The 50590-nt window shown below is 72.4% G+C and carries 46 protein-coding genes and 1 tRNA gene; 16 read left to right on the forward strand and 31 right to left on the reverse strand.

What is annotated here, in order from left to right; genetic code table 11:
• The 6 genes from ACS04_RS14640 to ssd all read right to left on the reverse strand — a co-directional run.
• A partial coding sequence (locus ACS04_RS14640) for a TadE family type IV pilus minor pilin (protein WP_048477056.1) occupies nucleotides 1–296 on the reverse strand: 296 nt, incomplete at its 3' end.
• The gene (locus tag ACS04_RS14645) at nucleotides 283–480 is read right to left on the reverse strand and encodes a DUF4244 domain-containing protein (RefSeq protein ID WP_048477027.1); all 198 of its coding nucleotides are present in this window, start codon (nucleotides 478–480) and stop codon (nucleotides 283–285) included. The genes ACS04_RS14640 and ACS04_RS14645, both read right to left, overlap by 14 nt.
• A gap of 106 nt (nucleotides 481–586) precedes the next feature.
• Nucleotides 587–1363 carry a type II secretion system F family protein gene (locus ACS04_RS14650; RefSeq protein WP_048477057.1) on the reverse strand — a complete coding sequence of 259 codons (777 nt, stop codon included), beginning with the start codon at nucleotides 1361–1363 and terminating at the stop codon, nucleotides 587–589.
• On the reverse strand, nucleotides 1363–2247 hold the full coding sequence (locus tag ACS04_RS14655) for a type II secretion system F family protein (RefSeq protein ID WP_078864762.1): 885 nt from the start codon (nucleotides 2245–2247) through the stop codon (nucleotides 1363–1365). The genes ACS04_RS14650 and ACS04_RS14655 overlap by 1 nt, the downstream gene beginning before the upstream one ends.
• On the reverse strand, nucleotides 2244–3392 hold the full coding sequence (locus ACS04_RS14660; RefSeq protein ID WP_048477028.1) for a TadA family conjugal transfer-associated ATPase: 1149 nt from the start codon (nucleotides 3390–3392) through the stop codon (nucleotides 2244–2246). Before ACS04_RS14660 ends, ACS04_RS14655 begins: the two co-directional genes overlap by 4 nt.
• On the reverse strand, nucleotides 3389–4561 hold the full coding sequence (gene ssd, locus ACS04_RS14665; protein ID WP_048477059.1) for a septum site-determining protein Ssd: 1173 nt from the start codon (nucleotides 4559–4561) through the stop codon (nucleotides 3389–3391). Before ssd ends, ACS04_RS14660 begins: the two co-directional genes overlap by 4 nt.
• Before the next feature lie 503 nt (nucleotides 4562–5064).
• On the opposite strand from ssd, the gene ACS04_RS14670 reads away from it, so the two are divergent.
• Nucleotides 5065–5940, forward strand: coding sequence for an HAD family hydrolase (locus ACS04_RS14670; protein ID WP_048477029.1), 876 nt, complete (start codon nucleotides 5065–5067; stop codon nucleotides 5938–5940).
• A gap of 490 nt (nucleotides 5941–6430) precedes the next feature.
• Here ACS04_RS14670 and ACS04_RS14675 read toward each other — a convergent pair whose 3' ends face one another.
• Complete coding sequence (locus ACS04_RS14675; protein ID WP_048477030.1) at nucleotides 6431–7252, reverse strand: Fic family protein; 822 nt, start codon at nucleotides 7250–7252, stop codon at nucleotides 6431–6433.
• Nucleotides 7253–7361: 109 nt separating this feature from the next.
• Here ACS04_RS14675 and ACS04_RS14680 point away from each other — a divergent pair, with 109 nt between their 5' ends.
• Nucleotides 7362–8381: an ATP-binding protein gene (locus tag ACS04_RS14680; RefSeq protein ID WP_048477031.1), complete on the forward strand. Its 1020-nt coding sequence runs from the start codon at nucleotides 7362–7364 to the stop codon at nucleotides 8379–8381.
• Here ACS04_RS14680 and ACS04_RS14685 read toward each other — a convergent pair.
• On the reverse strand, nucleotides 8338–9636 hold the full coding sequence (locus ACS04_RS14685; protein WP_048477032.1) for a polysaccharide deacetylase family protein: 1299 nt from the start codon (nucleotides 9634–9636) through the stop codon (nucleotides 8338–8340). The two genes, ACS04_RS14680 and ACS04_RS14685, sit on opposite strands and share 44 nt — an antisense overlap.
• Before the next feature lie 233 nt (nucleotides 9637–9869).
• Here ACS04_RS14685 and ACS04_RS14690 point away from each other — a divergent pair, with 233 nt between their 5' ends.
• The 5 genes from ACS04_RS14690 to ACS04_RS14710 all read left to right on the forward strand — a co-directional run bounded on the left by ACS04_RS14690 (nucleotide 9870) and on the right by ACS04_RS14710 (nucleotide 17786).
• Complete coding sequence (locus ACS04_RS14690; RefSeq protein WP_063839266.1) at nucleotides 9870–12347, forward strand: SulP family inorganic anion transporter; 2478 nt, start codon at nucleotides 9870–9872, stop codon at nucleotides 12345–12347.
• A gap of 280 nt (nucleotides 12348–12627) precedes the next feature.
• Complete coding sequence (gene acs / locus ACS04_RS14695) at nucleotides 12628–14625, forward strand: acetate--CoA ligase (RefSeq protein ID WP_209441698.1); 1998 nt, start codon at nucleotides 12628–12630, stop codon at nucleotides 14623–14625.
• A gap of 208 nt (nucleotides 14626–14833) precedes the next feature.
• On the forward strand, nucleotides 14834–16270 hold the full coding sequence (nhaA, locus tag ACS04_RS14700) for a Na+/H+ antiporter NhaA (RefSeq protein ID WP_048477034.1): 1437 nt from the start codon (nucleotides 14834–14836) through the stop codon (nucleotides 16268–16270).
• Between the two features lie 101 nt (nucleotides 16271–16371).
• The gene (locus ACS04_RS14705; RefSeq protein ID WP_048477035.1) at nucleotides 16372–16830 is read left to right on the forward strand and encodes a phage holin family protein; all 459 of its coding nucleotides are present in this window, start codon (nucleotides 16372–16374) and stop codon (nucleotides 16828–16830) included.
• Nucleotides 16827–17786, forward strand: coding sequence for an alpha/beta fold hydrolase (locus tag ACS04_RS14710; protein WP_048477036.1), 960 nt, complete (start codon nucleotides 16827–16829; stop codon nucleotides 17784–17786). Before ACS04_RS14705 ends, ACS04_RS14710 begins: the two co-directional genes overlap by 4 nt.
• A gap of 372 nt (nucleotides 17787–18158) precedes the next feature.
• Here ACS04_RS14710 and ACS04_RS14715 read toward each other — a convergent pair whose 3' ends face one another.
• The 3 genes from ACS04_RS14715 to nth all read right to left on the reverse strand — a co-directional run bounded on the left by ACS04_RS14715 (nucleotide 18159) and on the right by nth (nucleotide 21160).
• On the reverse strand, nucleotides 18159–19361 hold the full coding sequence (locus ACS04_RS14715) for a MarP family serine protease (protein ID WP_048477061.1): 1203 nt from the start codon (nucleotides 19359–19361) through the stop codon (nucleotides 18159–18161).
• Between the two features lie 13 nt (nucleotides 19362–19374).
• The gene (locus ACS04_RS14720) at nucleotides 19375–20193 is read right to left on the reverse strand and encodes an NUDIX hydrolase (protein ID WP_078864764.1); all 819 of its coding nucleotides are present in this window, start codon (nucleotides 20191–20193) and stop codon (nucleotides 19375–19377) included.
• Nucleotides 20194–20392: 199 nt separating this feature from the next.
• Nucleotides 20393–21160 (reverse strand): endonuclease III, encoded by a 768-nt coding sequence (gene nth, locus ACS04_RS14725; RefSeq protein ID WP_048477037.1) that lies wholly within the window; start codon nucleotides 21158–21160, stop codon nucleotides 20393–20395.
• A gap of 357 nt (nucleotides 21161–21517) precedes the next feature.
• Between nth and ACS04_RS14730 the strand changes: the two genes are divergently transcribed.
• Nucleotides 21518–22192 (forward strand): Crp/Fnr family transcriptional regulator, encoded by a 675-nt coding sequence (locus ACS04_RS14730; protein WP_003981529.1) that lies wholly within the window; start codon nucleotides 21518–21520, stop codon nucleotides 22190–22192.
• Between the two features lie 218 nt (nucleotides 22193–22410).
• On the opposite strand, the gene ACS04_RS14735 is transcribed toward ACS04_RS14730, so the two are convergent.
• The 4 genes from ACS04_RS14735 to sp36 form a co-directional block, all read right to left on the reverse strand.
• Nucleotides 22411–23256, reverse strand: a complete 846-nt coding sequence (locus ACS04_RS14735) for an MBL fold metallo-hydrolase (RefSeq protein WP_048477038.1) — start codon at nucleotides 23254–23256, stop codon at nucleotides 22411–22413.
• Nucleotides 23253–24152: an NUDIX hydrolase gene (locus ACS04_RS14740; RefSeq protein ID WP_048477039.1), complete on the reverse strand. Its 900-nt coding sequence runs from the start codon at nucleotides 24150–24152 to the stop codon at nucleotides 23253–23255. The genes ACS04_RS14735 and ACS04_RS14740 overlap by 4 nt, the downstream gene beginning before the upstream one ends.
• A 245-nt stretch (nucleotides 24153–24397) precedes the next feature.
• On the reverse strand, nucleotides 24398–24868 hold the full coding sequence (locus ACS04_RS14745; protein WP_048477040.1) for a RidA family protein: 471 nt from the start codon (nucleotides 24866–24868) through the stop codon (nucleotides 24398–24400).
• Entirely contained in the window at nucleotides 24865–25026 is a 162-nt protein-coding gene (gene sp36, locus ACS04_RS37450) for a Sp36 family protein (RefSeq protein WP_007264966.1), read from the reverse strand. The genes ACS04_RS14745 and sp36 overlap by 4 nt, the downstream gene beginning before the upstream one ends.
• 100 nt (nucleotides 25027–25126) lie before the next feature.
• On the opposite strand from sp36, the gene bagA reads away from it, so the two are divergent.
• Nucleotides 25127–26107 (forward strand): ATPase BagA, encoded by a 981-nt coding sequence (bagA, locus tag ACS04_RS14750; protein ID WP_048477041.1) that lies wholly within the window; start codon nucleotides 25127–25129, stop codon nucleotides 26105–26107.
• Nucleotides 26104–27447 (forward strand): ATPase BagB, encoded by a 1344-nt coding sequence (bagB, locus tag ACS04_RS14755; RefSeq protein WP_078864768.1) that lies wholly within the window; start codon nucleotides 26104–26106, stop codon nucleotides 27445–27447. Before bagA ends, bagB begins: the two co-directional genes overlap by 4 nt.
• A 99-nt stretch (nucleotides 27448–27546) precedes the next feature.
• Here the strand turns inward: bagB and ACS04_RS14760 are convergent, their stop codons facing one another.
• Nucleotides 27547–27906: a WhiB family transcriptional regulator gene (locus ACS04_RS14760; RefSeq protein ID WP_048477042.1), complete on the reverse strand. Its 360-nt coding sequence runs from the start codon at nucleotides 27904–27906 to the stop codon at nucleotides 27547–27549.
• Nucleotides 27907–28303: 397 nt separating this feature from the next.
• Here ACS04_RS14760 and ACS04_RS14765 point away from each other — a divergent pair, with 397 nt between their 5' ends.
• Nucleotides 28304–30595 carry a transglycosylase domain-containing protein gene (locus ACS04_RS14765; protein WP_048477043.1) on the forward strand — a complete coding sequence of 764 codons (2292 nt, stop codon included), beginning with the start codon at nucleotides 28304–28306 and terminating at the stop codon, nucleotides 30593–30595.
• A 61-nt stretch (nucleotides 30596–30656) separates the two neighbouring features.
• On the opposite strand, the gene ACS04_RS14770 is transcribed toward ACS04_RS14765, so the two are convergent.
• Nucleotides 30657–31118 carry a GatB/YqeY domain-containing protein gene (locus ACS04_RS14770; RefSeq protein ID WP_048477044.1) on the reverse strand — a complete coding sequence of 154 codons (462 nt, stop codon included), beginning with the start codon at nucleotides 31116–31118 and terminating at the stop codon, nucleotides 30657–30659.
• 67 nt (nucleotides 31119–31185) lie between these two features.
• Between ACS04_RS14770 and ACS04_RS14775 the strand changes: the two genes are divergently transcribed.
• The gene (locus ACS04_RS14775; RefSeq protein ID WP_048477045.1) at nucleotides 31186–32124 is read left to right on the forward strand and encodes a metallophosphoesterase; all 939 of its coding nucleotides are present in this window, start codon (nucleotides 31186–31188) and stop codon (nucleotides 32122–32124) included.
• 102 nt (nucleotides 32125–32226) lie between these two features.
• Nucleotides 32227–32300 (forward strand) — tRNA-Pro (locus ACS04_RS14780).
• A gap of 270 nt (nucleotides 32301–32570) precedes the next feature.
• Here ACS04_RS14780 and ACS04_RS14785 read toward each other — a convergent pair.
• The 3 genes from ACS04_RS14785 to ACS04_RS38155 form a co-directional block, all read right to left on the reverse strand.
• On the reverse strand, nucleotides 32571–33119 hold the full coding sequence (locus tag ACS04_RS14785; RefSeq protein ID WP_048477046.1) for a DUF5956 family protein: 549 nt from the start codon (nucleotides 33117–33119) through the stop codon (nucleotides 32571–32573).
• Between the two features lie 32 nt (nucleotides 33120–33151).
• On the reverse strand, nucleotides 33152–34447 hold the full coding sequence (gene codA, locus ACS04_RS14790; protein ID WP_245236395.1) for a cytosine deaminase: 1296 nt from the start codon (nucleotides 34445–34447) through the stop codon (nucleotides 33152–33154).
• A gap of 184 nt (nucleotides 34448–34631) precedes the next feature.
• Nucleotides 34632–34799 (reverse strand): hypothetical protein, encoded by a 168-nt coding sequence (locus ACS04_RS38155; protein ID WP_158977259.1) that lies wholly within the window; start codon nucleotides 34797–34799, stop codon nucleotides 34632–34634.
• A gap of 106 nt (nucleotides 34800–34905) precedes the next feature.
• Here ACS04_RS38155 and ACS04_RS14795 point away from each other — a divergent pair, with 106 nt between their 5' ends.
• The gene (locus ACS04_RS14795) at nucleotides 34906–36699 is read left to right on the forward strand and encodes a S9 family peptidase (protein WP_048477047.1); all 1794 of its coding nucleotides are present in this window, start codon (nucleotides 34906–34908) and stop codon (nucleotides 36697–36699) included.
• 67 nt (nucleotides 36700–36766) lie between these two features.
• Entirely contained in the window at nucleotides 36767–37612 is an 846-nt protein-coding gene (locus ACS04_RS14800) for an SURF1 family protein (RefSeq protein ID WP_048477048.1), read from the forward strand.
• Here ACS04_RS14800 and ACS04_RS38160 read toward each other — a convergent pair.
• From ACS04_RS38160 to ACS04_RS14835, 7 genes are all read right to left on the reverse strand, one after another.
• On the reverse strand, nucleotides 37609–38697 hold the full coding sequence (locus tag ACS04_RS38160; protein ID WP_053080770.1) for a hypothetical protein: 1089 nt from the start codon (nucleotides 38695–38697) through the stop codon (nucleotides 37609–37611). The genes ACS04_RS14800 and ACS04_RS38160 overlap by 4 nt on opposite strands.
• The gene (locus ACS04_RS14810) at nucleotides 38694–39434 is read right to left on the reverse strand and encodes a SigE family RNA polymerase sigma factor (RefSeq protein ID WP_078864772.1); all 741 of its coding nucleotides are present in this window, start codon (nucleotides 39432–39434) and stop codon (nucleotides 38694–38696) included. The genes ACS04_RS38160 and ACS04_RS14810 overlap by 4 nt, the downstream gene beginning before the upstream one ends.
• Before the next feature lie 169 nt (nucleotides 39435–39603).
• A complete protein-coding gene (locus ACS04_RS14815; RefSeq protein WP_048477049.1) occupies nucleotides 39604–40680 on the reverse strand; it encodes an aspartate-semialdehyde dehydrogenase in 1077 nt (358 codons plus the stop codon).
• Nucleotides 40677–41951 (reverse strand): aspartate kinase, encoded by a 1275-nt coding sequence (locus ACS04_RS14820; RefSeq protein ID WP_048477050.1) that lies wholly within the window; start codon nucleotides 41949–41951, stop codon nucleotides 40677–40679. The genes ACS04_RS14815 and ACS04_RS14820 overlap by 4 nt, the downstream gene beginning before the upstream one ends.
• Before the next feature lie 108 nt (nucleotides 41952–42059).
• Nucleotides 42060–42716, reverse strand: coding sequence for a DUF5063 domain-containing protein (locus tag ACS04_RS14825; protein ID WP_048477051.1), 657 nt, complete (start codon nucleotides 42714–42716; stop codon nucleotides 42060–42062).
• A complete protein-coding gene (gene recR / locus ACS04_RS14830; protein WP_030152816.1) occupies nucleotides 42709–43308 on the reverse strand; it encodes a recombination mediator RecR in 600 nt (199 codons plus the stop codon). The genes ACS04_RS14825 and recR overlap by 8 nt, the downstream gene beginning before the upstream one ends.
• Before the next feature lie 85 nt (nucleotides 43309–43393).
• Nucleotides 43394–43738 carry a YbaB/EbfC family nucleoid-associated protein gene (locus ACS04_RS14835; protein WP_078621772.1) on the reverse strand — a complete coding sequence of 115 codons (345 nt, stop codon included), beginning with the start codon at nucleotides 43736–43738 and terminating at the stop codon, nucleotides 43394–43396.
• 266 nt (nucleotides 43739–44004) lie between these two features.
• Between ACS04_RS14835 and ACS04_RS14840 the strand changes: the two genes are divergently transcribed.
• The gene (locus ACS04_RS14840; RefSeq protein ID WP_048477052.1) at nucleotides 44005–44766 is read left to right on the forward strand and encodes an SLATT domain-containing protein; all 762 of its coding nucleotides are present in this window, start codon (nucleotides 44005–44007) and stop codon (nucleotides 44764–44766) included.
• A gap of 60 nt (nucleotides 44767–44826) precedes the next feature.
• Here the strand turns inward: ACS04_RS14840 and ACS04_RS14845 are convergent, their stop codons facing one another.
• From ACS04_RS14845 to ACS04_RS14860, 4 genes are all read right to left on the reverse strand, one after another.
• Entirely contained in the window at nucleotides 44827–45477 is a 651-nt protein-coding gene (locus ACS04_RS14845) for a hypothetical protein (protein WP_048477053.1), read from the reverse strand.
• A gap of 108 nt (nucleotides 45478–45585) precedes the next feature.
• Nucleotides 45586–48120 carry a glycosyltransferase gene (locus ACS04_RS14850; protein WP_078864773.1) on the reverse strand — a complete coding sequence of 845 codons (2535 nt, stop codon included), beginning with the start codon at nucleotides 48118–48120 and terminating at the stop codon, nucleotides 45586–45588.
• The gene (locus ACS04_RS14855; protein WP_048477054.1) at nucleotides 48117–48797 is read right to left on the reverse strand and encodes a GntR family transcriptional regulator; all 681 of its coding nucleotides are present in this window, start codon (nucleotides 48795–48797) and stop codon (nucleotides 48117–48119) included. Before ACS04_RS14855 ends, ACS04_RS14850 begins: the two co-directional genes overlap by 4 nt.
• 237 nt (nucleotides 48798–49034) lie before the next feature.
• Nucleotides 49035–50408: an aspartate aminotransferase family protein gene (locus ACS04_RS14860; RefSeq protein WP_048477055.1), complete on the reverse strand. Its 1374-nt coding sequence runs from the start codon at nucleotides 50406–50408 to the stop codon at nucleotides 49035–49037.
• Nucleotides 50409–50590 lie beyond the last annotated feature (182 nt).

The following is a 50590-nucleotide window of genomic DNA, read 5'->3' on the forward strand; positions in this document are numbered from 1 at the left end:
GGCGCCGGCCCCGAGCCCCGGCCCCGCCACAGGTCCCCCTCCCGCTCCAGCCCCACCTGCGCCCCCGGCGGGGCGGCCGCCCTGGCCGCCGCCTCCGCCACGCCCGGCGGCTCCGAGCGGGCCGCCGCCCGGGCTCCGGCCCGGGCCGCGTCCACGCACCGGATCTGCCCGGCCGCCGCCATCAGCGCCCACACCAGCAGCGCCGCGAAGAGCACCAGCGCGGGGATCACCAGAGCGGCCTCCGCCGTCACATATCCCCGGTCGCCCGGCACCCGGCGCTTTTCAGAACGGCACATCGAGCGCCTTCCCGATGGTCGACTGGAGTGCCGTCGAGACCGCTTCACTCGTCACCACCTTGTACAGAACGGCAGCGAATGCACAGGCCGCGATCGTGCCCATGGCGTATTCAGAAGTGGACATGCCCGCGTCGTCCGCACGACCGCTCAACGCCGACCGCAGACGCGACCAGATGATCTTCATGACAACCTCCTGTTTGATCGGTTTCTTGACGTGAACTCAGGGGTGATGCGACGGGCCTTACCGCGCACGGCGGTGAACCCAAGTTGCCGGAGTTTTCGCTGTGACTTCAGGTGGAGGAGAGAAGGCCGGAAGCCATTCCGATCACCACCGGGGCCACTCCCACCGCGAGAAACGCGGGGAGAAAACACAGCCCCACCGGAGCGGTGACGAGCACCGCCGCCCGCTGCGCCCGGGCACCCGCCTGCCGCGCCCGGTCCTCGCGCAGTGCCGTCGCCAGCCGGGAGACCGGTTCCGCGGCCGGCGCCCCCGTCCGGGCGGCCCGCTCCAGACAGTCCGCGAGCGCCCGAGCGCCCGGTATCTGCGCCAACCTCCCCCACGCGGCGCCCGGTTCGCCTCCGAGCCGCAGCTCCGCCCCGGCCAGCGCCAGCCGCTCGCCGACCGGACCGCCCAGTGACTCGCCGACCACCTCGGCCGCCTCGACGGGAGCCGCACCCGCCGCCAGACAAGCGGCCAACAGATCGGCCGCGAACGGCAGCTGACGCTCGGCCTCCCGCGCATCCACCCCGGCCGGCGGCCTCGCCCGCAGCAGCAGCCACCGCACCCCGACCGCCGCCGCGCAGCCGGCCGGCACCCCCAGCCACCCGCCGACCAAGACCCAGGCCGCCAGCAGCGCCCCCGCCGGGCCGGCCCAGGCCCTCGCCACCACCCGTATCCCCGACCCGAACGCCGGTGCCCGGCGTTCCGCTCCCACCGGGAGCAGGACCGCCATCCTGCGCCGGACCCCGCGCGCCCGGACCCGGGCCGTCACCGCCGAAGCCGTGCACAGCGCCGCCACCGCGAGGCACAGCGCCATCCCCAGCCTGTGGATCACGAACTCGCCCATCACCGCTCCCCCGCCCCCACGATCCGCCGGCACCACAGCAGCCCCAGTACCTCCAGCACCCCGCCGGCCATCAGGCAGCCCCACCCGACCGGGGTGTGCAGCAGCACGCGCAGCGGATCCGCCCCGAGTCCGGTGCCGATCAGCAGGCCGACCAGCGGCAGCAGGGCCAGGACCACCGTCGTCGACCTGGCCCCCGCCAACTGGGCCCGCAGGGACTCCTGCCGGTCCCGCTCGGCCCGCAACGCCCCTTCCAGCCGCTCCAGTCCGGCGGCGAGCCCCGCGCCCCCGTCCACCGAGATCGACCAGCAGGCGGCCATCCCGGCCAGCCCTTCCGCGCCGGGCTCCCGCGCCGCTTGCCGCAACGCCGCGGGGACGTCACCGGCGAACGCCGCGGCGGCCAGTACCGCCGCCTCCGCCGGGCCCGGACCGCCCGGGCCCGCTGCCGTCCGCCGTATCGCCGCCGTCAGCGCCTGCCCGGGCTGGGCTCCCGCTCGCAGCTCGCCGACCACCGCCCCGCACAGCGCGATCACCCCGGCGGTCCGGGCGCCGCGCTCACGCTCCCGCCGGCGGCCCCGCAGCCACCGCCTCACCAGCGGTACCGCCGCCGCGCCCGCCACCAGGGGGATCACCGACCCGCCCAGCAGCGCGACCACGAGCCCGATCCCGAGACAGGACCACTCCCGCCACCGCGCCGCCCGTACCCGCACCGCGACCACCAGCCGCTCCCAGTGCTGTGGACCGCGAGGCACCACGGGCCCGCCCCCGGCCAGCACCACCCGGACTCGCCGGGACACCCGGTCTCCCCCGGCCAGCGCCCAGGCGGCCGTCCCCGCGCAGAGCACTCCGGCGAACAGCGGCACCGGCACCGCGGCCGCGCCGTTCACCGCGCACCCCGCAGCAGCGGACGCAGCCGCTCCCAGCCACGCTCCCGGACGAAACCCCGGGCGGACCAGCGCAGCGCCGGTACGGTGACCACCAGCCCGGCTGCGTCGCGCTCCAGCACGTGCACCTCGGCCACCCGGCGGCGCCCGGCCCGGTCCCGGACCAGATGGACCACCAGGGTCAGCGCGGCCGCCAACTGACTGTGCAGAGCGGCCCGGTCCAGCCCTGCGGAGGTCCCGAGGGCCTCCAGCCGGGCGGGCACGTGCGCGGCGGCATTCGCGTGGACCGTCCCGCACCCGCCTTCGTGGCCGGTGTTCAACGCCGCCAGGAGGTCGGCCACTTCGGCGCCCCGGACCTCGCCGACGACCAGCCGGTCCGGCCGCATCCGCAGCGCCTGGCGGACCAGGTCCGCCAGGGTGACCAGGCCCGCCCCCTCCTGGTTGGCCGGCCGGGTCTCCAGCCGCACCACATGGGGATGGTCGGGGCGCAGCTCGGCCGAATCCTCGGCCAAGACGATCCGCTCGCCGGGGCCGACCAGCCCCAGCAGGGCGCTGAGCAAGGTGGTCTTGCCGGTGCCGGTGCCGCCGGAGACGAGGAACGACAGCCGGGCTTCGACCATGTCCCCGAGGAGGCGCTGACCACCGGGCGGCAGCGTGCCCGCCTCGACCAGCTCGTCCAGCGTGAACGCCCTCGGCCGCACCACCCGCAGCGACAGGCAGGCCGAGCCGACCGCCACCGGCGGCAGCACGGCGTGCAGGCGGGTGCCGTCGGGCATCCGGGCGTCCACCCAGGGCCGGGCGTCGTCCAGGCGTCGTCCCGCTACGGCGGCCAGCCGCTGGGCGAGCCTGCGCACGGCATCGGTGTCGGCGAAGGTCACCCCGGTCAGCTCCAGCCCGCCGCCGCGGTCCACCCACACCCGGTCGGGAGCTGCCACCAGGACATCGGTGACCTCCGGGTCGGCGAGCAGCGCCTCCAGCGGGCCGGCGCCGACCAGTTCGGACCGTAATTCCGCCGCCGCCCCCAGCACTTCCGCATCGCCCAGCAGTCGGCCCTGTGCCCGCAGGGCCGCCGCCACCCGGGCGGGGGTCGGCTCCGCCCCGCTCTCGGCGAGCCGCCGGCGCACCGCGTCCAGGAGCACCGCGCTCATGCCGCCACCCCCTGGGCGGGGCCGAGCGCCCGCCGCCAGAAGCCGTCGCAGAACCGGGCCAGCGCTCCCCGCCCCTGCCCGCCCGGCGGTTCTCCCTCGGCGACGCGCCCCGGGAGCCCCACCTCGACCGGGACCTCTCCGGCCAGCGGCACCCCCAGCAGCCCCGCCACCGCTTCGGCGTCGAGCCCGCCCGGGCAGCGGCCCCGTACGACCACGCGGACATCCCGGGCCACCATCCGCACCCCGGCCGCGACCCGCCCCGCGGCGGCCACCGCCCGCAACTCGCCCGGCACCACCATCAGCACCAGGTCGAGCTGCGCCAGCGCCTCGGCCACGGCTTCGTCCACCCGTCGGGGCAGGTCGACCACGACCACCCCGCCCCGGCGGCGCGCGGCGGACAGCACCGAGCGCATCGCGGCCGGCGGCACCACCACCCGGTCCCCGCGGTCCCAGCTGAGCACCCGCAGGGCGTGCAGCTCGGGCAGGGACTCCTCCAGGGCGCCGGCGCCCACCCGGCCCCGCGAGCCCGCGAAGTCCGGCCAGCGCAGCCCCTCGGCGCTCTCGCCGCCGAGCAACACGTCCATTCCGCCGCCGAGCGGGTCGCCGTCGATGAGGATGGTCCGCTGCCCGGCGCGGGCGGCGCGCAGGGCGAGGGCGCACGCGAGGGTGGAGGCCCCGGCCCCGCCGCTGCCGCCGATCACCCCGACCGCGAGGGCGGGTTTCCCGGCGCCCTCCACCACATCGGCGATGCGGTCGACGAGCCGGTTCTCGGCATCGGGGAGCCGGAGCACCTCCTCGGCGCCGATCTCCACCGCCCGCTGCCACACGAGCGGGTCGTCGAGGTCCCGGCCGACGAGCAGCACGCCGGCCCGCCGCGGGGCTCCTCGCACCCGGCGGGCGGCATCATCCCCGACGAGCACGAGCGGCGCGGACTCCCATCCGATCCCCCCGTCCGGCGCCAGGGCGGCTCCGGAGCCGCTTTCGCCCCTCCCGGCACCACCGTCACTGCCGCCTCCGCTTTGCTCGGGCACCGCATGGTGCACATGCGGCTCGGCACCGGCCGCCGCGCACAGCCGCAGCAGATCGTCGAGCAGCAGCGGATCCTCGGTGATGATCAGTGGCCGCCCGCCACCAGGGGTTGCCCCGCCCGGAGCGCCCCATGGCCTGATTCCGCCTGCTTCCGCGCGCTCGTGCACTTCACATGACTTCGATCCAGCCACGATCTCCGCCCCCTTCTCACTGCAAATGCCAGCACCGCGGACTTCGCGGCCGGAATCACCGTGGGGCCATCCGGAAAAAGAAGGGGATCTTGCTCGAAAACTGTGGACAACTCACACCCTGTGAATAACTCCATCACCCCAACAGGTGAGTTCAGAGCGCGCCGGAACCACTACACAGCGTCACGAGTTCAAGGGAGTGAGGGCCTTCGCCACGCAGGGCCCACCGAGGAAGGAGGGCTGCGGAAATGGTCACTTGGGGCAGAAGGCAGGGACGCGAACCGCGTCCGGACATGCGACGACCCCCGCCGGGGGGGAGAGCGGGGGTCGTCCCCACGGTCCGACTCGGGGGGGGAGGAGCCAGACCGGGTTAGCACGGTCGCGAACGATCCGTGACTTCCATGGTGTACCCGAGAGCCTTCTCAGGCAAACCCACGCGCCACACCTTACGCCGAATGGTGGGCGCATATGCTCGGGGCGTGGAAATCCAGCCCTTGCCGCACTCGTCGCCCCGCACCGCAGCCTTCTTCGACCTGGACAAGACGGTCATTGCGAAGTCAAGCACTCTGACGTTCAGCAAGTCCTTCTACCACGGCGGCCTCATCAACCGCCGAGCCGTGCTGCGCACCGCCTACACCCAGTTCATCTACCTGGTCGGCGGAGCCGACCACGATCAGATGGAGCGGATGCGTGAGTACCTGTCCTCCCTCTGCAAGGGGTGGAACGTCCAACAGGTGCGGGAGATCGTCGCGGAGACCCTGCACGACCTGATCGACCCGCTGATCTACGACGAGGCCGCGTCCCTGATCGAGGCCCACCACACGGCCGGCCGCGACGTGGTGATCGTTTCGACCTCGGGTGCGGAAGTCGTCGAGCCGATCGGCGAGATGCTCGGCGCGGACCGGGTCGTCGCCACGCGCATGGTCATCGGTGAGGACGGCTGCTTCACGGGCGAGATCGGGTACTACGCGTACGGACCGACCAAGGCCGAGGCGGTGCGGGAGCTCGCCGAGTCCGAGGGGTACGACCTCGCGCGGTGCTACGCGTACAGCGACTCGGTGACGGACATTCCGATGCTGGAGGCCGTCGGGCACCCGCACGCCGTCAATCCCGACCGGGCCCTGCGGCGCGAGGCGGTGGCGCGGGAGTGGCCGGTCCTGGTGTTCAACCGGCCGGTGCGCTTGAAGCAGCGGCTGCCGGGGCTGTCGATGCCGACACGGCCGGCGCTGGTGGCCGCGGCCGCGGTGGGCGCCGCCGCTGCTACCGCCGGGCTGGTCTGGTACGCCAGTCGGCGGCGGGCGAGCGCGCTGGCCGCCGCTGCTTCCGCCTGACCGTTCGCTCTGACCGTTCGCCGGGGCTGACCGTTCGCCGGGGCCCGACCCGGGCCCCGGCGGCCCGGCCCCGGCGCGGCCGGGCCGCCGGGGCACCGGGCCGCCCCGAACTGCGGAAACGAAGGCTGTCCGATTCACCCCACCTCGTCATGAAAAAGGCAAAAAAAGTGGGCAGGGGTTCCGCTGGCCAGCGAAGCGGAGTACAAAGGAGTCAACGGCCCGCGAGACCAAAGAACATCCGAGAGGATCATCTTTAAAACGCAGTAAGGCCCACGGACCGAAGCATGAACGCCGAGCACCCACGCGACGTCGACCCGTCGATTACGGGCCAGCCGCACCAGGTCACGGGCAAAGTTCCCGGCCTGATGGGCAACCATCGAGGACGCTTGGTAACTCGGCGCGAATGCCAGCGGCGACACCAATGCAAGACGGTGTCGCCGCAACCCTGCGTGGCGGCAGCCCTGCCCCGCCACAAGCCCCTGATCAGCGCTTACGCCGCGCCCCGCTGCAGCGCCTCGCAGACCGCCGTCGACTCGCGCACACCGAGTTCGATGGCCCGGCCGCAGTGCGCGATCCAGGCGCCCATCCCCTCCGCGGTCCCCGAGAGGTAACCCTCGAACGCCGCCAGGTACGCGTCCCGGCCCTGCTCCGCATGCCCGACCTCCGCCGGGCAGATCGCCTTCGGGTCCAGACCGCTGTTGATCAGCACGATCCGCTCCGCCGCCCGCGCGACCAGGCCGTTGTACGAGCCGAACGGACGCAGCGCCAGCAGCTCGCCGTGCACCACCGCCGACGTGATCAGCGCCGGGGCCGAGCCGCCCGCAATGATCAGCCGGGACAGTCCGTCCAGCCGGCCCGCCACCTCCTGCGCGCTCGGCAACGGCGCGGTGACGAAGGGCTCGTCGACCGGCTCGCCCGTCAGCCGCGGGCGGCCCACCACATCACCCTCGGCCGTCGACCCCGACGCCACCAGGTGCAGGCGCGCCAGCACCCGCAGCGGCGACTGCCGCCAGATGCTCAGCAGCTGCCCGGCCTCGGCCGTCAGGCGCAGCGCCGCACCCACCGTGCGCGCCTGCTCCTCCGCCCCGAAGTCGGTGCGGCGGCGCACCTCTTCCAGCGCCCAGTCCGCCCCGGACAGCGCCGCGCTCCCGCGCGCACCGCGCAGCGCGGCCTCGGAGGTGATCTCCCCGCTGCGCCGGCGCATGACCCGGTGCCCGTAGACCCGGTCCACGGCCTTGCGTACGGAATCCACGGATTCGGCGACACCCGGGAGCGAGCCCAGGGCGGCCAGCGGGTCAGAAGCGCTACTCATAAGTAAGGAGCCTACGCACTGGGGGTCGGTAGCACCGACCCCTCCTTGGAGTGGTCTTCTTCACTTACAAGCACCACACAAAGCGACAAGACGGCTACGCTTGGTGAACATGAAGATCGCTTTCGTGGGAAAGGGCGGCAGCGGCAAGACGACCCTGTCCTCCCTCTTCATCCGCCACCTCGCAGCCAATGAAGCCCCTGTCGTCGCGGTGGACGCCGACATCAACCAACACCTCGGCGCCGCGCTCGGCCTCGGTGAGGACGAGGCCGCCGCACTGCCCGCGCTGGGCGCGCACCTGCCCCTGATCAAGGAGTACCTGCGGGGCTCCAACCCGCGCATCGCCTCCGCCGACACGATGATCAAGACGACCCCGCCCGGAGCGGGATCGCGCCTCCTGCGGGTCGCCGAGGACAACCCGGTGTACGAGGCCTGCGCGCGGACGCTGCTGCTCGACGGGGAGCCCGTACGGCTGATGGCCACCGGCCCCTTCACCGAGGCGGACCTGGGCGTCGCCTGCTACCACTCCAAGGTCGGCGCGGTGGAGCTGTGCCTCAACCACCTGGTCGACGGCCCGGACGAGTACGTCGTCGTCGACATGACCGCCGGCTCCGACTCCTTCGCCTCGGGCATGTTCACCCGCTTCGACATGACCTTCCTGGTCGCGGAGCCGACCCGCAAGGGCGTCTCCGTCTACCGCCAGTACAAGGAGTACGCGCGGGACTTCGGGATCGCGCTCAAGGTCGTCGGCAACAAGGTGCAGGGCACGGACGACATCGAGTTCCTCCAGGACGAGGTCGGCGAGGACCTGCTCGTCACGGTCGGGCACTCCGACTGGGTGCGTGCGATGGAGAAGGGCCGCCCGGCGGCGTTCGAGCTGCTGGAGGCGACCAACCGGCTCGCCCTCCAGGCCCTCCAGGACGCGGCGGACGACTCGTACGCCGACCGCGACTGGGAGCGGTACACCGCGCAGATGGTCCACTTCCACCTGCGGAACGCGGAGAGCTGGGGCAACGCCAAGACCGGGGCCGACCTGGCTGCCCAGATCGACCCCGATTTCGTCCTGCGGGAGAGCCCGGAGTCCTCCCCTACTCTCCCGGCTCCTCTTCGGCCGACTCCGCAGCCGGCTTGACCGCGGGGGCGGCCGGCTTGGCCGGCGGCCCCGCCGTCAGGAACTTCGTCCAGCCCTCCTTGGGCGCCTCACCGACGTCGAGGCCGCGCATCCATTCCAGGACCTTCGGGTCCTGGGCGTCCAGCCAGTCGACCAGCTCGCGGAACGGCACGCAGCGGACCTCCTTCTGCGTGCACATCGACTCGATGGAGTCCTCGACGGCCTTCATGTACGTGCCGCCGTTCCAGGACTCGAAGTGGTTGCCGATGATCAGCGGCGCGCGGTTGCCCGCGTAGACCCGGTCGAAGGCCTGCTGGAGGCCCTGACGCATCTGCTCGCCCCAGTACGCGTGCTGCGAGGGGTCGCCCTGGGTGGTCGTACCCGACTGGTTGACCAGGTAGTTGTAGTCCATGCTCAGGGTGTCGAAGGCACGGCCCGGCATGGGCACCAGCTGGAGCGGGACGTCCCACAGACCGTCCGTCTTCTTCGGCCAGACCTGCTTGCTGATCCCGCTGGAGTCGTAGCGGAACCCCATGTCCTTGGCGGCCAGCATGAAGTTCTTCTGGCCTTCGAGGCAGGGGGTGCGGGCGCCGATCAGCTCCTTGTCGTAGTCGAACGGGAGCGGGTCCATGCTCTTGAGGTCCGGCGTGTTGGTCTTCCAGTTCTTGACGAACGACTTGGCCTGGTTGATCTCGCTCTTCCACTCCGGCACGGACCAGGTGCCGACGCCGCCGTCGGGGCCGCAGAAGTGGCCGTTGAAGTGGGTGCCGATCTCGTTGCCTTCGAGCCAGGCCCCGCGGACCTGGGCGGCCGTGTCCTTGATGCCCTGGACGTCGCCGAAGCCGATGTCCGAGCGGCCGGACTCGTGCTGCGGGGCCGTGTAGAGGGAACGTTTCTCCTCAGGAAGCATGTACACGCCGCTGAGGAAGTACGTCATCCGGGCGTTGTACTTCTTGCCGACCTCGCGGAAGTGGGAGAAGAGCTTCTGGCTGTCCTCGCCGGCCCCGTCCCACGAGAACACCACGAACTGCGGCGGCTTCTCGCCGGGCTTCAGCTTCTGCGGCTTCCGCACGTTCGGCTGCGCACCCGTGTACGCGGTCGAGCCGTCGCCGATCAGCCGGTTCACACTGCCGGGGGCCGCCTCCGGGGCCGGGCCCTTCTTGGCGTTCGGCCCGCCGGCGGGCTTGGCGGGTTCCGAGGTGCTGCACCCGGCGACGCCCAGCACCAGCGCCGTGGCGGCCAGGCCGCCGGCGATCTTCTTCGTGGCGGCGATCATCCGTCCACCTCTCCCTCGCAGTTACATCGCGGGTCTTCCGCGCCGCAACGTCCCATGCGGGCCGCCGTGAAGATGATGTGACAAGCCGTACAAAATGCTTAATCACCCCTGAGTGCTAATTTCTAGTCCATTTGCCCCCATTCCCTATCACGATCCTTTACTCTCCATTACCTTTCATTTACTGAGTGTTGAGACTCCCGCCGCTTCATCCCTCCGCAGAGGAGACGGGACCCATGGCAGCCACCTCCCCCACGGCCGACCGCCCGCCGCACAAAGGCCACCGAGCCGATCTCCACGCCGACCTGTCCGCATCCCTGACCGTGTTCCTGATCGCCCTGCCGCTCTCCCTCGGCATCGCGCTCGCCACCGGCGCCCCGCTCCAGGCGGGCCTGGTGGCCGCGGCCGTCGGCGGGATGGTGGCCGGGCGCCTGGGGGGCACCCCGCTCCTGGTGAGCGGGCCCGCGACCGGACTGACCGTGGTCACGGCCGAGTTGATCCAGCGGTACGGATGGCGCACCACCTGCGCCATCACCGTGCTCGCCGGCTGCTGCCAGCTCGGACTCGCCGCGCTGCGCACCGCGCGCTCGGCGCTCATGGTCAGCCCGGCCATCGTCCACGGCATGCTCGCGGGCGTCGGTGTCACGATCGCCCTGGCCCAGCTGCACATCGTCCTCGGCGGCACTCCCCAGAGCTCCGCGGTCGCCAATGTCCGCGGTCTGCCGGAGCAGTTGGCGAATCTGCAACCGGCAGCACTGGGCGTCAGCGCCCTGACCCTGCTCGTCCTGCTCGGCTGGCCACGGCTGCCCGGGCGGGTAGGGCTCGCGCTGCGCAAGGTGCCGGCCGCGCTGGCCGCCGTCGCCACGGCCACGGCGTTCGCCGCGCTGACCGGGCTCCGCCTGCCCCGGGTGGACCTGCCGTCCTGGCGCAGCCACGCCCTGCCCGAGCTGCCCGAGGGCCCCGTCCTCGGCATCGCGGCGGCGGTCCTGACCGTCACCCTGGTCGGCAGTGTGGAATCCCTGCTGTCCGCGGTCGCCACAGACAAGCTCGTCGCCTCGCAGCGGCGTACGGGCAACCGCCCGCCGCGCGCCGACCTCGACCGCGAACTGCGGGGCCAGGGCGCGGCGAACGTGCTCTCGGGCCTGCTGGGCGGGCTGCCGATCGCGGGCGGGGCCGTCCGCAGCGTGGCCAACGTCAAGTCCGGGGCCGTCAGCCGCCGGTCGGTCATGCTGCACGGGCTGTGGATCCTGCTCGCCGCCGCCCTTCTCGTCCCGGTCCTCGACCTGATCCCGCTCGCCGCGCTGGCCGCCCTGGTGATGGCGCTGGGCGTGCAGATGGTGAACGCGACGCATCTGCGTACGGTCAGCCGGCACCGCGAGATCTCGGTGTACGTGACGACGATCGCGGCCGTGGTGCTCGGCGGGGTCCTGGAGGGGGTCGCCGTCGGCATCGCGGTGGCCGTCGCGCTCGCACTGCACCGGCTGGCCCGTACCCGGATCACCGTGGAGGTGCAGGACGGGGTCCACCGGGTGTGGGCGCGAGGGCAGTTGACCTTCCTCGCAGTGCCGCGACTGAGCCGGGTGCTGAACCAGATCCCGCCCGGCGGGCGCGTGGTGGTGGAGCTGGACGGCTCCTTCATGGACCACGCGGCGTACGAGACGCTCCAGGACTGGCAGCACGCCCATCTGGTGCACGGGGGCTCGCTTGAGGTCACCGGCCGCTCCACCGCCCGGATGGCCGGGGCGGGTCACTCCGGCGACCGGACGCACACGGCACACCAGCCCCACCTTGCCCACTCGGCCCACTCGGTCCACCGCGCCGATCAGAGATCCCATCGCGGGACCCATCGCGGCGGACACCAGTGCTGCCGCCCCTGGACCCCGTGGATGAACCACTGCGACCACCGCCCGGCGGCCGAGCCCATGATCCCCGGCGCGGCCGCGGCCCCCGACGCGATGGACGCGCTGGAGTCGGCGGAGGCGGTGGAGTCGGTGGCCCCGCCCCCGGCCCCGCGCCGCCGCGGCGCCGGCCAACTGGCCAGCGGGATCAGCGCCTTCCAGCGGGACACCGCGCCGCACGTCCGCGAGGAGCTGGCCCGGCTGGCCCGGGAGGGGCAGCGGCCCTCGCAGCTCTTCCTGACCTGCGCCGACTCCCGCCTGGTGACCAGCATGATCACGGCCAGCGGCCCCGGCGACCTGTTCACCGTCCGCAACGTCGGCAACCTGGTCCCCCTGCCGGGCGCCGAGTCCACGGACGACTCGGTCGCGGCGGCCATCGAGTACGCGGTGGACGTGCTCAAGGTGGACAGCATCACGGTGTGCGGGCACTCGGGCTGCGGGGCCATGCAGGCGCTGCTGAACTCCGCGCCGGGAACCCCGATGACCCCGCTGCGCCGGTGGCTGCGGCACGGGCTGCCCAGTCTGGAGCGGATGGCCAGCCGCCACCACGCCTGGGTGCGGATCGCGGGCCGGCTCCCGGCCGACGCGGTGGAGCAGCTGTGCCTGACCAACGTGGTGCAGCAGCTGGAGCACCTGCGGGCGCACGAATCGGTGGCCCGCAGGCTCGCGGAGGGCACGCTGGAGCTGCACGGGATGTACTTCCACGTGGGCGAGGCCCAGGCGTACCTGCTGTCGGAGGGCGAGGACTTCTTCGACTGCCGGGTCTTCGACAGCGTCGGACACCAGGCCGCGGAGCACGTCGGGCAGCACGCCTGAGAAGACGGCCGGACGGCCGGACGGCCGGACGACGGCCGGACGCCCCGATACCCCGACGCACCCGTGCCCGGATGCCCGGATGATGGCCGAATCGCCGTCGCCTGCGGATCCTGATCATGGACGCCGACGAACCGGTAGCCTCCGGTATCCGTGTCACACAGTGGCCCTTTCCCGCACCCTGCAGCGGGAAGGGGCCACTCTGCACGTCCGCCCGGCTGTGGTATAGGTCTAAACCAATTTTCGGCTACCCCTTGTCACCAGGGCCGCTGACTGATGAGCTATGCCCGGGGACACAACGGACACCCTGGGAAAGGGAGATGTCGTGAGCAACGAAAGCCTGGCCAACCTGTTGAAGGAGGAGCGCCGATTCGCTCCTCCCGCCGACCTGGCCGCCGCCGCCAACGTGACAGGGGCTGCGTACGCACAGGCCGACGCGGACCGGCTGGGCTTCTGGGCCGAGCAGGCCCGCCGCCTGACCTGGGACACCGAGCCGACCGAGACGCTCGACTGGACCAACCCGCCCTTCGCCAAGTGGTTCGCGGACGGCAAGCTGAACGTGGCCTACAACTGCGTGGACCGGCACGTCGAGGCCGGCAACGGCGACCGCGTCGCCATCCACTTCGAGGGCGAGCCCGGCGACAGCCGCGCGATCACCTACGCCGAGCTCAAGGACGAGGTCTCCAAGGCCGCCAACGCCCTGACCGAGCTGGGCGTCCAGGCCGGCGACCGGGTCGCGGTCTACCTGCCGATGATCCCCGAGGCCGTCGTCGCGATGCTCGCGTGCGCCCGCGTCGGCGCCGCCCACTCGGTGGTCTTCGGCGGTTTCTCCGCCGACGCCGTGGCCTCCCGCATCCAGGACGCCGACGCCAAGCTGGTCATCACCGCCGACGGCGGCTACCGCCGCGGCAAGCCCAGCGCCCTCAAGCCCGCCATCGACGAGGCCGTCGCCAAGTGTCCGCAGGTCGAGCACGTACTGGTCGTACGGCGCACCGGCCAGGACACCGCGTTCACCGAGGGCCGCGACGTCTGGTGGCACGAGGTCGTCGGACGCCAGTCCGCCGAGCACACCCCGCAGCCCTTCGACGCCGAGCACCCGCTGTTCATCCTGTACACCTCCGGGACCACCGGTAAGCCCAAGGGCATCCTGCACACCTCCGGCGGCTACCTCACGCAGGCCGCGTACACCCACCACGCCGTCTTCGACCTCAAGCCGGAGACCGACGTCTACTGGTGCACCGCCGACATCGGCTGGGTGACCGGGCACTCGTACATCGTCTACGGGCCCCTCGCCAACGGCGCCACCCAGGTCATGTACGAGGGCACCCCGGACACCCCGCACCAGGGCCGGTTCTGGGAGGTCGTGCAGAAGTCCGGCGCCACCATCCTCTACACCGCGCCCACGGCGATCCGCACGTTCATGAAGTGGGGCGACGACATCCCCGCGAAGTTCGACCTGTCGAGCCTGCGCGTGCTGGGCTCGGTCGGCGAGCCGATCAACCCCGAGGCCTGGATCTGGTACCGCAAGCACATCGGCGGCGACCGCTGCCCGATCGTGGACACGTGGTGGCAGACCGAGACCGGCGCGATGATGATCTCCCCGCTGCCCGGCCTCACCGAGACCAAGCCGGGCTCCGCCCAGCGCGCCCTGCCGGGCATCGGGGCCACCGTCGTCGACGACGAAGGCCACGAGGTCCCGAACGGCGGGGGCGGCTACCTGGTCCTCACCGAGCCGTGGCCGTCGATGCTGCGCACCATCTGGGGCGACGACCAGCGGTTCGTCGACACCTACTGGTCCCGCTTCGCGGGCCGCTACTTCGCGGGCGACGGCGCCAAGAAGGACGACGACGGCGACATCTGGCTGCTGGGCCGCGTCGACGACGTGATGCTGGTCTCCGGCCACAACATCTCCACCACCGAGGTGGAGTCGGCGCTGGTCTCGCACCCCTCGGTCGCCGAGGCGGCCGTGGTCGGCGCCAAGGACGAGACCACCGGCCAGGCGATCGTGGCCTTCGTGATCCTGCGCGGCAGCGCCTCCGAGACGGACACCCTCGTCGGCGAGCTCCGCAACCACGTGGGCGCCACGCTGGGCCCGATCGCCAAGCCGAAGCGCATCGTTCCCGTCCAGGAGCTCCCGAAGACCCGCTCGGGCAAGATCATGCGGCGTCTGCTGCGCGATGTCGCCGAGGACCGCGCGGTCGGCGACGTCACGACTCTGGCCGATTCCTCGGTCATGGACCTCATCCAGACCAAGCTGCCGTCCGCCTCCAGCGAGGACTAGGCGCGGGCTTCACCGACAGGTGACGAGGGGTATCCGGCGTATCGCGCCGGATGCCCCTTTCGCGCATAAAGTGATGATCGCCGGATACGTCCTCGCGTCACCCTGTAAAGTGAGCGAAGCGTAAAAATGCAGGTCCACAGGGTGCGCCGGGAAGTCTGGTCGGCAATGAGCTTCGCCATGCCGTCCAACCCACCCGGAGGTGTCCCCCGTGGCCGCGCCCAGCCCCACCGACCGCCACAGCCGCAAGTTCCTCGGCATGCTCTCCCTGCCCGAGCGGCGCTTCGTGGCCGACGCCCTGCGCGCCGAGACCGTCGGCGGCGTGCTCCTGCTCGTGGCCGCCATCGCCGCCCTGCTGTGGGCGAACATCCCCGCCCTCTCCGCCGGCTACGCGGACGTGAGCGACTTCCACATCGGCCCCGCCTCCCTCGGCCTGGACCTCTCGATCCAGCACTGGGCGGCCGACGGGCTCCTCGCGATCTTCTTCTTCGTCGCCGGCATCGAGCTCAAACGCGAGCTGGTCGCGGGAGATCTGCGCGACCCGAAGGCGGCGGCCCTCCCGGTGATCGCCGCCGTCTGCGGGATGGCCGTGCCCGCGCTGGTGTACGTACTGGTCAACGCGGCCGGCGGCGGCTCGATGGACGGCTGGGCGGTCCCGACCGCCACCGACATCGCCTTCGCCCTCGCCGTCCTGGCCGTCATCGGCACCTCACTGCCGTCCGCCCTGCGCGCCTTCCTGCTGACCCTCGCCGTCGTCGACGACCTCTTCGCCATCATGATCATCGCGGTGTTCTTCACCAGCGAGATCGACTTCCTGGCCCTCGGCGGCGCGGTCCTCGGCCTGGCCGTCTTCTGGTTCCTGCTCCGCGCGGGTGTCCGCGGCTGGTACGTGTACGTCCCGCTCGCCCTGGTCATCTGGGGCCTGATGTACAACAGCGGGGTCCACGCCACCATCGCCGGCGTCGCGATGGGCCTGATGCTCCGCTGCTCCCGCAAGGAGGGCGAGGACACCTCCCCCGGCGAGCACATCGAGCACCTCGTACGGCCCATCTCGGCGGGCCTCGCCGTCCCGCTCTTCGCGCTGTTCTCGGCCGGGGTCTCGCTCTCCGACGAGGCCATCGCCCAGGTCTTCACCCGGCCCGAGACCCTCGGTGTCGTGCTCGGCCTGGTCATCGGCAAGGCCGTCGGCATCTTCGGCGGCACCTGGCTGGCCGCCCGCTTCACTCGCGCTTCGCTCAACGAGGACTTGGCCTGGCCCGACGTACTGGCGGTGGCCTCCCTCGCCGGCATCGGCTTCACCGTCTCGCTGCTCATCAGCGAACTCGCCTTCACCGGCGACCCGACGCTCACCGGCGAGGTGAAGGCCGCCGTCCTCTTCGGCTCCCTCATCGCCGCCGTCATCGCGAGCGTCCTGCTCAAGCTGCGCAACCGCACGTACCGGGCCCTCACCGAGGACGAGGAGCGTGACGAGGACCTCGACGGCATCCCGGACATCTACGAGCAGGACAAGCCGGAGTACCACCTGCGGATGGCGAAGATCTACGAGGCGAAGGCCGCGGAGCACCGCCGCAGGGCCGAGGCGGCCGCGGCCGCCGCGCGGGACGAAGCGGCCACCGGGTCCAGCGCCGAGCGCGGCCGTCCGGCATGATCTGAACTGACGCCGCGACGGGTGCGGTGACGGGCGCAGGACAGGCGCCGCCGCGCAGGGCGTCGACAGCAGACGACGGCAGATGACAGAGGGAGAGAGCGATGAGCGCAGTGGACCAAGGGGCGCAAGGAGCCGAGCGCACACTCGGCCAGCTGGTCGCCTCGGCCACCGCCGAGATGTCCGCCCTGGTGCACGACGAGATCGCCCTCGCCAAGGCGGAGATCCGCCAGGACGTCAAGCGCGTGGGCATCGGCGGATCCGCCATCGGGATCGCGGGGGTGTTCGCCCTGTTCTCCCTGCCCGTGCTGAGCTTCGCCGCGGCGTACGGGATCCACAACCTCGGGCTCGGGCTGGCCTGGTCGTTCCTCATCGTCGGCGTGGCGTTCCTGGTGCTCGCGGGCCTGCTGTCGCTGATCGCCGTATCGAAGTTCAAGAAGGTCAAGCCGCCGGAGAAGACCATCGCGTCGGTCAAGCAGACCGCGGCGGTCGTCAGTACCGTCAAGCCGCATCCGCGGTCGGTGAGTGACCAGGCCGTGGGTGTGGCACGCTCGTCCTCATGACAGCGCCCTCACCGGACTCCAGCACTCCGCCCACCGCCGCGACGGCGGTCAGGATCGACGTGCCCGGTGGGCGGGCGGTGACCCACCGGGACGTCGCGGCCAACGGGGCCCGGTTCCACGTCGCCGAGATGGGCGACGGGCCGCTGGTGCTGCTGCTGCACGGCTTCCCGCAGTTCTGGTGGACGTGGCGGCACCAGCTGACCGCGCTCGCCGACGCCGGGTACCGGGCCGTCGCGATGGACCTGCGCGGGGTGGGCGGCAGCGACCGCACCCCGCGCGGCTACGACCCCGCGAACCTGGCCCTCGACATCACCGGGGTCGTACGGTCCCTCGGCGAGCCCGACGCCGCCCTCGTCGGGCACGACCTGGGCGGCTACCTCGCCTGGACCGCGGCCGTGATGCGGCCCAAGCTGGTGCGCCGGCTCGTGGTCTCCTCGATGCCGCACCCGCGGCGCTGGCGCTCGGCGATGCTGTCCGACTTCGGCCAGACCCGGGCGAGTTCACACATCTGGGGCTTCCAGCGGCCGTTCATCCCGGAGCGGCAGCTCGTCGCCGACGACGGGGCGCTCGTGGGCGAGCTGATCCGGGAGTGGTCCGGCCCGCTGCCGCCCGCGCAGGAGGACCTCGACGTGTACCGGCGGGCGATGCGCATCCCGTCCACCGCACACTGCTCGATCGAGCCGTACCGCTGGATGATGCGGTCGATGGCCCGGCCGGACGGTCTCCAGTTCAACCGCCGGATGAAGCGGCCGGTGCGCGTGCCGACGCTGCACCTGCACGGCTCGCTCGACCCGGTGATGCGCACGCGCAGTGCGGCCGGCTCCGGGGAGTACGTCGAAGCCCCTTACCGGTGGCGGCTGTTCGACGGGCTCGGGCACTTCCCCCACGAGGAGGATCCCGCGGCCTTCTCGACGGAGCTGGTGAACTGGCTGAAGGACCCCGAGCCGGACCGCTGATCCGACGGGATCTCAGCTGACCAGTCATCAGTACGACTGTCCTACGAGCGTTCAATTGCCCGGCGCATAGGCCAATTGGCCGCTCCGGACGGGATTACGGACCTTGGGGCCCGGGCACAGCTCGTTGTATGGGCTGGACGCACGACTACGGTGACACCGCACGCGAACGCCGCCCGGCAGCGACGCCGGGCACCTACGGGAGGACGGGCCGGGACGGCCACGACCTCCGCCTCGGGATTCCGCGCATCCTGCGCCGCCGGGCCCGGTGGGTCTCGGCACGCCTGCGGCATCCCCGGACGTAGCCGGCGCCGTCCGGGGACGCGGCCGCAATCGCGGCCGCCCCCCGTTCCGCTCCGTTCCGTTCCGTACGGGTCAGAGGGCGCAGCCCTGGCTGTCGACCCTCCGGTCGGAGGTCTTCCCGATCCGGATGTCGTCGCGGACCTCGTCCGCCGTCAGCGCGTACCCGGTGTTGGGGTCGTCGAGCGACTTCGCGAAGACGACCCCGTACACCTTGCCGTCGGGCGTCAGCAGCGGCCCGCCGGAGTTGCCCTGGCGGACGGTCGCGTAGAGCGAGTAGACGTCACGGCGGACGGTGCCGCGGTGGTAGATGTCGGGACCGTTGGCGTTGATCCGGCCGCGCACGCGCGCCGCGCGGACGTCGTACGCGCCGTTCTCCGGGAAGCCGGCGACGATCGCGTCGCTGCCGCTCGCCGCGTCCTTGTCGGTGAACTCCAGCGCGGGCGCCTTCAGCTTGGGCACGTCCAGGACGGCGATGTCGCGCTCCCAGTCGTAGAGCACGACCTTGCCGTCGTAGAGCTTGCCCTCGCCGCCGATCTGCACGGTCGGCTCGCCGACCCCGCCGACGACATGCGCGTTGGTCATCACCTTGCCGGGCGCGAAGACGAAGCCGGTGCCCTCCAGGACCTTGCTGCAGCTCGGCGCGGTGCCGACGACCTTCACGATCGAGCGCTTGGCCGTCTCGGCGACGGGGCTGCGGGCCAGCGCGGGGTCGGGCGCCTTCACCTCGGTGATCGGCTCGTTGGAGAACGGGCTGAAGACCTGCGGGAATCCGCTGCGCGCGAGGGTGGAGCTGAAGTCCGAGAACCAGGTGTTGGCCTGCGTGGGCAGCACGCGCGACACGCCCAGCAGGACCTTGGAGTTGCGGACTTCCTTGCCCAGGGTGGGAAGTGAGGTCCCGGCGAGGGCCGAGCCGATCAGCCACGCCACCAGCAGCATCGCGACGACGTTGACCAGGGCGCCGCCGGTCGCGTCGAGCGCGCGCGCCGGCGACCACGTGATGTGGCGGCGCAGGCGGTTGCCCAGATGGGTGGTGAAGGCCTGCCCGATCGAGGCGCAGACGATGATCACGACCACGGCGATGACCACGACCGTGGTCGAGACCTGGGTGCCGTTGTCGGTCACCCGGTCCCATATCAGCGGGAGCAGGGACACGGCGATGAGACCACCGCCGAGGAAGCCGATCACCGACAGGATGCCGACGACGAACCCCTGGCGGTAGCCGACGATCGCGAACCACACGGCGGCGACCAGCAACAGGATGTCCAGCACGTTCACGAGGGTCACCGTCTCATGCGCGCCAGTCGAGCGGGACCTGCCTCGATCGGTCCCAGGGGCGCTCCCATCCCGCGAAATGCAGGATCCGGTCGATCACTCCGGCCGTAAAACCCCAGACCAGAGCCGATTCGACGGTGAAGGCGGGCCCCAGGTGGCCGCTCGGGTGGACGGCCATGACCCGATGATCGGGGTCCGTGAGATCGGCCACGGGAACCGTGAAGACGCGGGCGGTCTCGGCCGGGTCCACGGCGCCGACGGGGCTGGGATCGCGCCACCAGCCGAGGACGGGCGTGACGACGAACTCGCTGACCGGGATGTACAGGCGCGGCAGGACGCCGAAGAGCTGGACGCCCGAGGGGTCGAGCCCGGTCTCCTCCTCGGCCTCGCGCAGGGCGGCGCGCAGCGGGCCGGTGGTGTGCGGATCGCCGTCCTCCGGGTCGAGGGCGCCACCGGGGAAGGAGGGCTGGCCCGCGTGGGAACGCAGGGTCCCGGCACGCTCCATGAGCAGCAGCTCGGGGCCGTGGGGGCCCTCGCCGAAGAGCACCAGCACGGCGGACTGGCGGCCGCGGCCGTCCTCGGGCGGCAGGAACCGGCTGAGCTGGGTCGGCCGGACCGTCGCCGCGGCCTCCACGACGGGATCGAGCCACCGGGGCAGGCCGTGGGTGCTCACGCGCAGAGCATCCGGGTCCGCGCGCGGGGTCTCGAATCGGCCCCCGTGCGGGGCCTGGTACGGGTTCTCGTACGGGGCCCCGTACGAGGCCTGCGGCTCGCCCTGTTCCGGCGGCGCGGCCGCCTGGGCCACGCCCCTGTCGTCCCGCGCTCCGCGCGTCATAGGCACCCCTGCTCCCTGCCGTCGCCGACACCTTCGCCGTCCCGGTACGGGGACAACGCACCCTCGGGCCGGATTCGTTCCGCCGCGGGCCGCCCGGTGGCGGCGGCCCGCGGCCGTGCTGCGTGCTCTGTGCTGCGTGCTCTGTGCTGCGTGCTTGTGGCCCCACGGCCGGCCGCCGCGTGCGCCGCGGCCGGCGTGCTCAGGCCTCGGCCTCGGCCGCTTGCGTGGCGCCCAGCGGCGGGGCCGGGAGGCCCGGGTAGTCCGGCGGCGGGCTCAGCCGCTGGCCGGGCTGACCGCCCTTCTCGTACTTGAGCAGCTTCTTCGCCTTCTCCGGGTCGGTCTCGCCCTCCCCGTACGCCGGGCACAGCGGGGCGATCGGGCAGGCGCCGCAGGCGGGCCTGCGGGAGTGGCAGATGCGGCGGCCGTGGAAGACGACGCGGTGCGAGAGCATCGTCCACTCGCTCTTCGGGAAGATCGCGCAGACCTCCGCCTCGACCTTCTCCGGATCCTCCTGCTCGGTCCACTTCCAGCGGCGCACCAGCCGGCCGAAGTGGGTGTCCACGGTGATCCCCGGGACTCCGAACGCATTGCCGAGGACCACATTGGCCGTCTTGCGGCCGACTCCGGGCAGCTTCACCAGATCCTCGATCCGGCCCGGCACCTCCCCGCCGAAGTCGTCCACCACCGCCTTCGAGAGGCCGAGGAGGGAGCGCGCCTTCGCCCGGAAGAACCCGGTCGGCCGGATGATCTCCTCCAGTTCCTCGGGCACGGCCGCCGCCATGTCCTCGGGCGTCGGGTAGGCGGCGAACAGCGCCGGGGTCGTCTGGTTCACGCGCAGATCGGTGGTCTGCGCGGACAGGACCGTCGCGACGAGCAGCTCGAACGGGTTCCGGAAGTCGAGCTCGGGATGGGCGTAGGGATAGATCTCGGCCAGTTCCCGGTTGATGCGGCGGGCCCGGCGCACCATCGCCAGATGCGATTCCGGTTTCTTGGCCGAACCTTTGCCCTGAGGACTCGGCAGGGCCGTCCGGGGCTTCCCCGGCGCCTTCTCGGGGGCTTGTTCGCCCACAGCTGAATTGGGCCCGCCCGTCACACCCGCGGACCCCTTGGCCTGTGCTCTCACCGGCTTATTGGACACCCGGCCAGCCTAAGGCCGGGCGCCGACACCCGCCTGGACCTCAGGTAACACCACCCTGATTGGTCTCTCACCGCACAGCACACGCGTACGTCCGGCATCCTAGGTAGTGATTGATCGCACTGTTTGAGCCGTCCGGCAAAATAGGGCACCAGGCCCCCTGAGCTGGTCGACATAGGAGAGAGACTCGTGGACGACGTTCTGCGGCGCGCCCCGCTCTTCGCGGCGCTCGATGACGAGCAGGCCGCGGAGCTCCGCGCCTCCATGGGCGAGGTGACCCTCGCACGCGGTGACGCCCTGTTCCACGAGGGCGACCCCGGTGACCGGCTGTATGTCGTGACCGAGGGCAAGGTGAAGCTCCACCGCACCTCCCCCGACGGCCGCGAGAACATGCTGGCCGTCCTCGGCCCCGGTGAGCTGATCGGCGAGCTGTCGCTGTTCGACCCGGGCCCGCGCACCGCCACCGCCACCGCCCTGACCGAGGTCAAGCTGCTCGGCCTCGGCCACGGCGACCTGCAGCCGTGGCTCAACGCCCGGCCCGAGGTCGCGACCGCGCTGCTGCGCGCGGTGGCCCGGCGCCTGCGCAAGACCAACGACCAGATGTCCGACCTGGTCTTCTCCGACGTGCCGGGCCGCGTGGCCCGCGCCCTCCTGGACCTGTCGCGCCGCTTCGGCGTGCAGTCCGAGGAAGGCATCCACGTCGTGCACGACCTCACGCAGGAAGAGCTGGCCCAGCTGGTCGGCGCCTCCCGCGAGACGGTCAACAAGGCCCTCGCGGACTTCGCGGGCCGCGGCTGGCTCCGCCTGGAGGCCCGCGCCGTGATCCTGCTGGACGTGGAGCGGCTGGCGAAGCGGTCGCGCTGACCGCGGCAACGGATGTGCGTGAAGGGGTCCTGCCCGGTAGGGCGGGGCCCTTCCGCGTCTGCGGCTCCCGTTCCCGGTACGGGCTTCCCGCCCGCTCCCGGTACGCGCTTCCCGGCGCACGCTTCCCGGCGCGCGGCTCCCGGGCTCAGATGCCCGTCAGGGCCTCGCCCGCCTGCTTCGCCTCCGGCAGCTCGGCCACCGTCACGCGCCGGCCGTGGTCATTCGGGGCCCCCGGGGATCAGCCCGTGATCTTGCAGGTACTCCAGCTGCGCCCGTACGGACCATTCCGCGGCCGGCCACAGCGAGCGGTCCACGTCCGCGTACACGTGGGCGACGACCGCCTCGGGGGTCGTGTACCCGTCCTCCACGGCGGTCTCCACCTGGGCGAGCCGGTGCGCGCGGTGGGCCAGGTAGAACTCCACCGCTCCCTGCGCGTCGTCCAGGACCGGCCCGTGGCCGGGAAGGACCGTGTGCACGCCGTCGTCGACCGTCAGCGAGCGCAGCCGGCGCAGCGAGGCCAGGTAGTCGCCGAGACGGCCGTCGGGGTGGGCCACGACGGTGGTACCGCGGCCGAGGATCGTGTCGCCGGTCAGGACGGCGCGGTCGGCGGGCAGGTGGAAGCAGAGCGAGTCGGCGGTGTGGCCCGGGGTCGGGACCACGCGCAGCTCCAGGCCGCCGGTGCGGATCACGTCCCCGGCGCCGAGCCCCTCGTCGCCGAGGCGCAGGGCGGGGTCCAGGGCGCGCACCTTGGTACGGGTGAGTTCGGCGAACCGGCCCGCGCCCTCGGCGTGGTCGGGGTGGCCGTGGGTGAGGAGGGTCAGGGCGATCCGCTTGCCGGCCCGTTCGGCGGTCTCGATGACCGCGCGCAGGTGCGCCTCGTCCAGGGGGCCCGGATCGATGACGACGGCTTCCGCGGAGTCGGGCTCCGAGACGAGCCAGGTGTTCGTGCCGTCCAGGGTCATCGCGGAGGCGTTGGGGGCCAGGATGTTGACGGCGCGGGCGGTGGCGGGCCCTGAGGTAACGATTCCCCGGGGCTGTCCGGGCAAGGCGCTCGCACTGGTCACGGGGTGCCTCCCGGGCGGACGTGCTTGGTGAACTCGTCGTGGCCGGGCCAGCTGAGCACCAGCTCGCCGTTCTCCAGCGTGGCCTGCGCCAGTACGGGCGTCAGGTCCTGGGCGGCCGCCGCGGCGAGGGCGCCCGCGGCGCTCCCGTACGGCTCCAGCGAACGCAGCGTGGAGATGGTGGGCGGCATCATCAGCAGCTCGCCCTTGTCGTAGCCGGCGGCGGCGTCCGCGGGGCGGATCCAGACGGTCCGGTCGGCCTCGGTGGAGGCGTTGCGGGTGCGCTGTCCCTCCGGGAGGGCGGCGACGAAGAACCAGGTGTCGTACCGGCGGGGCTCGAACTCCGGGGTGATCCAGCGGGCCCAGGCGCCGAGCAGGTCGGAGCGCAGCAGCAGGCCGCGGCGGTCGAGGAACTCGGCGAAGGAGAGCTCGCGGGCCACGAGGGCGGCCCGGTCGGCCTCCCAGTCGTCGCCGGTGGTGTCGCCGACGACGGTGTCGGGGGACTCGCCGGCGAGCAGGACCCCCGCCTCCTCGAAGGTCTCGCGGACGGCGCCGCAGACGATCGCCTGCGCGGTACGGGGATCGGTGGCGAGGCGGGCGGCCCACTCGTCCTGGCCCGGACCGGCCCAGCCGACGAGGTGGTCCTCGTCGCGGGGGTCGACCCCGCCGCCGGGGTAGGCGTACGCGCCGCCCGCGAAGGCCATGGAGGTCTTGCGGCGCAGCATGTGCACGGCGGGTCCGGCGGGGGGGTCGCGGAGCAGCATGACGGTGGCGGCGCGCCGGGGTTCGACCGGGACGAGGGAACCGTCCATGAGCGCGCGGATCCGGTCCGGCCACTCCGGCGGGTACCACTGGCCCCCGGCGGGGGTTTGCTGCTGACCGTGCTGACCATTCGGCATGTCGGGATGCTACGGGTATCCGGCCCGATGTTCGAGGGCCCACCGGAGTGGGCCATGCCCACCGGGCGGAACCCGCGGGCGCGCCGCGCACGACCCGGGAGGCCCTGCGCGAACGACCCGGGAGGCCCTGCGCAGCACGACCGGGAGGCCCAAGGCGAACGGCCCCGGCGGGCCGCCGGACGGAGTCCGGCGCAGCGGCGCGAAGCCGGTGGGGCCCGCCAGGGCCGCGACATGCGGGGGGCGCGTCAGGAAGACGAAACCTCGACCTGGAGCTCGACCTCGACCGGGGCGTCCAGCGGGAGGACCGCCACGCCGACCGCGCTGCGGGCGTGGACGCCCTTGTCGCCGAGGACCTCGCCCAGCAGCTCGCTCGCGCCGTTCAGCACGCCCGGCTGGCCGGTGAAGTCGGGGGCCGAGGCCACGAAACCGACGACCTTCACGACGCGCTCGATCTTGTCGAGGTCGCCGATCACGGACTTGACCGCCGCCAGGGCGTTCAGCGCGCAGACCGCGGCCAGCTTCTTGGCCTCCTCAGCGGAGACCTCCGCCCCGACCTTGCCGGTCGTCGGCAGGCTGCCGCCCACCATCGGGAGCTGCCCCGCGGTGAACGCGTACGCGCCCGACCGCACGGCCGGCTGATAGGCCGCCAGCGGCGGGACGACGTCCGGCAGGGTCAGGCCGAGCTCGGCCAGCTTCGCCTCGACAGCGCCGCTCATGCCTTCTCCCGCTTGAGGTAGGCCACGAGCTGCTCGGGGTTGTTGGGGCCGGGCACGACCTGGACGAGCTCCCAGCCGTCCTCGCCCCAGGTGTCCAGGATCTGCTTGGTGGCGTGGACCAGCAGCGGGACCGTCGCGTATTCGAACTTCTTGGTCATGGGGGCGAGCGTAATGCCTGGGAGCCCGTGCTCCCCCCGGCCGGAGGTTGGGGGGAGGCTCATGCGCGGCCGCGGGGGCGAGTGGTTAGGCTCAGAGGCTGTGAGCAGGCTCCAGGTGGTCAGCGGCAAGGGCGGAACCGGAAAGACCACGGTCGCCGCGGCACTCGCGCTCGCCCTCGCGCGCGAGGGCAGGCGGACGCTGCTGGTCGAGGTCGAGGGCAGGCAGGGGATCGCGCAGCTCTTCGGCGCGGAGGCGCTCCCCTACGAGGAGCGCAAGATCGCTGTCGCCTCGGGCGGCGGGGAGGTCTTCGCGCTGGCCATCGACGCCGAGCGGGCGCTCCTGGACTACCTCCAGATGTTCTACAAGCTGGGCTCCGCCGGGCGCGCCCTGAAGAAGCTCGGCGCCATCGACTTCGCGACGACCATCGCGCCGGGGCTGCGGGACGTGCTGCTGACCGGCAAGGCGTGCGAGGCGGTCCGGCGCAAGGACAAGGCAGGCCGCTACGTCTACGACCACGTGATCATGGACGCTCCGCCGACCGGACGGATCACCCGCTTCCTGAACGTCAACGACGAGGTGGCGGGGCTGGCCCGGTTCGGGCCGATCCACAACCAGGCCCAGGCCGTCATGAAGGTGCTCAAGTCCCCGGAGACGGCCGTCCACCTGGTCACGCTGCTGGAGGAGATGCCCGTCCAGGAGACCGCCGACGGGATCGCCGAGCTGCGGGAGGCCGGACTTCCCGTGGGGCGGGTCGTCGTCAACATGGTGCGGCCGCACCATCTGGACGAGGCCACCCTGCGAGCCGCCGCCGACGAGCGGCGGGCCGAGGTGGCCAGGGCGCTCTCCCGGGCGGGCCTGGGCGGAGCGCGCCGCGGCGGGCTCGCGGAGCGGCTGGTGGACCCGCTGCTCGCGCAGGCGGCCGAGCACGCGAGCCGGGTGGAGCTGGAGCGCGCGCAGCGCACCGTACTGGAGCAGCTGGACATGGAGACGTACGAACTCCCCCTGCTCGGCGCGGGAATGGATCTGGCCGGGCTCTACGAGCTGGCCTCGGAACTGCGGAAGCAGGCGGGCGAGGAATGACCGAGGCCACGACGGGAACGAAGAGCGGCAGCGGCGGCCCCCGGATGGACGCCGCCCCGCGGCTGCCCGTGGACCGGCTGCTGGACGATCCGGGGACGCGGATCATCGTCTGCTGCGGCGCGGGCGGGGTCGGCAAGACCACGACCGCCGCGGCCCTGGGCGTGCGGGCGGCGGAGCGCGGGCGGAAGGTGGTCGTGCTGACGATCGACCCGGCGCGGCGGCTCGCGCAGTCGATGGGGATCGACTCGCTGGACAACACCCCCCGCCGGGTGAAGGGGGTCGACGGGGCGGACGGCGGCGAACTGCACGCCATGATGCTGGACATGAAGCGGACCTTCGACGAGATCGTCGAGGGGCACGCGGACGCCGAGCGGGCCGGGGCCATCCTCGCCAACCCCTTCTACCAGTCGCTGTCGGCCGGCTTCGCGGGCACGCAGGAGTACATGGCGATGGAGAAGCTGGGCCAGCTGCGGGCCCGCGACGACTGGGACCTGATCGTCGTGGACACCCCGCCGAGCCGGTCCGCGCTGGACTTCCTCGACGCGCCGAAGCGGCTGGGGTCCTTCCTGGACGGGAAGTTCATCCGGGTGCTGATGGCTCCGGCGAAGGTGGGCGGCCGGGCGGGGATGAAGTTCCTCAACGTCGGCATGTCGCTGATGACCGGCACGCTGAGCAAGCTGATGGGTGCCTCGCTGCTGAAGGACGTGCAGACGTTCGTGGCGGCGATGGACACGATGTTCGGGGGCTTCCGCACCCGCGCGGACGCCACGTTCCGGCTGCTCCAGGCTCCGGGGACGGCCTTCCTGGTGGTCGCGGCGCCCGAGCCGGACGCGCTGCGGGAGGCGGCGTACTTCGTGGAGCGGCTGGCCGCGGAGGACATGCCGCTGGCCGGGCTGGTACTGAACCGGGTGCACGGCAGCGGGGCCGAACAGCTGTCCGCGGAGCGGGCGTTGGCCGCCGCAGAGAATCTTGAAGAAGGCGGCATTGTCGATCAGGAGCCCGGGAATGCTGGACTTCGTGACCCGGCCGCGGAGGCCGACGCGGCGGACGGCGGGGCCCGGGACGGCGGCGCGGAGGCCGACGCGGACACAGACGTACACGTAGACGGAGACGCCGATGTGGACGCCGATGTGGACGAGATCACCGCTGGACTGCTGCGTCTGCACGCCGAGCGGATGCAGGTGATCGCGCGTGAACAGCGCACACGCGATCGTTTCACCTCACTGCACCCCGAGGTGGCGGTGGCCGAAGTGGCCGCCCTGCCCGGCGATGTGCACGACCTCGCCGGGCTGCGGGCCATCGGAGAGCGACTCGCGGCCGGGGTGCCGGCCGGAGCTTAGGCGTACGTACGGCGGATGCCTGCGACGCTTGCCTGCGTACGAGCGGTGCCTCCGGGTGCGGAGGCAGTCGTACGCGGGACCGCGCGAGGGGCCTGCGGCCTACCCGGCTGCCGCGTACGTCTCGTACGGGACGTCGAGGTCCGCGATGTCCGCGTCGACATCCACGGTGAGGATGCCGGTACTGCGCTCGTACTCCGTGCGGGCGGTTTCGAGCAGCCGTCGCCACGAGGTGACGGTGGGACGCCGGCGCAGCAGTGCGCGACGTTCCCGCTCGGTCATTCCGCCCCATACTCCGAACTCGACACGATTGTCGAGCGCGTCGGCCAGGCACTCGGTCCGCACCGGACATCCGGTGCACACCGCCTTGGCCCTGTTCTGTGCCGCTCCTTGAACGAACAGTTCATCCGGATCGGTAGTGCGGCAGGCTGCCTGCGCACTCCAGTCGGTAACCCAGCCCATCCCGGCGCCGTCCTCTCCCGAATCGAGGCTCCCCCACGGCGGTAGCGGCATATTCACCGCTGCCAGTTGAGGACGTTACGGAAGGTGGGCACGGCGCAACACCCCCGACGGGCCCAATCTTGAATGGTCCGAACGGACTATGGGTAAGCGGCAGATCACCCGACGGAGTGATCCGGCGACATGCCCGACCATTCCGGCAATTCGGGTGAACTCGGCGGACCACGGACGAGCGACCGTCAGGGTGACGGGCGAGATTCGGACATCAGTCCACCCCATTCGGGAAGGGTGAAAATCAAGCCGAGGGGTTGATGTCGCACCGCACTGCTGTGACAGTTGGGGACAGCTTAGGCCAAGGCATTCGCGCGTGTCCGGCGAATGAGAACGTAGGCTGCCCTCTATGGGAAAGAAGCGCTCGGGCGCCGGGCTCACGGGGCCGCAGCAGGCCGCCAAGTTCCTCGGGGTGTCCGTTCTCGCCGGAGTTGTGCTGGCCGGCATCGCGATCCCGGGCGCAGGCGCCCTCGGGCTCGCCGCGAAGGGAACGGTCGAGGGATTCGACGAGATCCCGGCCAATCTCAAGACGCCGCCGCTGAGTCAGCGCACGACGATTCTGGACGCCGAGGGTGGCCTGATCGCCACGGTCTATTCACGGGACCGGCAGGTGGTGCCGCTGACGGCCATCTCCCCGTACATGCAGAAGGCGATCGTCGCGATCGAGGACTCGCGTTTCTACGAGCACGGCGCGATCGACGCGAAGGGCATCCTGCGCGCGGTGAACCGCAACGCGCAGGAAGGCGGAGCCGCGCAGGGCGCCTCGACGCTCACGCAGCAGTACGTGAAGAACGTGTTCGTCGAAGAGGCCGGCGATGACGAGACCAAGGTGCGGGAGGCGCAGGAGAAGAGCCTCGGCCGCAAGGTCCGGGAACTGAAGTACTCGATCCAGGTCGAGGAGGAACTCGGGAAGAAGAAGATCCTCGAGAACTACCTCAACATCACGTACTTCGGCCAGCAGGCATACGGAATCGAATCCGCCGCCCAGCGCTACTTCAGCAAGCCGGCCAAGGACCTGACCCTGGACGAGTCGGCGTTGCTGGCGGGCGTCGTGCAGTCGCCGAGCCGGTTCGACCCGGTGAACGACGCGCAGGAGGCGATGAAGCGCCGCAACGTCGTCCTCCAGCGGATGGCCGACATGAAGGACGTCTCCCAGGCCGAGGCGGACGAGGCGAAGAAGAAGCCGGTGACGCTGAAGGTGACGCGGCCGAGGAACGGCTGCATCACCGCGGTCAAGGGCGCGGGCTTCTTCTGCGACTACGTGCGCAACACGTTCCTGACCGACCCGGTGTTCGGCAAGACCCGCGAGGAGCGGGCCAAGCTCTGGAACCAGGGCGGTCTGACCGTGCGGACGACGCTGGACCCGCAGTCGCAGGAGTCCGTCAACGAGTCCATCAAGGACCACGTCAACCAGGACGACAAGGTCGCCACGGCCGTCACTCTGGTGCAGCCGGGCACGGGCCGGGTCCTCGCGATGGGCCAGTCCAAGCCGTACGGCTTCGGGAAGAACGAGACTCAGATCAACTTCTCGGTCGACAAGCGGATGGGCGGCTCGAACTTCGGCTTCCCGACCGGTTCGACCTTCAAGCCGTTCGTCGCGGCCGCGGCCCTGGAGAAGGGCGTGCCCGCGGGCAAGACGTACGCGTCCCCGCACGACATGGAGTACCCGAGCCCGGTGCAGACCTGCGGCGACAAGCCCTGGGTCAACACCTCCCACGACCGGGTGGAGAACGAGTCGGAGTCCGAGCGCGGCCCGTACGGCATGCAGGAGGCCATGGCCAAGTCGGTCAACACCTACTTCGTGGAGATGATCTCCGAGAACGGGCTCTGCCCCGTGACCGAGATGACCACGAAGCTCGGCGTGATCCCGGCCGACGGGACGAAGCTGCCGGAGGTCCCGGCCATCGCGCTCGGCACCGAGGGCATGTCCCCGCTGACCATGGCGAACGCGTACGCGACCTTCGCCAACCGCGGCGTGTACTGCACCCCCGTCGCCCTGGAGTCCATCACGGACTCGCACGGCAAGGCGCTGGCCGTGCCGAAGTCGCAGTGCGACCGCGTGATGAGCGAGAAGACCGCCGACACCGTCAACACGCTGCTGCTCGGCGTGATCGACTCCGGTACGGGTACGGCCGCGGGTCTGACCGACCGGCAGAACGCGGGCAAGACCGGCACCACCGACAGCCGCTACAACGCCTGGTTCGTCGGGTACACGCCGAACATGGCGGGTGCGACCTGGGTCGGCTCGGGCGGCGCCAAGCAGGTGTCGATGGAGAACATCACCATCGGCGGCCAGTACTACGACAAGGTCTACGGCGGCGGGCTGCCCGGCCCGATCTGGAAGCAGGCGGTCTCGGGCGCGCTGGACGGCCGGGAGGCCCCCAACTTCGTCACCGTCGGCCTCGGGCCGGACACCGGCGCGCCCACCGGCGGCGGCCGGCCCACCAACCCGGCGCCGAACAAGCCGGGGAAGCCCGGCAAGCCGGGCGGCGACAACAAGCCGGGCGGGCGCCCCGGCGGCCAGACGGCGGGAGCCGCGGGCGGTCCGACGGGCGGCGCCGGCGCCACGGGCGGGGCGACGGGCGGAAACACCCCGACCGACCCGTTCCCGGGCGGCATCATCGGCGGCCTGGAGGACTAGGCCATGACGACAGAGGGCCCCGCCCGCGCGACGCGCGGACGGGGCCCTCTGCTTCGTCTGCTTACGCGAGGTGCTTCTTGACGGCGGCGGCGACGCGGCCGCCCTCCGCCAGACCGGCCACCTTCGGGTTCACGATCTTCATGACGGCGCCCATGGCCCGCGGCCCCTCGGCGCCCGCGGCCTTGGCCTCCTCGACGGCCTGCGCCACGATCGCGCCGAGCTCCTCGTCGCTGAGCTGCTTGGGCAGGTAGGTGTCGAGGAACTCGCCCTCCGCCGTCTCGCGAGCGGACTGCTCGGGACGACCGCCCTGCGCGAAGGCCTCCGCGGCCTCGCGACGCTTCTTCGCCTCCTTGGCGATCACCTTGAGGACCTCGTCGTCGGAGAGCACGCGCGCTTCCTTGCCCGCGACCTCCTCCTTGGTGATGGCGGCGAGGGTCAGGCGCAGCGTGGACGAGTGCAGCTCGTCGCGCGCCCTGATGGCGGTGGTGAGGTCTTCCTGGAGCTTGGCCTTGAGCGTGGTCATGACCTGAGTCTGCCAGGTGGACGGGCGGTGGCGCCCGCAGGTTTTCCGCGTCTGCGACGATGGGGCCATGCGTGCGCGTTACGGAGTACCCCTGAAGGTCACGGCGTCGATCGCGGCGGTGGGAGCCGCCGGCGTCGCTTATGCCGCCGGTTTCGAGGCGCGGTCGTTCCGGCTGCGCCGGATCACCGTGCCGGTGCTCCCCGCCGGGATGCGGCCGCTGCGCGTGCTCCAGGTCTCCGACATCCACATGGTGCGCGGGCAGCACAAGAAGCGTGCCTGGCTCCAGTCGCTGGCCGGCCTGCGGCCGGACTTCGTGGTGAACACGGGCGACAACCTCTCCGACACGGAGGGCGTGCCGGAGGTACTGGACGCCCTGGGCCCGCTGATGTCCTTCCCCGGGGTGTACGTCTTCGGGTCGAACGACTACTACGGGCCGCGGCTGCGCAACCCCGGGCGCTACCTGATCGAGAAGGTCCAGGGGCGGCACGGGCTGAACGGCAACAAGCCGGTCGTCGGCGCCGTGCACAACCCGTGGGAGGAGATGCGGGACGCCTTCGACGCGGCGGGCTGGGTCAACCTCACCAACACGCGCGGCCGCCTGAAACTGCCCGGGCTGGATCTGGCGTTCACCGGGCTCGACGACCCGCACATCAAGCGGGACCGGTATGAGCGGGTCGCGGGCGGCCCGGAGGCGGACGCGGACTTCTCGATGGCGGTCGTGCACGCCCCGTACCTGCGGGTCCTGGAGTCCTTCACGGCCGACCGGTATCCGCTGATCCTGGCGGGGCACACGCACGGCGGGCAGCTGTGCATCCCGTTCTACGGGGCGCTCGTCACCAACTGCGACCTGGACACGGAGCGGGTGAAGGGGCTCTCCACGCACGAGGCGGGCGGGCACCGCGCGTACCTGCACGTCTCGGCGGGCTGCGGCACGAACCGCTACACCCCGGTCCGCTTCGCCTGCCCCCCGGAAGCCACCCTGCTGACGCTGACCCCGAAGGCGTAGCCCCCCCGGCGGCCCCCTCGCGAAAACCGGATTTCGTCTCCGGCCGAGGGTCCGCTAAAGTAATCGATGTCGCCAGGACAGCAACTGCTGCCAAGCGACGATCGGGGTGTAGCGCAGCTTGGCAGCGCGCTTCGTTCGGGACGAAGAGGTCGTGGGTTCAAATCCCGCCACCCCGACTTCGTAAGACCAGGTCAGGGGCCTGATCCACTCAGTGGATCAGGCCCCTGAGTGGTTTCCGGGCCTGCCCTGGGAGCCGCCGGGGAGGCGGGCTCGGAATCCGGCTCCGGCGGGGAGTCGGGCCGCGTGTGTGCGGGTGCTCGACGGTGTTCATCTGGTGCGCCCGTTCAGGGAGCGTCCGGGACTCTGCGTCCTTCCCGGAGAGGCGAAGCCGGTAGGGGTCTCCGTTCGTGAACCGGGGCTCGGGTGCGGGGCGTTGGGGGTGCGCCTCAGGTGTTCGGCTCCGGTTCGGACCCCAGTGCCGCCAGTTCGGCGCGGGTCAGTGACAGGAACTCCGGCGAGGGGCTGACCTCCACCCCGCGTTCCCGCGCGAGCGTCCGGAGGTGGTCGAGGACCGTGCCGACCGTGGGGAAGGAGCCGGGCGGGCGCAGGAGCCACAGGCGGCCCGGCGGACGGGGCGGGATCCCGAGGCGTGCCAGGACCTCCTCGGTCTCCCGGTCGAGGTCGTGGAGATCGGGGTCGGCGAGCGGGGCGGCCTCCACGCCGGTGATGTGGCCGTGGCCGTCCAGCCGGGTCTCCACCGCCCAGTGGGTGGACCGGTCGGGGATCCAGGTCCGGGCCGCCGGGGGCCATACGTACGGGAGGAACGCCCACAGCGTCTCCCCGGGTGCGGGCTCCCAGCCGAGCACCTCCAGCTCCCGGACCTCGGGCAGCCGGTCCGGCTCCTGCTCGCTGCGGCCGCTGCGGCGCAGCGCGAGCGGGTGCGGAGTTCCGTCCTCGTCCCAGGAGTTCCACGAGTCCCACGAGTCCCTCGCCATGCGCGCAGGCTACCGCCGCGGCGGGCGCCGTCCTACGACCGGCGGAAGTCCACCTCCGCCGGCGCCTCCCCCGGCCAGTTCAGCCGCGTCGGCGCGGGCGGCGTCTCGGCGAGCACAGTCCCCCGCGCGACCACGTACCGCGGCCGGACCTGGCGGCGTACCGCCTCGGCCGGGGTCTCGGCCGGCAGCAGCACGAAGGAGGCGGGCGCGCCCTCGGCGATCCCGTACTCCGCCTCCGTCAGGCCCAGCACCCGCGCCGCGCGCTCCGTCACCATCTCGAACGCCACCGGGATCTCGTCCGCCCCCGTGAGCTGGGCGGCGTACAGCCCGACGAGGGCGGTCTGGAGGGGGTTCGCGGTGCCGAGCGCGTTCCACGGGTCCATCACGTCGTCGTGGCCGAAGGCCACGTTGACCCCCGCCGCCAGCATCTCCTTGACCTGGGTGAGCCCGCGCCGCTTCGGGTAGCCGTCGAAGCGGCCCTGGAGGCCCAGGTTCGCGAAGGGGTTGGAGACCAGGTTGATGCCGGAACGGGAGAGCAGCCGCTGGAGTTTGAAGCTGTACGCGCCGCCGTAGGAGCCCATCGCCGTGGTGTGCGAGGCCGTCACCCGCTCCCGCAGCCCCGTGCGCAGCGCGAGCGCGGCCAGCACCTCCACGAAGCGGGACTGCTCGTCGTCGATCTCGTCGCAGTGGGCGTCCACGCGCAGCCCGTGCTCCTCGGCCACCGCGAAGGCGATGCCCAGCGAGGCGACCCCGTCCTCGCGGGTGTCCTCGAAGTGCGGGATCGCCCCGACGACGTCGGCGCCGCGCGCGACCGCCTCGCGCAGCAGCGCCTCACCGCCGGGGAAGGAGACGACGCCCTCCTGCGGGAAGGCGACGATCTGCAGGGTCATGACGTCCCGGACCCGGTCGCGGACCTCCAGCAGTGCGTCCAGCGCGGTGAGGGCGGGGTCGGTGATGTCGCAGTGCGTGCGCACGTGCAGCACGCCCTGGGCGGCCTGCCAGCGCAGCACCTCCGTGGCCCGCGCGACGACGTCCTCGCGGGTCAGGGTCCGCTTGCGCTCGCTCCAGCAGGCGATGCCTTCCCACAGCGTCCCGGAGGCGTTCGGGCGCGGCTCCCCGGCGGTCAGGGCCGTGTCCAGGTGGATGTGCGGCTCGACGAAGGGGGCGGTGAGCAGGCCGCCGTGCGCCTCGATCAGCACGCCGGTGGCCGGCGGCTCCTTCTGGTCGTCGTACGGGACCACCCGCGCGATGCGCCCGTCCTCCGCGACCTCCACATCGGACAGTCCCTCGGTGTGGAGCAGCCGGGCACCCCGGACGATCATCCGCATAGGGCCACCCTACGACCGTGGCCCGCGGTTTCCGGGGAAACCGCGGGCCACGACGTCCTGCCGTCCCGCACCGCGCGCAAGGCCCGGGCCGTGCCCGGCTCAGCCGCGCCCGGCCCGGGCCTTGCGCCGCACATGCCGCGCGTCTTCGTCCCTCAGCTCGCGGGAGGCGGCATCCGAGCCGGGGTCAGCCGCGCCCGCCCTTGCGCCGCTGCTGCTCGCGCATCCGGTCCTCCTGCATGGCCATGGTCTGCGCCTCGCGCACGTCCTCGACCAGCATCGCCGGCTTGTCCGGCATCCCGGAGTCGGACGACCGACGGTCCTCGTGAGTCTGTTCCTTGCGCTGCTTCGCCATGATCACTCCTCACTGGAACTGGAAAACGGCTGGGTGGGCCCCGCCCACGCTGCCGCCTCGCACCCGCCACGACCATTCGGCAGCGCCAATCGGGTTACATGGGGGTATGACTGACAACACGGCCGTGCCCGACTGGGAGAAGCGCTTCCGCGCGCCGCGCGTCGGGCTGCCCGACTGGGCCGAGGACGCTCCGGACCGCTCGCTCTTCGTGTCGAACGCCACCGGGACGTACGAGCTCTACGCCTGGGACCGGGCCACCGACAGCCGGCGGCAGGCCACCGACCGGCCCAACGGGACCACCGACGGGACCCTCTCCCCCGACGGGGAGTGGATCTGGTGGTTCTCCGACACCGACGGCGACGAGTTCGGCACCTGGGTGCGCCAGCCCTTCGCGGGCGGCCCCGACGAGCCGGCCACCCCCGGGCTGGAGCCCTCGTACCCGGCCGGGCTCGCCATCGGGCGGGACGGGACCGCCGTCGTCGGCCGCTCCACCGACGAGGAGGGGACCACCATCCACGTGGTGCGCCCGGACGGCACGGAGCCCGCGGTGATCTACCGGCACCGGGAGTCGGCCGGCGTCGGCGACCTCTCCCGCGACGGGACCCTGATCGCCATCGAGCACACCGAGCACGGCGACGCCATGCACTCGGCGCTGCGCGTGGTCACCCTCGACGGGACCGCCGTCGCCGAGCTCGACGACTCCCGGGGCGGGACGGTGGAGCTCGGCCTGGAGGTGCTCGGCTTCGCGCCGGTGGCCGGGGACACCCGGCTGCTCGTCGGCCACCAGCGGCGCGGCCGCTGGGAGCCGATGGTCTGGGACGTGGCCACCGGCTCCGAGGAGGACCTGGCGATCGAGCTGCCGGGCGACGTCAGCGCCGAGTGGTACCCAGACGGCTCCGCGCTGCTGATCGCGCACGACTTCGAGGCGCGCAGCGAACTCTGGCGCTACGACCTGGCCGCGCGCGAGCTCGTCCGGGTCGACACCCCGCCCGGCACCGTCTCCGGCGCGAGCGCCCGGCCCGACGGCACCGTGGAGTACCAGTGGTCCTCGGCGGCCGAGCCCTCGGCCGTACGGTCCACCGCGGGCGGGATCGTCCTGGAGCCTCCCGGCTTCCGGGCGCCCGGCTCGGTGCCGGTGGAGGACGTGTGGGTGGAGGGCCCCGGCGGACGCATCCACGCGCTGGCGCAGCGGCCCGAGGGCCACGGCGACGGCCCCTTCCCGACGGTCTTCGAGGTGCACGGCGGGCCGACCTGGCACGACAGCGACGCCTTCGCGGCGGCTCCGGCGGCCTGGCTGGACCACGGTTTCGCGGTGGTCCGGGTCAACTACCGCGGCTCGACCGGCTACGGCCGCGAGTGGACCGACGCGCTCAAGCACCGGGTCGGCCTGATCGAGCTGGAGGACATCGCGGCGGTCCGGGAATGGGCGGTGGCCTCCGGCCTCGCCGACCCGGCGCGCCTGGTGCTCTCCGGCGGTTCCTGGGGCGGCTACCTGACGCTGCTGGGGCTCGGCACGCAGCCGGAGGCCTGGGCCGTGGGCCTGGCCGCCGTCCCCGTCGCCGACTACGTGACGGCGTACCACGACGAGATGGAGGCGCTGAAGTCCCTGGACCGCACGCTCTTCGGCGGTACGCCGGAGGAGGTCCCGGACCGCTTCGAGGCCTCCTCGCCGCTCACGTACGTGGACGCGGTCAAGGCCCCCGTGTACATCGCGGCGGGCGTCAACGACCCGCGCTGCCCGATCCGCCAGATCGAGAACTACGTGGAGCGGCTGGCGGCGCGCGGGGCGGTGCACGAGGTGTACCGATACGACGCCGGGCACGGCTCGCTCGTCGTGGAGGAGCGGATCAAGCAGGTCCGGATGGAGTTGGAGTTCGTACGCGAACACCTCCCGCGGTAGGAGGTGGTGCGGCCGCGGCGGTGGCCCCGGCCCCGGTGATCCGGTGCACCCCCCGTACGGTGGTGGGGTGCACCGGTTTCTCCTGACCCCGCGCTGGTGGGGGATCAACGTCTTCGTCGCGCTCGCCGTCCCCGTCTGCCTGTTCATGGGGACCTGGCAGCTCGGCCGGTTCGAGGACCGTGTCGACAGCCACAAGGAGGCGAGCGCCGGACGGCCGGCGGCCGAGGCCGCGGCGCCGCTGGAGTCGCTGCTCCCGGTGGACAAGAAGACCTCCGGACGCCTCGCCTCCGCCTCCGGCGAGTACGCCGAGCAGCTGCTCGTCCCCGAGCGTCGGCTCGACGGCCGGAACGGGTTCTACGTCCTGAACCTGCTGCGGACCGACTCCGGCAAGGCCGTCCCGGTGGTCCGGGGCTGGCTGCCGGGCCCCGCGGACGCCTCGAAGGCCCCGCCCGCGCCGACCGGGCGGGTCGAGGTGACGGGCGCGCTCCAGGCCTCCGAGAGCTCCACCGGCAAGGGCGTGTACGCCGAGGGCGGCCTGCCGGCCGGGCAGCTCGGGGTGATCGGGGCGGCCTCGCTGGTCAACCTCGTGCCCTACGGGCTGTACGACGCCTGGCTGACGGTGCAGACCCCGGCGGACGGCCTGACTCCGGTGCCCGCGCAGGCGCCGAGCAACACCGGGCTGGACCTGAAGGCCTTCCAGAACCTCGGCTACACCGGCGAGTGGTTCGTCTTCGCCGCGTTCGTGCTGTTCATGTGGTTCCGGCTCTACCGCCGCGAGGTGGAGACCCTGCGCGACGCCGAGGCCGGGCTGGTGCCGCAGGGCGCCGCCGGGGCACCCGCCGCGGCCACGCCGGCCACGCCCGTCGGCCCGTCCGCTGCTTCGGCCTCCGCCCCGCCCCGCCACCAGCGCTAGGGCTTCGGCGCGTCCAGGGCAATGACGCCGGTCCGGTAGACCGTCCCCCCGCAGGCGGCCGGGATCGTCGTCTGCGTGGTGGGCGCACCCGGCAGCGCCGTGTGCGGCGTGTGCGTCACCTCCACCCCGGCCGGCTCCGGGGACTTGCCGGCGGTGTCCGGATCCGAACGCGTGGCCCGGGCCGCCGAGGCCTGCCCGCCCTCCGGGGCGTCCACCGGGGGCTTGGGCGGCGGCTCGGGCGTGGCCGCCGGGCAGGACTGCGCCGAGGGGACCCAGGCGAAGCGGACCTCGTACGCGGTGTTCGGCTGCAGCACCAGCAGCGGCGTCTCCGCCGAGGGGTCGGGCAGCCCGGCCGCCGGATCCCCCGCCGTGTGGCCGACCACGGTGACCCCCGAGGACCGGCCGGGCGCCGATACGGAGGCCGCCGTCACGGTGTCCGGGCCGACGACCGTGCAACCCCGCACCGAGACGTTGGTGACCTTGAAACTGCCGTACACCTTGCCGTCGGGCTCCGGGGATTTGGCGCTGCCCTGCACCCCGAGCTGCTCCGCGCTGCATCCGGGCACGCCTTGCGACGCCGCCACGGGGGGCTGCGGGCCGGTGCCGGCCGAGGCGCCCGCGGTCGCGCCCGCGGTGTCCGGGCCGGCCGTGCCGGCGCCGGTCGGGGCGCCGCCGTCCCGCGCGTCCGGCCGCGCGCCGGTGCCGGCCGTCTCGCCGGCGGCGCCTGCGGCCTTGCCGGGCCGGGGGGCGCCCTCGCCGTCCTGGTGGGGGCCGGAGGTGCCGGCGCCGGCCCCGCTCCCTGGCCGCTCGCCGTGCCCGGCAATCGCCGAGTGGTCGGCGCCGCCGCCCTCGCCGCCGGTGATGTGCAGGTGCAGGGCCGCCGGGACGGCCGTACCGGCCAGCAGCACGGCCACGGCCGCCGCGACGAGGGCCTGGCGCTTGCGGGTCCGGCGTACGGGGACGGCGTACCGCAGCCGCTCCAGCGCGCCGTCGGAGGGCTCCAGGCCTTCGACGGCTCCGCGCAGCAGGCTCCGCAGGGCCTGTTCCTCGCCCGTGCCGCCCGGCGGGGTGTGGTCGTCCATCATGACTGCGCAGCCTCCATCGCCACCCGCAGCGCGGCAATGCCCCGGGATCCGTACGCCTTGACCGAGCCGAGCGAGACGCCCAGCGTCTCGGCGACCTGGGCCTCCGTCATGTCCGCGAAGTACCGGAGCACCAGCACCTCGCGCTGACGCCGCTGGAGTCCGCGCATCGCCTTGATGAGATCGTCCCGTTCCAGCTGGTCGTACGCGCCCTCTTCGGCACTGGCCATGTCGGGCATCGGCTTCGAGAGCAGCTTGAGGCCGAGGATGCGGCGGCGCAGCGCGGAGCGCGAGAGGTTGACGACGGTCTGGCGCAGATACGCCAGTGTCTTGTCCCGATCGCGAACCCGGTTGCGGGCGGAATGGACCCGGATGAACGCCTCCTGGACGACGTCCTCGCAGGAGGCGGTGTCGTCGAGGAGCAGGGCGGCCAGGCCGAGCAGGGAGCGGTAGTGGGCCTGGTAGGTCTCGGTGAGGTGGTCGACGGTGGTGCCGGCGACGACGGCGGGCGCGGCGGACGCCTCCTCCCCGCTCCCGGCGGCCTCCGCGCTATCGCGGGGCGCGGGCACGCGGCCGCCCCGGATCGGTACGGCGGAGGGCACGGCGATCGGCGCCGCGGCCGGCGGAACGGGAAGGATCACGGGGAACCCGCCGGGCGCGGGCGCGGGGGAAGGCCGGCGGGGCGCACCGAGTGCGCTGCGCGCCGGTAGGACGGCGAAGTCGAGAAGTGCCTCTGCCACGCCAGTTGGACACGCGTCCCCCCACCAGGGTTGTACGCGTGAGGCCGCCTCACCGGCAAAATCCCCATAGCCCTCATGCGCACCCGCTCTTCCTGATTGCCCCGCCCGTCCAGGCGGCAGTCAGGCCATCACCTTGATCAAGGGATCAGGGCTGATCCTACAAAGTGAATTACGCGAATTCACCAGCGATCAGTTCCGCGATCCGAGTGGCGTTCAGGGCGGCCCCGTTGCGGAGATTGTCCGCGCACACGAAGAACTCCAGGGACTGCGGATCGTCGAGCGAGCGCCGCAGCCGCCCCACCCAGGCCGGATCCGTCCCCGCGGCGTCCACCGGAGTCGGGAACTCCCCGGCCGAGGGGTCGTCCACCACGACCACGCCGGGCGCGGCCTCCAGGACCTCCCGGGCGCGCGAGGCGTCCGCCTCGGCCTCGAACCGCGCCCGCACGCTCAGCGAGTGCCCGGTCAGCACCGGCACCTGGACGCAGGTCACCGCCACCGGGAGCGCGTCCAGGTGCAGCACCCGGCGTACTTGCGCCCGTACGGCCAGCTCGTGCGAGGACCAGCCGCCCTCGCGCAGCTCACCGGACCACGGCACCACGTTCAGCGCGAGCGGGGCGGCGAAGGGGCCGGAGTCCTCGCCGACGGCCCGGCGCACGTCCCCGGTCTGCTCGCCGAGGGAGGTACCGGCGACCAGCGAGAGCTGGCGGCGCAGTACGTCGGATCCGGCCCGGCCCGCCGCGCTGGCGGCCTGGTACGAGGACACCGTCAGGTCGGCCAGCCCGTACTCGGCGTGCAGCGCGCCCAGGGCCGCGATCATCGCGGCGGTGACGCAGTCCGGGCCCGCCACGATGCCGCGCGGCCGCGCCCGTACGGCCGGGGCGTTGACCTCGGGCACCACCAGCGGCACCTCGGGGTCCTCCCGGAAGGCCGCGGACTGGTCGACGGCGACGGCCCCGCGCATGACGACGGCCGGCGCCCAGCGGGCGGAGATCTCGGCCGGGGTCAGGAACAGCGCCACGTCCCCCTCCCCGATGCCCTCGAAGGCGTCCTCGGTGAGGGCGAGCACCTCGCACTCCTGCCCGCGCACGGTCAGTATCCGGCCGGCCGAGCGCCCGGAGGCGATCAGGCGGACCTCACCCCAGACGTCCGCCCGCTGGGAGAGGATCCGGAGCACGACGGAGCCGACCGCTCCGGTCGCCCCGACCACGGCGAGCGCCGGAGCCGGGGTCGACCGGGTGCCGGTCATCGTCCGGTGCCTCCGTAGACGACGGCCTCGTCGCTGTCGGAGTCGAGGCCGAAGGCCGTGTGCACGGCGCGGACGGCCTCGTTGACGTCGTCCTGGCGGGTCACGACCGAGATGCGGATCTCGGAGGTCGAGATCAGCTCGATGTTCACGCCCGCGTCGGACAGCGCCTGGAAGAAGGAGGCGGTGACGCCCGGGTTGGTCTTCATGCCCGCGCCGACCAGGGAGATCTTGCCGATCTGGTCGTCGTAGCGCAGGGAGTCGAAGCCGATCTGGCCCTTCGCCTTCTCCAGGGCGTCGATGGCCTTGTGGCCCTCGGCCTTGGGGAGGGTGAAGGAGATGTCCGTCAGGCCCGTGGACGCGGCCGACACGTTCTGCACGATCATGTCGATGTTGATCTCGGCGTCCGCGATGGCGCGGAAGATCGCCGCGGCCTCGCCCGGCTTGTCCGGAACGCCGACGACCGTGATCTTGGCTTCGGAGACGTCGTGAGCGACTCCGGAGATGATGGCGTGCTCCACCTGCGCGTCCCCTTGCGGATTCTCGTTGCTGACCCAGGTGCCCGGCAGTCCGGAGAAGGACGAGCGGACGTGGATCGGGATGTTGTAGCGGCGCGCGTATTCCACGCAGCGGTGCAGCAGCACCTTGGAACCGGAGGCCGCGAGCTCCAGCATGTCCTCGGAGGAGATCCAGTCGATCTTCCGGGCCTTCTTCACGACGCGGGGGTCCGCGGTGAAGACGCCGTCGACATCGGTGTAGATCTCGCAGACCTCGGCGTCCAGCGCCGCGGCGAGCGCGACGGCTGTGGTGTCCGAGCCGCCCCGGCCGAGGGTGGTGATGTCCTTGGAGTCCGCCGACACGCCCTGGAACCCGGCGACGATGGCGATGTTGCCCTGGTCCAGCGCGGTACGGATACGGCCCGGCGTGACATCGATGATGCGCGCTTTGTTGTGGACCGAGTCGGTGATGACGCCTGCCTGGCTGCCGGTGAACGACTGCGCCTCGTGGCCCAGGTTTTTGATCGCCATGGCCAGCAGGGCCATGGAGATCCGCTCTCCGGCGGTCAGCAGCATGTCGAATTCGCGCCCGGCAGGCATGGGTGAAACCTGCTCGGCGAGATCGATCAGCTCGTCCGTCGTGTCGCCCATCGCGGAAACCACGACGACCACCTGGTGGCCGTTCTTCTTGGCATCCACAATTCGCTTGGCGACGCGCTTGATGCCCTCGGCATCGGCTACGGAGGAGCCTCCGTACTTCTGCACGACAAGGCCCACGTGCGCTCCTCGCTCAGTCCGTCTCATTGCTGGTGCAGTGTAACGAGCGGCCGCGATCCGACCGCTTCGTACCACATCATGAGACGATCAGACCAGGATCCGGGTTCCCTACTTCCCCGGCAGACCGAGGCGGGCACCGATTTCCTCGGCCATCACCCGTCCGGCCTGCTCGGCGAGGTCGTCCTCGGCGAGGTCCTCGTCGGTGTCCAGGCCGTCCAGGGCCTCCAGCGGCTGGTCCAGCCGCACGTGGGCGATCAGCGACTGGAGGGCGCGCAGCGTCGCCGAGGCCGTCGGACCCCAGTTGGTGAAGTACGAGAACTGCCACCACCACAGCGCCTCGGTGGTCCGGCCCGCCTGGTGGTGGATGAGGCCGTGCCGCAGGTCCGCCACCACGTCGGCGAGGTCGTCCGAGATCCGGTGCGCGACGGGAGCCTTGCGCGGCTCGTACGGGTCGAAGACCTCGGAGTAGACGTCGACCGGCTCCAGCATGAGCGCGAACCGCTCGCGCAGGTCGTCCACGTCCGGTTCCGGGCCGAGGTCGGGCTCGTAGCGCTCGTCGGGCAGGACGTCCTGGTACGCGCCCAGCCGGCCGCCCGCCAGCAGCAGCTGGGACACCTCCAGGAGGAGGAAGGGCACCGCGCTGTCCGGGTCCTCGCCCTTGGCCACCTCGGTGACGGCGACGATGAAGGACTCGATCTGGTCCGCGATCGAGGCCGCGAAGTCGTCCGGATCCACTCCCAGGGCGTGCAGCATTGCGTCAGACATCGAGAAGTCGCCTTCCTTCAAAGGCCCGCCCCAGCGTGACCTCGTCCGCGTACTCCAGATCTCCCCCGACGGGGAGCCCGCTGGCCAGGCGGGTGACCTTCAGGCCCATGGGCTTGATCATGCGGGCGAGGTAGGTGGCGGTCGCCTCGCCCTCCAGGTTCGGGTCGGTGGCGAGGATCAGCTCGGTCACCTCTCCGTCCGCGAGGCGCGCCAGCAGCTCGCGGATGCGCAGGTCGTCCGGTCCGACGCCCTCGATCGGGCTGATCGCGCCGCCGAGGACGTGGTACCGGCCCCGGAACTCGCGGGTCCGCTCGATCGCGACGACGTCCTTCGGCTCCTCCACCACGCAGATGACCGTGGTGTCGCGGCGCGGGTCGCGGCAGATGTTGCACCGCTCCTCCTGCGCCACGTTCCCGCACACCGCGCAGAACCGGACCTTGTCCTTGACCTCCAGCAGCGCGTGCGCGAGGCGGCGGACGTCGGTGGGCTCGGCCTGCAGGATGTGGAAGGCGATCCGCTGCGCGCTCTTGGGCCCGACGCCGGGCAGCCTGCCCAGTTCGTCGATCAGGTCCTGGACCACGCCTTCGTACACGGACTGCCTTCTTTCGTTCTGCGGTGGGGGGTCGGGGTCGGTTGGGGTTCGGGTACGGCTTCGGGTTCGGGTGCCGGAGCGCGGGTTAGAACGGGAGGCCGGGGATGCCGCTGCCGCCGCCCAGGCCCTGGGCCAGCGGGCCGAGCTTCTCCTGCTGGAGCGCCTGGGCGTTCTCGTTGGCCGCCTGGACCGCCGCGACGACCAGGTCGGCGAGGGTCTCGGTGTCCGCCGGGTCCACGGCCTTGGGGTCGATCACCAGCGCGCGCAGCTCACCGGAGCCGGTGACGGTCGCCTTCACCAGGCCGCCGCCGGCCTGGCCCTCGACCTCGGCCTGCGCGAGCGCCTCCTGGGCCGCGGCCAGGTCCTGCTGCATCTTCTGGGCCTGCTGGAGCAGCTGCTGCATGTTGGGCTGGCCACCACCGGGAATCACAGGTCACTCACTCCGTCGCGTCGGTCCAAGACTGGTCGGCTTGGTCAATCCGAGCCTACGTGCTCCCCGCGCGGCGCGCCCTACGCCGTGAGGACCAACTCTTTCGAGTGAGAGACGGGGCCCGCGCGTACCTGATGGAGACCTCCTTGCAGGCGGAAAACCGGGGATTCGTCGCCCATGGGCCGCCATTCGAAGGTAGGAAGAGCATGCGCATCATTGCGCACACGCGCACCACCACACGTCAGCGCAGGCAGAGGGAGTGCCGGGTGAGCCAGCCGGAGATGCAGCCCGAGGGGCCACCCCGGGATCCCCGGGAACCCCGGGACTCGCGGGAGGAGGGCAGCGGACCGATGGCGGCGGGCGATCTGACCGGCGGGCCGTTCCCCCTCGGGGACTGGGGCGAGCCGGCCGAGCGGCTGGACGAGCTCTACCGGCGGGTCGAGGCCGACGCCCTGCGCACCGCGGAGTGGTATCTCGGCGACCGGGCGTGGAAGCGCCGGGGCGCGCGGGTGCTGCGGGTCGGGGCCGCCGCGGGGGCGGTGGCCGGGGCCGCGCTCCCGCTGCTGGAGGTGACGGGATCCGCGCCGGGGGTGGCCTCGTACGGGTACCTCGCGCTGCTCCTGGCCGCGGCCTGCCTGGCCTGCGACCGGTTCTTCGGCCTGACCTCGGGCTGGATGCGGGACGTGGCCACCGCGCAGGCGGTGCAGCGCCGCCTGCAGACGCTGCAGTTCGACTGGGCCTCGGAGAACGTGCGGGAGGTGCTGGGGCCCACGGAGGGCACGGCGAGCGAGGCGGCCGAGCGGTGCCTGACCGTACTCCGCCGCTTCTCGGAGGACGTGACGGAGCTGGTGCGCTCGGAGACCGCGGAGTGGATGGTGGAGTTCTCCTCGGGACCGGCGCCGCTCGTGATGCAGTCGCTCGGCGCCCCGTCGCGGGCGGAGGCGGGCCTCCCCCCGGCCCGTTTTCCCCTGCCCCCGGGCACCCGCCCCAACATGCCGCGCCAGCGCCCGCCGGAGCAGCCCCGCTGAAGGCGTCCCCGCCGGGGTGTGAGGGGGCGAGGGGGACGAGCCCCCGACCCCTCACGGCGGTCAGCTGAAGATGATCATCGAGCCCTGGCCGAGACACCGCGTCGCGGCGGCGTGCAGGCCCAGCCACACGTGCCGCTCCCGCGCGAAGGGGCTCTCGTCGTACGGAATCGGCCCCGCGGGCTCTTCCAGGGACGTGGGCCGCCCCGGCGCCGCCGGAGCCCCCGGCGGATTCCCCGGATCGATCCCGATCGCCGGCGCCACCACCACCAGCTCGCGCAGCAGGCCCTGCGCCGAGCCCAGCGGCCCGCCCCCGGCCAGCAGCTCCTCGTTGGCCAGCGGAGCCGCGAAGTCCACCGGCACGTACGCCCCGGCATGGTCGTAGTGCCACACCAGGTGCGACTGCTGCGCCGTCGACTCGAACATCTCCAGCAGCTGCTCGTAGTCCCCGCCCAGCTCGTCCACCGGCGTCACCGGCAGTCCGCAGATCTGCAGCAGGTAGGCCCGCCGCAGGAAGTGCAGGGCGTCGTAGTCGAAGCCGGCGACGGGGGCCACGTCCCCGCTCAGGCCCGGCATGTACGCGAACACGGGCACCGACGGCAGGCCCGCCTCGCCCAGCGCCTTGTCGTACGAGGCGATCTCTTCCGCGAACGGGTTGTCGGGGCTGTGGCACAGCACGTCGACAAGGGGGACCAGCCACAGGTCACAGGCCACGCGGGCTCCGATCAGTCGATGTCGCCGATCCCGCCAGCGTAGTGCGCCGAACACCCTCCGCGAAGGGCTGCGCAGAACCTGGGGCGGAACTCGCCCCGGAGCCGCCCGCTACACCCCTCCCGGACCCACCCTCCAGACCCAGACGTCCTCGGCCTTCTGCGGGGGCTGCCCCAGCAGCTCGGTGAGCATGTCGCGCAGCTCGACCCCGCGGTCCTGGAAGGGCAGCACGACGGCCCCCGCCTTCCAGAACTCCAGGTCCCGGCGGGCCTGGTCCCGCCACTGGGGGGTGATCTCCGGCGGCTGCTGCCCGTAGCGGACGTCCCGCAGGAGGTTCGAGAGGTGGCGCGGGGTGGCCCCGTAGATGCCGATCCGGTCGGGTCCCCACGGCCCGTTGAAGTAGCCGCCGGCCAGCCGGAACCCGAAGTCCGCCTCGACCTGCCAGTGCAGCGCGTCCGCCTGGCCGGGGTCGGGCAGCGGCACCGGGACGAGCGCTTCGCCGTCCTTGACGTAGCCCTTCCAGGCCCCCGAGGTGACGAACGCCGGCACCGGAGCCCGCTCCCGTACGGCCAGCGGCAGCGGAAGCACCGGGATCAGCGCCGCCGCCACCGCGAGCAGGCCGAGCGTGCGCGGCTCGCGGTGGCGCATCCGTACGATCCGGTCCAGCGCGAGCGCGAGCAGCACGCCCAGGACGGGGGCGCACACCATCGCCACGCGCCCCTCGATCACCGACTCGAACAGCGGCAGCCTGACCATCAGCCGCCAGGGCCCCGGCAGCACGACGTCCGTGCGCGGGACCGGCACCCAGGGCCCGAGCGACAGCGCCAGCGCCGCGAAACCGGTGAGCGCGAGCGCGCGGACCGGCTTGCTGCGCCACATCCACACGCAGACGGCCACGCCGAGCGCCAGCAGCGGCCAGCCGTAGAAGGCGTTCTGCTCGGTGGTGTTCAGCGAGAGCCGTCCGGCCGTCTCGGCGTCGCCGAAGAGCGAGCGGGCCGCGTACTCGACCAGGGCGCGCGGGCTGTTGCCGGCGTTGTCCCCGTGCAGGACCGAGTGGTAGCTCTGCGGGCCGAAGAACTGCCAGTACAGCGGGAAGATCAGCAGCGGCGCGCAGACGCCCGCCGCGATGACCAGGCCGAGGCCCAGCGGCCGGGCGGCCGCGAGCGCGCGCCGCCGGTCGACCACGAGGTACGCGAGCGAGAAGAGCAGCATGCCGAGCGCGGCGATGAGCAGCGGCTCCTCGCCGAGGAAGATCTGGTACGTCGCGAACAGGCCGAGCAGGACCCCGTCGCGGACGATGTTCCTGCCCTCGCACAGGCGCAGCGCCCTGTCGATGATCAGCGGGAGCATGAAGAGGACGACGAAGTTGGGGTGGCCGTTGGCGTGCGAGACCATCGGCGGCGCGAACGCGGCGAGCGCCCCGCCCGCGGCGGCGGCCCAGCGGCTGCGCACGAGGCGGCGGCGGATCAGCCAGTACCAGGTCCAGGCGCTGGCGGCCATGCCGAGCGTGAGGACGAGCGCGAAGGTGACCGTCTCACCGAACAGGAGCGTGACCGGGATCAGCGGGACGGTCAGCCCGAGCATGGTGGCGTTGGCCATCAGGTTCACGCCGTCGGGCATGCCCTGGGCCGTGGTGAAGAGCGGATTGCGCAGGTGGGTGATGTTGTCGGTGGCGACGCCGACGAACCACTCCCACTGGTTCTGGTCCTGGAGCGCGTCCGCGAGGTAGCGGCCGTCGAGGTCCGCCCACAGGCCGTGGAAGAGGTACGCGGAGAGGGCGAGGAAGACGGCGGCGACGGCGAGGCCGCCGGAGTTCAGGCGGTAGAGCTCGGTGAGCGCGCGGCGCCGGTCGCCGCGGGCCGTGGGCGTGGTTCGGCCTGCGGCCGTGGGCGGGGTCGCGGGCGGGCGGGGGCGGGCGGCCGGCTCGGGGTTGCGGCTCACCGGTACCTCGGCCACGTACCAGCCCTGGCGGCGCATCCAGCGCAGCACTTCGGCGTCGATGGCCGGGCCGTCGAGGACGGAGGCGCCGAAGGCGGCCCGGGCCCGGTCGCCGTCGAAGAGGGCGAAGCCGCAGGTGTCGGCGCGAAATCCCGGTATCCCGGGGATGCCCAGGGCGCGGACCAGGCGGTTTCCCGTTCGGCCGAGGGCGGCGGTCGGGTTCTCGCTCTCGTTCCCGGTCCGGCTTCCGCTTCCGTTCTGCGGATCCTGTGGGGCGAGGGCCTGCTCCAGGTGGTCGAGCTCGGCCGGCGGGATCGTCGCCCCGGCGTCGGCGAGCAGCACCCGCTCCCCGGCGCTCGCGAGCACTGCGGCGCGCAGCGCGGCGCCCTTGCCGCGGTGGTGTTCGGAGCGGATCAGCCGGATCCGGGGTTCGTCGGCGGCCGCGGCCTCGACGAGGGCGGCGGTGTCGTCGGTGGAGGCGTCGTCGGCGACGACGAGCTCCCAGTCGCCGGGGCCGGTGCCGAGGCGGGCGTCGAGATCGGCGCGGAAGGCGTCGAGGGTCGCGGTGATCCGGTGCGCGTCGTCGTGGGCGGGGATGACGACGGAGAGCGCGACGGCGCCCAGCCAGGCGGGGGCCGGGTCGGGCGCTTTGCCGGTGTCGGTGCCGGCGCCGGGACCGGTCTCACCGGTCGCGGTCGTGTCGGTCATGCGCCGACCGCCTTCAGGCCCGCTGCCCAGTCCAGGGCGCGCTGGTTGTACGCGTGCACGAGGCTGCGTACCTCCGCGGCGTCGGCCCGCGTCACCGCGTCCACCAGCTCGTTGTGGCCGGACCACAGCCCGGTGTGCAGATCGGGGGCCGCCTTCAGGTGCGGTACGGCGAAGACCCAGCACTGCACGCGGATGCGGTGCAGGAAATCCGAGATGTACGCGTTGCCGACCAGCCCGCTCAGCTCCCTCCAGAAGCGCAGGTCGTAGCCGATCAGCACTTCGAGGGAACCGCTGTGCGCGGCCCTGCACGCCTCCTCGGCACGACGGCGCACCGACACCAGCATTTCGCCGGAGCCGGGCGCGGTGCCGCGCTCGACGAGCTGCCGGAAGATCCCGTCCACTATGAGCGTACGGGCCTCGATCATGCCCCGGTAGTCGTCCACGGAGAAGACGCGCACGCGAAAGCCCCGGTGCTGCACCGATTCCAGCAGCCCTTGGGCGGAGAGGTCGACGAGCGCCTCGCGTACGGGGGTCGCGGAGACCTCGTACTGCTCGGCGATCTGCTTGACGGTGAACTCGGTGCCCGGTGGCAGGCGTCCCGCCAGCACCTCGTCGCGCAGCGCGTCCGCGATCTGCTGGCGAAGTGTGTTGCGGGTGACAGCGCCGCTGCCTGGCATAGGGGTCCGTCTCCTCAGTAGAACTTTCGGACACCTTAGGCCAGGCAGCGAGGCCGAAACCGATCGAACGCGGGTGGTTTCCGTCTCGGACCGCCCCGGTCGGGCGGACGTGACGGGCCCGGTCGGGCGGGACGTAGCGGGCCCGGTCGGGCGGACGTGACGGACCCGGTCAGGCGGACGTCACCGGCCCGGTCAGGCGGACGTCACCGGCCCGGTCAGGCGGAGGTGGTGTGCCGGTCAGGCGGAGGTGGTGTGCCGGTCCGCGACCGTCAGCGCCTCGTCCAGCAGGGCCAGGCCCTCCTTGGCCTCCGCCTCGGTGATGTTGCACGGCGGGACCACGTGCGTCCGGTTCATGTTCACGAAGGGCCACAGGCCGGAGGCCTTGCAGGCCGCCGCGAACTCCGCCATCGGCGCGTTGTCGGCCCCGGCCGCGTTGTACGGGACGAGCGGCTCGCGCGTCTCCTCGTCCCGTACGAGCTCCAGCGCCCAGAAGGCGCCGAGGCCGCGGACCTCGCCGACCGACGGGTGCCGCTCGGCGATCTCGGCGAGCGCCGGGCCGATCACGTTCTCGCCCAGGTGGGCGGCGTGCTCGACGACGCCCTCCTCCTCCATGGTGTTGATCGTCGCCACGGCGGCCGCGCAGGCCAGGGGGTGGCCGGAGTAGGTCAGGCCGCCGGGGTAGGGGCGGGTGGCGAAGGTCTCGGCGATGGCGGCCGAGATGGCGACGCCGCCGAGGGGCACGTACCCGCTGTTCACGCCCTTGGCGAAGGTGATCAGATCGGGAGTGACGTCCCAGTGCTGGGCGGCGAACCACTTGCCGGTGCGGCCGAAGCCGGACATGACCTCGTCGAGGATGAAGACGATGCCGTGGCGGTCGCAGAGTTCGCGCACGCCCGCGAGGTAGCCGGCCGGCGGGATCATGATCCCGGCGGTGCCGGGCACGCTCTCCAGGATGATCGCGGCGATGGTCGCCGGGCCCTCGAAGGCGATGGTGTCGGCGAGGTGCGCGAGGGCGCGTTCGCACTCCTCTGCCTCGGTGGCGGCGTGGAACGGCGAGCGATAGAGGAACGGGCCCCAGAAGTGCACGACTCCGGCGGCCGCGGTGTCGGAGGGCCAGCGGCGCGGGTCGCCGGTCAGGTTGATCGCGGCGGCGGTGGCCCCGTGGTACGAGCGGTACGTGGACAGCACCTTCTGCCGGCCCGTGTGCAGACGGGCCATGCGGACGGCGTTCTCGACGGCCTCGGCCCCGCCGTTGGTGAAGAAGACCTTGTCGAGGTCGCCCGGGGTCCGCTCGGCGATGAGGCGAGCGGCCTCGGAGCGGACGTCGACGGCGAAGCCGGGCGCGAGGGTGCAGAGCCGGGCGGCCTGCTCCTGGATCGCGGCGACGACCTTGGGGTGCTGGTGGCCGATGTTGGTGTTCACCAGCTGGGAGGCGAAGTCGAGGTAGCGGTGGCCGTCGTAGTCCCAGAAGTACGAACCCTCGGCCCCGGCGACGGCCAGCGGGTCGATCAGGGCCTGGGCGGACCAGGAGTGGAAGACGTGGGCGCGGTCGGCGGCCTTGACGGCTGCTCCGGTGGCGGCGGTGTCGCCCGTGGTGACGTGAGGGGTCATGCGGCCACGCTAAGAGTGCCCAGGTGGGAGGGGATATCGGCGGACTGTCTGCGGGTGGGGGCCGGGCCTCGGCAGTCTGTCGGCAGGTAAAGGCGGAACGGGGCCGTCGGAGGCGGTTGGCGCGGGGCGCTGAAGTGCACCGAGGAGCTGGGCGGGCGGAGTGACGCCGCCGAGCGGTCGGG

The organism is Streptomyces roseus (genome assembly GCF_001044425.1).
Taxonomy (GTDB): Bacteria; Actinomycetota; Actinomycetes; order Streptomycetales; family Streptomycetaceae; genus Streptomyces; species Streptomyces roseus.

Excerpts from the sequence above, each read along its gene's own strand:
- ACS04_RS14645 (WP_048477027.1), bottom strand. The coding sequence starts at position 480 with ATGAAGATCATCTGGTCGCGTCTGCGGTCGGCGTTGAGCGGTCGTGCG.
- ACS04_RS14650 (WP_048477057.1), bottom strand. The coding sequence starts at position 1,363 with ATGGGCGAGTTCGTGATCCACAGGCTGGGGATGGCGCTGTGCCTCGCG.
- ACS04_RS14660 (WP_048477028.1), bottom strand. The coding sequence starts at position 3,392 with ATGAGCGCGGTGCTCCTGGACGCGGTGCGCCGGCGGCTCGCCGAGAGC.
- ACS04_RS14670 (WP_048477029.1), top strand. The coding sequence starts at position 5,065 with ATGGTGGGCGCATATGCTCGGGGCGTGGAAATCCAGCCCTTGCCGCAC.
- ACS04_RS14675 (WP_048477030.1), bottom strand. The coding sequence starts at position 7,252 with ATGAGTAGCGCTTCTGACCCGCTGGCCGCCCTGGGCTCGCTCCCGGGT.
- ACS04_RS14680 (WP_048477031.1), top strand. The coding sequence starts at position 7,362 with ATGAAGATCGCTTTCGTGGGAAAGGGCGGCAGCGGCAAGACGACCCTG.
- ACS04_RS14685 (WP_048477032.1), bottom strand. The coding sequence starts at position 9,636 with ATGATCGCCGCCACGAAGAAGATCGCCGGCGGCCTGGCCGCCACGGCG.
- ACS04_RS14690 (WP_063839266.1), top strand. The coding sequence starts at position 9,870 with ATGGCAGCCACCTCCCCCACGGCCGACCGCCCGCCGCACAAAGGCCAC.
- acs (WP_209441698.1), top strand. The coding sequence starts at position 12,628 with ATGCCCGGGGACACAACGGACACCCTGGGAAAGGGAGATGTCGTGAGC.
- ACS04_RS14705 (WP_048477035.1), top strand. The coding sequence starts at position 16,372 with ATGAGCGCAGTGGACCAAGGGGCGCAAGGAGCCGAGCGCACACTCGGC.
- ACS04_RS14710 (WP_048477036.1), top strand. The coding sequence starts at position 16,827 with ATGACAGCGCCCTCACCGGACTCCAGCACTCCGCCCACCGCCGCGACG.
- ACS04_RS14720 (WP_078864764.1), bottom strand. The coding sequence starts at position 20,193 with ATGACGCGCGGAGCGCGGGACGACAGGGGCGTGGCCCAGGCGGCCGCG.
- nth (WP_048477037.1), bottom strand. The coding sequence starts at position 21,160 with ATGGTGCGCCGGGCCCGCCGCATCAACCGGGAACTGGCCGAGATCTAT.
- ACS04_RS14740 (WP_048477039.1), bottom strand. The coding sequence starts at position 24,152 with ATGCCGAATGGTCAGCACGGTCAGCAGCAAACCCCCGCCGGGGGCCAG.
- ACS04_RS14745 (WP_048477040.1), bottom strand. The coding sequence starts at position 24,868 with ATGAGCGGCGCTGTCGAGGCGAAGCTGGCCGAGCTCGGCCTGACCCTG.
- sp36 (WP_007264966.1), bottom strand. The coding sequence starts at position 25,026 with ATGACCAAGAAGTTCGAATACGCGACGGTCCCGCTGCTGGTCCACGCC.
- bagB (WP_078864768.1), top strand. The coding sequence starts at position 26,104 with ATGACCGAGGCCACGACGGGAACGAAGAGCGGCAGCGGCGGCCCCCGG.
- ACS04_RS14760 (WP_048477042.1), bottom strand. The coding sequence starts at position 27,906 with ATGGGCTGGGTTACCGACTGGAGTGCGCAGGCAGCCTGCCGCACTACC.
- ACS04_RS14765 (WP_048477043.1), top strand. The coding sequence starts at position 28,304 with ATGGGAAAGAAGCGCTCGGGCGCCGGGCTCACGGGGCCGCAGCAGGCC.
- ACS04_RS14770 (WP_048477044.1), bottom strand. The coding sequence starts at position 31,118 with ATGACCACGCTCAAGGCCAAGCTCCAGGAAGACCTCACCACCGCCATC.
- ACS04_RS14775 (WP_048477045.1), top strand. The coding sequence starts at position 31,186 with ATGCGTGCGCGTTACGGAGTACCCCTGAAGGTCACGGCGTCGATCGCG.
- ACS04_RS14785 (WP_048477046.1), bottom strand. The coding sequence starts at position 33,119 with ATGGCGAGGGACTCGTGGGACTCGTGGAACTCCTGGGACGAGGACGGA.
- codA (WP_245236395.1), bottom strand. The coding sequence starts at position 34,447 with ATGCGGATGATCGTCCGGGGTGCCCGGCTGCTCCACACCGAGGGACTG.
- ACS04_RS38155 (WP_158977259.1), bottom strand. The coding sequence starts at position 34,799 with ATGGCGAAGCAGCGCAAGGAACAGACTCACGAGGACCGTCGGTCGTCC.
- ACS04_RS14795 (WP_048477047.1), top strand. The coding sequence starts at position 34,906 with ATGACTGACAACACGGCCGTGCCCGACTGGGAGAAGCGCTTCCGCGCG.
- ACS04_RS38160 (WP_053080770.1), bottom strand. The coding sequence starts at position 38,697 with ATGATGGACGACCACACCCCGCCGGGCGGCACGGGCGAGGAACAGGCC.
- ACS04_RS14815 (WP_048477049.1), bottom strand. The coding sequence starts at position 40,680 with ATGACCGGCACCCGGTCGACCCCGGCTCCGGCGCTCGCCGTGGTCGGG.
- ACS04_RS14825 (WP_048477051.1), bottom strand. The coding sequence starts at position 42,716 with ATGTCTGACGCAATGCTGCACGCCCTGGGAGTGGATCCGGACGACTTC.
- ACS04_RS14850 (WP_078864773.1), bottom strand. The coding sequence starts at position 48,120 with ATGACCGACACGACCGCGACCGGTGAGACCGGTCCCGGCGCCGGCACC.
- ACS04_RS14855 (WP_048477054.1), bottom strand. The coding sequence starts at position 48,797 with ATGCCAGGCAGCGGCGCTGTCACCCGCAACACACTTCGCCAGCAGATC.
- ACS04_RS14860 (WP_048477055.1), bottom strand. The coding sequence starts at position 50,408 with ATGACCCCTCACGTCACCACGGGCGACACCGCCGCCACCGGAGCAGCC.